The following is a 50756-nucleotide window of genomic DNA, read 5'->3' as shown; positions in this document are numbered from 1 at the left end:
GGCGCGCTCCAGGAAGTAGGGGATCCAGCCGGCCTCGCCCTCCGACAGGGCGATCTTGAGGTTGGGGTAGCGCTGGAACAGCCCGCTGAACAGGAACGACAGCATCGTCCCGGAGGTGCGGGTCGCGCCCCAGGTCAGGTTGGCCATGAACGGCGCGTCCTTGCAGATCTGCGGCAGCGTCGACGACGAGCCGACGTGCATCGACACGACCATCTCCAGGTCGTTGGCCGCCGCCATGACCGGCTCCCAGTAGCCGTCCTTGTCATGGATGGTCGGCAGGCCCAGCGGCTCGGGGTTCTCGGAGAAGGCGAAGGTGGTGGCGCCCTTGTTCGCGCAGCGCTCCATCTCCTTGACCGCCAGCCGCGGGTCCCACAGCGGGATCAGGATCAGCGGGATGTAGCGGCCCGGCGCCGCCCCGCACCACTCCTCGATCATCCAGTCGTTGTACGCCTTCAGGCACACCAGCCCGAAGTCGCGGTCGCTCGCCTCGTAGAACAGCTGCCCGCAGAACCGGGTCACCGACGGGAAGCACAGCGAGGCCAGGATGCCCGCGCGGTCCATGTCCTTCACGCGGGCCGCGGCGTCGTAGCAGCCGGGCGCCATCTCGCTGTAGGGCACCGGCTCGGGGCTGAACTCCTCCTTCGACTTGCCCACCACGGCGCTCAGCCCGGAGCTGGGCATCCGCTTGCCGTCGTAGACCCAGAAGTCCATGCCGTCGTCGTCGACCTCCAGGTGCGGGGCGCGGTCGCGGTCCTTGGCCGGGACGCGGTCGGTCCACACGTTCGGGGGCTCCAGGACGTGGTCGTCGACCGAGATGAGCCAGTCCAGGTTGAGATTGGTCGCCATCTTCCGTTCCTTCCTGCCGGGCGGGCTCAGCGGAGCTCGCCGACCACCATGTGCTTCACTTCCTGGAAAGCGCGGATGCCGTCGGTCCCGCGCTCGCGGCCGAGGCCGCTCTGCTTGTAGCCGCCGCTCGGGGCGTAGGCGCTGAACAGCGCCGTGTTGACGTTGACCGCGCCGGTGCGCAGCCGCCGGGCCACGGCCGTCGCCGCCGCCACGTCGGCGCCGTAGACCTGACCGGACAGGCCGTACTCGCTGTCGTTGGCGATCCGCACGGCGTCGTCGACATCGCGGTAGCCGATGATCCCGATGACCGGGCCGAAGATCTCCTCCTGCGCCGCCGGGTTGGAGTTGTCGGGCAGGTCCAGGACGGTCGGCTCGAAGAAGTAGCCGTGCTCCAGACCCTCCGGGCGGCCGCCCCCGAAGGCCACCCGGCCCCCCTTCTCCCGCGCCATCTCGACGTACCGCTCGCAGCGGTCCCGCTGCGCGGCGCTGATGACCGGGCCCATCAGGGCCTCGCGGTCGGAGGGGGGACCGACCTTGATGCCCGCGTAGACCCGCGACACCGCCTCGACCACCTCGTCCTTGCGGTCCTGCGGGACGAGCATGCGCGTCGCGGCCACGCACGCCTGACCGGCCGTGGCCGCCACGACGGCCATCGCCCCGCCCGCCGCCTTCTCGACGGCGTCGGGCAGGTAGATCTGCGCCGACTTGCCGCCCAGCTCCAGCGCCACCCGCTTGATCGTCGGCGCCGCCTGCGCCAGGATCGCCCGCCCGACCGTGGTGGATCCGGTGAACGACACCATGTCCACGGCCGGATGCGTGGTGAGCAGCTCCGCCCCCGCCGCGCCCGGCTCGACCACCACGCTCAGCACGCCCGGCGGGATGCCGGCGACCTCCGCCGCGGCACCGAACATCAGCGAGGAGACCGGCGTCAGCGGGCTCGGCCGCAGCACCACCGAGTTGCCCGCCATCAGCGCCGGGACGATCTTCTGGAAGCCCATCATGAGCGCCGCGTTGTACGGCGTGATCGCCGCCACCACGCCGACCGGCTCGTGCCGCCGCAGGCTCAGCGCCAACCGGCCGCGCACCAGCTCGTCCACCGGGACGGGGTTGGACTCCTCGTGCGCCATCGACAGGTACAGGTCGATCGTGTCGCGCGCCGCGGCCAGCCCGGTGCGCAGCTGCGTGCCCTCGGCGAAGAACACCGGCTGGCCCGCCTCGGCCACGATCGTGTCGACCAGCGCCTCCCCGGTCGCCTCGATGTGGTCGAGGAACGCGTGCAGGGTCTCGGCGCGCTCCGCGGCCGGCAGGTCCGCCCACACCCCGGCGTCGAAGCTGCGCCGCGCCTCGACGACCGCCCGTTCGATCTCGTCCACGGGCGCGGCGGAGACGTCGGCCGCCGGCGTCTCGTCCGCCGGATTCTCCACGGTGAACCTGTCGTCCCCGTCCACCCACTTGCCGGCCACATACGAGCACCAATGAGGAATGAGTCCCACCGATTGCTCCCTTCTCTCACGCTGACGGGTCAGAACGATTCGGCGGCGTAGACGACGGCGCCGCCGTAGTGCGGCGAGGACTGGCAGGCGACCCCCACGGTCGCCTTCGGACGCTGGCGCTCGCCGGCCCGGCCGGCGAGCTGGAGATAGCACTCGAGCATCTGGGGGATGCCGTGCATCCGGCCGTTCCCCAGGGCCCCGCCGCCCGACAGCACGGGCAGCGCGCCGGGACGGTCGCTGTCGATCCGCCCGTCCTGGACGAACCGGTGCGCCTCCCCCACCGGGCAGAAGCCGAGCGCCTCCAGCCAGAACCAGACGAACGGCGAGAAGCCGTCGTACATCTGCGGCAGGTCCACCTCGTCCGGCCCGATCCCGGCGCTCTCCCACAGCCGGCGGGCGGTCTCCGCGCCGCCGGACATGATGTCGTCGAGCGTCCAGTGCAGCGGCAGCCGCGCCGCGGGAGGCGGGCTGGAGGCGTAGCCGGCGACGTAGACCGGCTTGTGCGGAAGGTCGCGGGCACGTTCGGCCGAGGTGACCACGAACGCCGCCACCCCGTCGACCGGGATGTCGCAGTCGTAGCGGCAGATCGGGTCGGCGAGTGTCGGCGCCGCCAGGTACTCCTTCTCGGTGAGCGGCTTGCCGTGCCAGTACGACCAGGGGATCCGGGCGCCGTTCTTGCGCGCCTCCACCAGCACGGCCGCCATCGCCTCCCGCGTGGCCCCGTAGCGCCGGAGGTACTCGTTGTAGGGCAGCGCGATCATCGCCAGCGGCCCGAAGTAGCCGGCCGGCGCGGTCCACTGCTGCGGGCCGGCGACCTCCCGCATCGGGTTGCCGTGGTAGCTCCCCCGCGGATTGTGCAGCGCCCGGTAGAACAGCACGTGGTCGGCGGCGCCGCTCGCCACGGCGTTGACCGCCAGCGTCAGGGCGCCGGAGACCTGGCCGATGCCCTGGAAACCCGCGACGTAGCGCGGCGCCGTGCCCAGGTGCTGCGCCATCCAGCCGGCCGTCACCGTGCTGATCCCGTCCTCCACGGCGTGGGCGCCGGCGGAGGGGAACAGCGACGCGGCGACCACGCCGTCCACGTCGCGCGGTTCCAGCCCGGCGTCGGCGATCGCCCGGCGGGCGGTGTCGACGGCGAGCGCGCCCAGCGGCCGCGCGGCGTGCCGTTCCACCTGGCTGTGGGCGTAGCCGGCGATGGCCACCTTGGTGCTCGCCGCGAACCTGCCGCTCACGCGCCCTCCTCCCCTCTGCCCTTGCCGCCGAGCACGAAGGCGGGGACGGCGACGCCCGGCGCGACGTCCTCGAACGCCGCCTCCACCGAGGCGCCGACGCGGACGGGCGCACCGGGACCGTCGAGGAGCCGGCCGATCACCCGCAGCCCTTCCTGCTCCGCGAGTTCGACATCGACCAGCACGAACGGCAGGTCGTCCGCGAAGCCGGGCAGGAACGACTGGCGCATCACCGTCCACGAGCGGACCGTGCCGCGGCCGCTGACCGGCTCGAACGCGAACTCCGGGTCGGTGCTGTGGCAGTGCGGACAGGTCTGGTCCGGCGGAAGCGTGAACGCGGCGCACCGGGAGCAGCGGGCGACGGTGAGCACGTGCCGGGCCGCCGCCTCCCAGAACGGGGCGGACAGCTCGTCCGGCGCCGGCACGGGGCGCTGGGCCTCGGTCACGGGATCGCCCCGGCGTCCTTGAGCGCCGCGATGTCCTCCCAGGTGCGTCCCAACTCCAGGAGCACCGCCTCGGTGTGCTCGCCGTGCTCGGGCGCCCGCCGCAGGTCCGGCGGCCGCTCGTCGAACTGCACCGGCACCGTCGGCAGGGAGTACGTCACGTCGTCCTCGACCACCTGGCCGATGTAGTCGTTGGCCAGGACCTGGGGGTCCTGCAGCAGCTCCTCCACCGCCTGCACGGGCGCCCACGGGGCGTCGATCCGCGCGAGCAGGTCCTTCCACTCCTCGAACGTCCGCCTGGCGAACTCCGCCTTCAGCTCGGCGATGCAGGCGTCCCGGTTCTCGCGCCGCGCCGCCAGGTCCACGAAACGCGGATCGTCCACCAGTTCCTCGCGCCCGACCAGCTTGCAGAAGTCCGCCCAGTACCGGTCCCCCTGGAGGAACACGAGCTGGATGTGGCGCCCGTCCTTCGTCGCGTAGACGCCGACCAGGGGGTTGGGCGACGCCTCGTTCCCGGAGGCCGCCCTCGGCCGATGCCCCTGCAGCGCGGACAGGACGTCGGACGACAGCGTCCACATCGCCGTGGCCAGCAGCGACACGTCCACCACCGACCCCTTGCCGCCGCGCTCGCGGCGCAGCAGCGCCGTGGCGATCCCGAACGCCAGCGCCATGGCGCCGTTGCGGTCGCCCATCGCACCGCGCTGGCCGATCGGACCGTCGCGGTCGGGCGGTGTCAGGACGTGCGCCATGCCGCCCCGCGCCCAGAACGCCGACGAGTCGTAGCCGGGCAGGTCGGCGTCGGGCCCCCGCGGCCCGTAGCCGTTCCCCCGCGCGTACACGAGCTTGGGGAAGCGCTCGGTGAGCGTCTCCGCGTCCAGCCCCAGGCGGCGCAGCGCCCCCGGCCGGAAGTTGGTGAGGAACACGTCGGCCGTCTTCAGCAGCTCGTCGAGGACGGCCCGCCCCTCCTCCTGGCGCAGGTCGAGCGCGACCGACCGCTTGCCGCGGTTGGCCAGCGCCATCGACAGGTTGACCCCGCCGGCGTCGGTCCCGATGCCCTGCGTGGCCAGGCCCCGGTACGGGTCGCCCTCCAGGCGCTCGATCCGGACGACGTCCGCGCCCCAGTCGGCCAGCAGCGCGCCGGCGACCGGGACGAACACCCACTGCGCCAGCTCGACGACGCGCAGGCCGCTGAACGCACCTTCGTCCACCAAGAACCTCCCTGTCTCTGCGGCGGTCACAACCAGCGCCTCCTGAAGGTGTGCGGTGTTCGCGGGGCGGCGCGACATCCCGGCGGCGGGGACCCGCGCGAACGCGCGGGTGATGCGGGCGGTTCGGGCGTCGCGGCGATGGCCGCGAAGGTCGATCGGAGGATGCGCGGGCGTTCGTCCGGGCCGGCCGCAAGCGGATCCGGTCGGCGCCGCCGGGGAGGGCCCTGGCGGCGCAACCCGCGAACAGGTTGCTGGGGGTGGGTAGTTGCTATCATTTAAGCAGCGCTGCACTAAATGGTAGCAACGACGTCTGCGGAAGACCAGACCTCCGGCTCCTGTTTCGAGAGCTCCGGCGGACGTTCGGCCGATTCCGAGCAAGAGAAAAGGCGCTCGCGTGCGTCGAACGCACGCGAGCGCCGGGGGCGAGAACTCAGGCGGGGAAGGTCCTGGCGACGGCGATGCCCGTCAGGCGGTCGTCCCTGCCGGCGTCGCGCAGCTCCACCTGGCCGAGGCCGTCGCGCAACCCGGCGGTGGCGACGACGGGACCCACCCGCGCGGGCTGGAGGTAGCGCAGCTCGAGCGAGGACAGGGTGCCGCCGGGCGCCAGCGACAGCACCGCCTCCTCCGCGACCAGGGCGATCAGCCCGCCGTTGATGGTGCGGGAGGCGTTCAGGCCGTCCTCCGAACGGGGCAGGACGGCCAGCCCCGGCCCGCGCCGCTCGCACCCCGCACGCTCGGCGAACGGCTTGACCAGCCGTTCCTTCTGCAGCGGGAGTTCGACGCTGAGGGTGGCCGGCAGCGACACGCCGGGGTCCGGCGCCAGCATGAACGAGCCGTGCGCGATCGCCCACGGCTCGCCGCCGCCGGTGGTGAACTCGACCCGCCCGGTGAAGACCGAGCGGCCGGCCTTGACCGTCCGGGCGATCCCCAGCAGCGTCCCGGCCGCGGGAGCGGGGCGGTACAGGTGGACGTCGAGTCCCAGCGTCACCGGCACGCGCGGGTGCGTGACCTTGGACGCCAGCAGGCCGATCAGCGTGTCGGCCCAGGTGGCCAGGATGGACGTCCGCAGGCGCGCGGTGCCCGGCACGTGCATCTCCGGGGTGATCGAGGCCGTGCCGTGCAGGTCCTCGCCGACGCTGGTGGTGGCGAAGCCGAGCTCGCCGAGCATGTGACTCGATGCCTCGGGGCCGGTCTCGGGGCCGGTCTCAGGGCCAGTACTGACGCTCACAGCGGTCTCTCCTTGCGCGGGTCGGCCGGCGGTGCGCACCGTCACCGCACCCTCGCTCCCCCGTCGTGATCCATGTAATGTCAACTTCGACATCGAAGTTTGGATAAGTCTGCGAAGGCTTGTCAAGAACCGCGGAGGTCACCATGACCGAGTCGACGCTGGAGGGCATGCTCGCCATCTTCGACGTGGCGCCGGACGGGGCCGACCCGCGGCGTTTCCTGGGCCACAGCGACCCCGGGAGCCGCCAGGTCGTCGAGGCCAGCCAGATGCTGTCACAGGCGATCGTGGCGGCGGGCAAGGCCCTGCCCGAACGCACCGTGCGGTCCGCGCACGGCCTGTTCGTCTCCGCGGGCGATCCCGCGCTGCCGCTGGAGTTCACCGTCACACCGGTCCAGGTCGGCCGCTCCTTCGCCAGCGCCACCATCGCCGTCACGCAGGGCGACCGGACCCGCTCGACCATCTCCGTGCTGCTGGACCGGCCCCAGCCGGACCTCATCCGGCACGACCGGTGGACCGGCCCGGAGGTCGGCGGCCCCGACGCGGCGAACGAGATCGACATGCCGCTGCCGGGCAGGCGGCTGCGCATCGAGGGGGTCCGCGACATCAACGATCCCGACGAGGTCGGGCCGCCCGTCGTGGACGCCTGGCTGCACTACGACCAGGTCCCCGGACGCGACGACCTGCGCCGCGCGCTCCTCACGCACTTCACCGGCCACCTCTCCATCTCCACCGCGATGCGGCCGCACGCCGGGCTCGGGACGTCCCAGGCGCACTACACCGTCTCGACCGCGCCCATGGGCATCTCGGTGGTCTTCCACGACCCGGTGGAGTGGAACGGCTGGATCCGCTACCACCACGAGAGCACCTACGCGGGTGCCGGCATGAGCCACATCCGCGGCCAGGTGGTCACCGAGGACGGGCGCCTGATCGCCTCGTTCACGCAGGACGCCATGATCCGCGCCCTCTCGCCGAGCGGATCGGCGGCGTCCATGCCCGTCGCATCCCGGCTCTGACAGAGCGCGCAGGGCCGCCGCCGGGACGGGCGGCGGCCCTGGCGACGCGGCGGCCCCCGGCCGGATCAGACGGGGATGAGGCGGGACAGGTTGCCACCCATGATCTTGGCCTTGGCCTCCTCGGTGAAGGAGGCCAGATCGTCGACGAAGGTGATCGGGTCGGCCTTGCCCTCGGGGTGGGGGTAGTCCGAGCCGAACAGCACCCGGTCGATCCCGAGCAGGTCGGCCAGCGCCGCCATGTCGTCCTCGTTGACCTCCTCCCCCTCGTAAACGAGGGGGATTCCAACCCGTGCCCTCAGGAGAGGAACCTCAGGTTGAGGTTCGCGGTTCATCCGCCCCGGCAACCCGGAGCGTCCCCGCGCAGCAACGGCCGGCCCGGCCGCCGTGCACACGAGCCCGGCTCGCGTGCGATAGTGCGCGCCGCGTTCACATCGGCGGTGTTGCCGACGTAGCTGCAGGACCAGCACCGTAAAACACGCTTGGCTCTCGCGCGCCTCCCGGTCCCTGGTCCCACACGCCGGACAACGCTGCGAGGTGGACGCGGGATCGATCTGTACACGCGGCCGGGCGCCTGTACTCGAGCCGCTCGACCAGCATGGCCCGACCAGCTTGGTCTCCAGCGGCCAGGCATCACAGACGGTAACACCAAGCTCGCAGACCGCGCTCGGAGTTTCGGAAATCCGCCGTGGCGGCGGATTTCCGATCCTTGTCCTGCCCCGCAGAGGTCCGATCCCTCCCCCGCCGAAGGCGGGGGAGGAATCGGATTTCCCGATACCCCGGGTGGAGAAGATGCCGTCCCGATGGTCGAACGACCAGACCTCGTCCATCCGCTGCTTCAGCCGTGGATCACCACGCGTGAGCTCCGGGTCGTCCCACACCCGTTCTTCCAGCAGGCTCGCCAGGGCGGGGAACATCAGCGTCCGCTGGATGCCCTGCTCGTCCATCAACTCCAGCCGGGACCTGGGGGGGGTCGTGGAACGACTTGCCCTCCGGGTTCCCGTGCTTGAAGTAGTCCTCCTGGGCGCCCGGACGGGCCACCACCTCGAAGGTCGGGTTCGGGATGTACTCGCTGATCTGCCCCCGGACCGCGATCTTCGTCCGGCCGCGGACCTGCACGTACTGGATGGCGCCCCGGTGGTCCTCCGGCAGGTGCCGGGTGAACGCCTCCTCGGTCTCGTACATGTGGTTGTCCGCGTCGAACAGCGGGAACGGCAGCTCACGTGACGGCATGTCGGGCTTCCTTTCGCGACGAGATGGTCGCCTCCCGCCCGGCGGGTCCCCTGTGCGGTCGCACGGGCCCGAGCGAGCGGGCATGACCTGGTCGACCTCCCCGGCAGCGTAGCTCAATGTCAATATCGACATCAATACTGACTTCGGGCTATCGTGCAGACGGCGGGGCCCGAGGACGGCCGCGGGCACGCCTACCCCCCAGGAGGCATCGACACCATGGGACAGCTGGACGGCAAGGTCGCCTTCATCACCGGAGCGGGCCGCGGCCAGGGACGGTCGCACGCGGCGCTGCTCGCCGAGCACGGCGCCGACGTGATCGCCGTGGACGTCTGCGCCGACATCCCGACCGTCCCCTACCCGATGGCCACGGCCGACGACCTCGCCGAGACCGCCCGCGTGGTCGAGGCGGCCGGGCGGCGGTGCGTGACCGCGGTCGCCGACGTCCGCGACATCGCGGCGCTGGACAAGGCCCTGCAGCACGGCATCGCCGAACTCGGCGGCGTGGACATCGTCCTGGCCAACGCGGGCGTGCTGCACAGCGATCCGGGGGCCGAGACGACGCTCGAACGGTCGGCGGCCAACTGGGCCGACGCGATCGGCGTGATGCTCACCGGCGTCTTCAACACGCTGAAGGTGACCGAGCGCCCGCTCATCGACCAGGGCCGCGGCGGCTCGATCGTCGTCACCGGCTCCACGGCCGGGCTCAAGGGGATGACCGACGGCTCCGGCGGCCTCTCCGGGTACAACGCGGCCAAGCACGGCCTGGTCGGCCTCGCCAAGGGGTGGGCCAGGCTGCTCGGCCCGCACAGCGTCCGGGTCAACGTCGTGCACCCGACCGCGGTCGACACCTTCATGATCAATAACCCGCACTCGCCGATGACCGACGGGAGCCGCCTCCAGCAGGTCACGCGGGTGCTGCCGGTGGACCGGCTGCAGCCGGTGGACGTCAGCCGGGCGATCCTGTGGCTGGTGTCCGACGAGGCGTACGCCGTGACCGGCATCTCGCTGCCGGTCGAGGCCGGCATGACCCTGTGATGATGGACGCCGACGCCGTCGCCCTGCTGCTGGTGCGCGTGGTCGTGGGCCTCACAATGATCGCCCACGGGCTCAACCACTGGCGGGGCGGTGGCCGCATCGAGGGCACCGGCCGCTGGTTCGGCGGGCTCGGCCTGCGGCACGGGGTGCTGCAGGCGTGGATGAGCGTGGTCACCGAGATCGGCGCGGGGATACTGCTGGTGGCCGGCCTGCTCACGCCGCTGGCGTGCGCGGCGGTCATCTCCGTGATGCTGGTCGCGGGCCTGCTCGCGCACCGTCCGAACGGCTTCTTCGTCTTCAAGGACGGCTACGAGTACGTCCTCGTGCTCGCGGTCGTGACGCTGGCACTGGCCGTCCTGGGCCCCGGGCGGCTGTCGCTCGACGCCGCCGCCGGCACAGAGGTGGACGGCTGGGTCGGTGGCGGCATCGCGCTCGGCGTGGCCGTGGTCGCGACCGCGGGCCTGCTGGCGACGTTCTGGCGGCCGGAGCGCGGGAAGTCCGATGCCGCCGCGTGACGGACAACCTCTCAAGAGCCGGTGAGAGGGGGCAGGAGGCCCGCCGCGGCCCAGTCCGCGACGAACGCGGCCATCGCCGGAACGGTGTCGCGGTGGAGGGCGGCGGCATCGGACCGGACGCGCAGGTCCACGTGCACGCCGGACCGGGCGGCGCGCGCGGCGAACGCCAGCGAGTCGTCCAGCAGGGGATCGTTGCCCGCCGCCAGGAGCTGGATCGGGGGCAGGCCGTGCAGGTTGCCGAAGAGCGGGCTCACCAGCGGATCGTCCTTGGCGGCGCCGCCGGCGTAGGCGGCGACGCGGGCGCGGACCGCGCCGAGGTCGAACGCCGGATCGCCGGCGGCGTTGAAGAGCAGGCTGGACGCGCCCAAGGTGAGGTCCAGCAGCCCGGAGACCAGCGTCCCGCAGCCGGGCAGGGCGGCCCCCCGGTCGCGCAACCGGAGCAGCAGGGCGGTGACCAGCCCGGCTCCCAGCCGCTCGCCCGCCACCGCGACCGGTCCGAGGCTCCGGCCGAGGTCGTAGGCGGCCTCGACGTCGTCGAGTGCGGCGGGGAAGACCTGCCGGTAGCGGGCGCAGACCACCGTGGCCCCGGTCTGGAGGGCGAGCCGGCGGGCCGTGTCGGGCACCGGCTCCGGGTCGGCCGCGAGGTAACGGTCCCCCGGCGCGTAGAGGACGACCGTCCCGGCCGGGTCTGGGGGACGCACGATCAGGCCCGCGGCCGTCGCCTCGGTGCGCACGCCGGTCATGGCGTCTCCGCCGCGGCGCGATCCAGGCCGAGCAGCGTCCGGAACGCGGGTGGATTGCGCCGCAGGCACTCCTCCCCCACCGAGCCGAAGCCGTCCGCGGGGCCGGTGGAGGGGTGGGCGTAGACGGCGGTGATCGTGATCGGGACGTCCTGTGCCTCGGGCGGTCGCGTGGACCGGTCGTCGCGGAGCACGACGGAACCCTTCGGCAACGAGAGGCCGCGGTCGTCGAGGACCCACGAGGCCACCACCACGAGCGCGTCCGGCACCTGGGACGGCGCGTCCGAAGCGGACAGGCCCCGCAGGATCATGTCCGGCCCGAGAAGGCCGTGCGCGGCCGTGCGCGCGAGCGGGTGCAGCGCGATCTCCTCGAAGAGCCGGTGGCGGGCGAGCAGCCCACCGGCGTCCGGGGCGCGCGACTCGGACTGGACGCGTTCGCGCAGCTCGTCGGCGAACGCCTCGGAGATGGCGCGTTCGATGACGGTGTGCCCGCGTTCCTTGAACTCGGCCACGTGGCGCGCGAGCCCGAGCCTGGCCGCCCGGTGGCCGAGGTGGGGGTTCTCGATCGTGCGGGCGGCCATGTGGTCGTGCAGCCCGGCGAGCACGGGGTGCATGGCGGCGGGAGCGCTCCCCTCCATCCGCATCACGCCGGGACCGTGCCGGTGCACCATCTCGCGGCGGGCGCGGTCCATGGCGTCGCGCCCGGCGGCGTACACCGTCTGGACCATCGCCAGCATGCCCTGGTAGTCGCCGGAGACGCGCAGGTCGGCGTCCTGGATCTCGCCCGGCCCGGCCTCGACGGCGCCGCCGCCGACGCGGACGTGCCAGGCGCCGCCGATCCCCGGCGGCGGATCCGTGAACGTCTCGCAGAGGGTGAAGCGCACGTCCGGCGCGGCGTTGCGGACGAAGCGCGCCGCCTCCTCGATCCACGCGCCGGAGAGGAACTCGAACCGCCCGTCCGCGGGCGCACGGGTCATCGAGGCGACCTCCCGTTGACCATGCCGAAGCCGTAGGTCTTGTATCCGAGCAGGACGAGCAGTTCCTCGGAGGCGAACTGCACCACGGCCGGGTCGAGCGACAGGAACCAGTTCTCCTGGGGGCGGTACATCGTGCGGGTGTACCAGCCGAAGACCGCGGCGCGCCGCCGGTCGGCGGTGCGGTTGAAGCCGGTCTGGTGCCAGAGCCGGCTGTCGAAGACGACCAGCGAGCCGGCCGGGGCCTCCATCGGCACCGACGAGGTGTCGTCCTCGGGCCGCGGCGAGCGGTTGAGGAGATGGCTGCCCGGGACGAAGCGGGTGGCGCCGTTGTCGACGGTGAAGTCGTCGACGCACCATGCCGCGTTGGCGCCCTGCGGCTCGGCCGGCCAGGGCTCCTGCAGGAAACGCTGGTCGGCGTGGACCATCATCTCCCCGCCGCCGGGGCCGGTGATGTTCGCCGACAGGTTGCCGAGCAGCATCGGCCAGCCGAGCCGGGAGCGGACCAGGCGCAGCGCGGTCGGATGGGCGGCGAGGTTCTCGAAGACCGGTCCCCTGCTGAGGACGTTCCACACCCGCTGGTTCGTCTCGTCGTGCGCGTAGTCGGCGGCGAAACGCTCCTCGCGACCCCACGTGCGGTCCGCGGCGGCTGCCGCGTAGAGACCGTCCTTGACTGCGCGCAGGGTCTCGCCCTCCAGCACGTCCGTCACCGCGCAGATGCCGTGCTCTTCCAGGTCGTGCTCCGCGCGCTCCAGGTCGTTCGTCGGGGCCGGGAGCGTGGCTCGGGTGGTCATCTGACGCTCAGCCGCCCGCGCCCGCCTGCGCCGCGACCCACTGGGGATGGTTGGCGCGCATGGCCTCGACGATGGGCTTCCACCGCTCGACGGTCTGGTCGTACACCTTCATGTCGAAGCTCGTGGACGTCCGGAACTCCAGGACCTCCACGCCCTCCGGCCCCGCCGTGTACGCGTAGGGGGCCTCGGCCTGCACGAAGAACCCCTCGCCCGCCTTCATCGTGCGGGTGCCCATCGTGAGCTCGCCGGAGATGACGTAGTAGAGGCAGTCGGCGGAGTGGCTGTGGCGGGGCAGCCGGAAGCCGGCGCCGAACCAGGCGTGGACGAGGCTGAAACCGTCCGGGCCGTGGCCCTTGAAGAGGACGGTGACGCGCTGCCCGTCGCGCAGCGGGCTGGTGTCGTACTCGGCGTGGACGGCCTTGTCGATCCGCGGTGCCGACATCATGCCGTCGTCGTCGATCGAGGGCGCGTCCTCCGAACGGAAGAACCTGATCTTGTTGACCCGCTCACTCGCGGCCATGACCCCACCTCATCTCGGCGATACGGAATTCCGGAGTCTTGTCAACTTCGACATCGACTTTGACAATGCCATGGGCCCCGCCGGGCGTCAAGGCCGCTCGGCGCCGATCGCGTCCCCGGGATCGGCGGCCGGATCGGCGCCCGCCACGTACTGGACGGCCGGGACGGACAGCGCGACGAAGGCGATGGCGCACACCCCGAAGATCCAGATCACCGGTCCGAGCGAGGAGCCGGTGACGGTGAACAGCAGGCCGGCCGCGAACGGGGCCAGCCCGCTCGCCAGCACGGTGCCGATGTTCTGGCCGAAGTTCGCGCCGGTGTAGCGCACCGGCCCGGGGAACAACTCGGCGATGAGGGTGAAGGCCGGCGCCTGGACCATCGCCACCAGCAGCGAGTACACGCCCAGCGCCACGATCAGCCCGGCGAAGCCGGTCGCCTTCCCCAGCATGTACATCACCGGGAACGCCGCGACCAGGTACCCGACCAGCACCGCCGCGAACGTCCGGCGCTGGCCGTACCGGTCGGCCAGCCGGCCCGCGACCGGGGCGAGGAACGCGCTCAGGATCGAGCTCACCGCGGAGGCCGCGAAGACCTCGCCGCCGGGCAGGTCGCGGTTGCCGACCAGATAGGTGTGGAACCAGGCGGCCAGCCCCGCCGCGCCGTTGGCGCTGATCGCTATACCGCCCGCGATGAGCACGTTGCGGCGGTGCACCGTCAGCACCTCGCGCAGCGGGGAGCGCGTGACCTCCCGGCGCTCGATCATCCGGGTGAACTCCGGTGAGTCCTCCAGCTTCGTCCTGATCCACAGCGCGATCGCGGTGAGCGGGGCGGCGATCAGGAAGGCGATCCGCCAGCCGTAGTCCTCCATGCCGTCCCGGCCCAGCACGCCCGTGAGGACGGCGGCGGTGACGGTGCTGGTGGCGCCGCCGAGCACGGCCCCCATCGACGTCAGCGACGCCATGAACACGCGGCGCCGCCGCGGCACCGACTCCAGCACGTAGGTGATCGAGCCGAGCATCTCGGACCCGGCCGAGATGCCCTGCCCGAGCCGCAGCAGCACCAGCAGGAGCGGGGCCAGGGCGCCGAGGGTGGCGTAGGTCGGGAGGATCCCGACCAGGGTGCTGCACACACCCATCAGGAGCACGCTGAGGACCAGGGCGTTCCGCCTGCCGCGCCGGTCACCGTACCGCCCGAACAGGATCCCGCCGATCGGCCTGGCGACGAACCCGGCGCCGAACACCGCGAGCCCGGCCAGGAACGAGGTCGAGGCGTTGTCGGACGGGAAGAACTGCGGTGCCAGGAAGACCGTCAGCACTCCGTAGAGCGCGAAGTCGTAGTACTCGATGAAGGTGCCGACGAAACCCGCGAGCGCGGCCCGGCGGGCCATGCGCGGTGAGGGCCCCGGGGCTCCGGCGGTGGACGAGGGGGGTTGCATCATGGACTCCCGGTCAGGAGGTGGCCCGATGGGGTGGGGAATCTCGGCGCAGGCCCGTACACGGGCCCGCCGCGGATGCGGAGGCGGGCCCGGACGCGGGCGGGGGCGGGGGCGTGCCGGCTCAGCCGTCGAGCTCGGCCCTCCCCCTGCGGACGGTGACGGGTTCGGCGAGCCGCTGCTCGTCGCAGATGCGCTGGACCTTCTCGATCGTCTCGTCGAGGCCGGCGCCCAGGCGCGGGCCGGGAGTGAAGGCCGCCGGCAGGTGCTTCATGCCGTTGATGACCCCGATGGTGTCGTAGTGCACGGCGCCGCCCTCGGCGCAGGCGAAGTCGGGCATCCGGTCCAGGACCGCGGTGAGCATGGTCTTGAACGTCACGCGCGCCACGTTCGAGCCGATGCACCGGTGGATGCCCAGCCCGAAGCTGTTGTGGCGGTTGCCGCTGCGGTCGAGGCGGATCCGGTGCGGGTCCTCGAACACGGTCTCGTCCCGGTTGGCCATCGCCCATGACAGCCAGAGGCGGTCGCCCTCCTTGAACCGGGTGCCGTTGATCTCGCAGTCCCGGGAGACCGTGCGGCCGTCGCCCTGGGCCGGGGTGAAGAAGCGCAGGAACTCCTCGGTCGCGCTGTCCAGCAGCGTCTCCCGCTCCCGGCTCAGCCGCTCCCGCTCCCCGGGATGCCGCGACAGCCACTCCAGGGAGTGCGCGGTCAGCGCCGTGGTGGTGTCGAAGCCGCCGCCGATCAGCAGCATGACGACGCCCAGCAGCTCCATGTCGTCGGGCCGGCGGCCGTCCAGCTCGAGGTGCACCAGCTCGTTGATCAGCCCGGGACGCGGCTCGGCCCGGACCGCTTGGATGGTCTCCAGCATGTGCATGCCCATGCGGATCTGGAGTTCCTGCACCCGGGGATAGTCCGGCGAGTCCATCGGGGTGTAGACGGCGGCGTGGACGGGTTCGCAGTAGACGTCCCAGTCCTTCAGCGGCATGCCGAGCATCGCCAGGGTGAAGACCGCGGGCACGATGTTGGCGAGATGGTCGACGAAGTCGATCCGGCCGGTCTCGATCACCTCGTCCAGGCACGCCCGGGTCAGCTCCTCGACCACGGGCCTCCACCGCGCGACCGCGGCCGGCGACAGGTAGGGGTTCAGCGCCTGCCGGTAGTACCGCTGGTCCGGCGGGTCCATCTCCAGGAAGCCGCCCCGGTTCCGCTGTCCGGGCGGGGGCGGGATGGTGATCCCCACGTAGCCGGTCCCGGTCCCGGTCACGTCGTTGTCGTTGGACAGGACGTCGGCGCGCCGGGCGAGGTCGAACAGCTCCTTGTTGCCGCTGGCGAACCAGTAGCCCCCGTGCGTGTCGTTCCAGGCCACCGGGCACCTGCCGTGGAACTCGTCGGTGAGCTGCTCGAACTCCACCCGGTACCGCGTGGAGTGGCGGTCCAGGCTGATGGCGGGCCGCTTGCGCCCGGTGTCGGTGGTCTGCGTTTCGTCATCGCTCATGGCGGTGCTCCAGCCCGAGTCGGAAGGGGGGTGGGGAACGTCAGGCGTGGAAGTCGTGGAACTTGAGGTACGACCCGGCGTCCACGCGCAGCTGCAGGCCCGTGACGTACCGCGACTCGTCCGAGGCGAGATAGACCACCGCGTGGCTGACGTCGACCGGTTCGATGTAGGGGATGGGCATGGCCTGCTGCGCCGGGAACGCCGGCAGCGCGTCCTCGCGGGTGGGGTTCTCCAGGTCCGGGCGGAACGCCTTGTACATCGGGTCGCTGTTGAGCATGCCGGTGTTGCAGTTGGTGGGGTGGACGACGTTGGCCCGGATCTGCCGCGGCGCCAGGTTGCGCGCCAGTTCGTGGACGAAGTGCGACAGCGCCACCTTGGCGTACTGGTAGCCCGCGCCGCCCGGGTCCCTTCCGGGCTCGGCGATCTGCATGCCGACCATGAACGCCGCCGCCGACCCGGTCGCGATGATCGAGCCGCCCTCGGTCAGATGCGGCAGCGAGACGTGGACGGCGTTGATGACGCCGACCAGGTCGGTGTCCACCGCGTCGGCCCACGCCTGCATCGGCGGCCGGCCGCCCATCGGTGAGATCCCGGCGTTGGCGACCACCACGTCGAGCCCGCCCAGCTCGGCGATGCCCTGCTCCAGCGCGGCCGCCAGCCGCGCCCGCTCGCGCACGTCGGCCTGCACCGCCACGATCCGCCGGCCCTGCTCCTCGACCAGCCGCACCGTCTCCCGCAGATCCTCCGGGGTGCCCAGCGGGTACAGGTTCGTCGCCAGGTCGCCGCAGAGGTCGACGGCGATGATGTCGGCGCCCTCCTCGGCCAGCCGGACCGCGTGGCTGCGGCCCTGCCCGCGCGCGGCCCCGGTGATGAAGGCGACCTTGCCCTCGACTCGACCCATGATGAGACCTCTCTCTCAGGTGGTCGGCGGCCGCTCCGGCCGTCGACGGAGGGGAATGCGATGGTCTTGACCTCGGGGAGACCCGTCGGGACACTGCGGGGACGCCGCGGTCGCCGCGGTGCCGTCCCGGCCTCCATGCGCGCCTCCTCCGCCCGCGGGACCGCTCGGCCCGGTCCCTTGCGGAGAGCATCCACTGTCTATAACTTCGACGTCAATATCGGAAGCAGAGCCGGAAGCGGGGGCCGTGACAGCACGACGAAGGGCACTGGTGACCGGGGCCGCCCGGGGGCAGGGGCTGGCGATCGTCCGGCGGCTGGTCGACGAGGGCTACGCCGTGGTCGCCTGCGACGTGCTGGAGGACGAGCTCGCCACCGCCGCCGCGGCGCTGCCCGCGGACGCGGTGCACGCGCGGCGGCTCGACGTCTCCTCCGCGGAGGAATGGCAGGCCGCCGCCCAGAGCGCGCGGGACCGCTTCGGCGGCCTCGACGCGCTCGTCAACAACGCCGGCGTGCTGCACCGCGCGCACATCGCCGACGAGGACCCCGCCGACTTCGAGCGCGCCTGGCGGGTGAACTGCCTCGGGCCCTTCCTCGGCATCCAGGCCTGCCTGCCCCTGCTCCGGGAGGGCGCCGATCCCGCCATCGTGAACACGGTGAGCAGCGCGGGCATGCGGCCTTTCCCGCGCCACGTCGGGTACTCGACCTCCAAGTGGGGGGCGCGGGGCCTGTCGCTCAGCGCCGCCGCCGAGCTCGGCGCGGAGGGCATCCGGGTGAACTCGGTGCTGCCGGGGCCGATCGCCACCCCGATGCACGAAGCGGAGACCATCCGGCGCCTCAGCTCCTCCGCGCTGCTCGGCCGGGCGGGCGAGGCCCACGAGGTGGCGGAGACGGTGGCCTTCCTCCTGTCGCCGGGGGCCTCCTTCATCACCGGGTCCGAGGTGCTGGTCGACGGCGGCCAGCTGCTCCGGATGCACACCTGACGCGACCGGCCGTCCGCCCGGCTCACGCCACGGTGGGCAGCACCTCTTCGGAGGTCCGCAGGACCTTCGCCAGCGCGGGGTCGCGATCGCCGCTCCGCCAGAGGAGATGGGCGTAGATCGGCGGGATCTCCTCGGCGAGCGGGAGGATCCGCACGCCGTCCAGGGTCATCTGCGCGACCGCCGAGTCGGTGGAGAAGTGCAGCCCGACACCGGCCGCGACCAGCGCGAAGCACGTCCACGAGTCGGGGGCGGTCTGCACGACGTCCGGGACGAAGCCCGCCGCGTGGCAGCCGTTGACGAACATCGCGCGGACCGCCGAGCCGTACTCCTCCGGCATCGCGATGAACGGTTCGCCGCGCAGGTCGGCGAAGGAGACCGACGCCGCCGCCGCGACCGGATGCGCGGAGGGGACGGCGACGATGCCGCTCTCCCTGGCCACCACGCGGCTCTCGACCCCGGCCGGCGGGTGCTCGAAGCGCGCGATGGCCAGGTCCGTCGTGTGCTCCAGCAGCTCGCGCACCACGGCCGGGCCGTAGCGGCCCGGCCGGAAGGCGAGGTCGATGCGCCGGTGCCGCTCGCGCACCGTCCGCGCGAGCCGTCCCACCATGGCCTGGGACGCCGGGCCGGCGAAGCTGAACCGCACCCGCCCGCTGTCGCCGTGGTGCGCCGCCTCGACCTCGGCGCGGGCCTGCTCGCCCATCCGCAGGATCGCCGCCGCCGGTTCCAGCAGGGCCCGCCCCGCGGGCGTGAGCTCGACGCGCCGGGTGGTGCGGTCGAACAGCGGGGCGCCCAGGTCGGCCTCGAGCGCCCGCATCGTCCGGCTGATGTAGGGCTGGGCGAGGTGCAGGCGCTTGGCCGCACGGCCGAAGTGCAGTTCCTCGGCGACCGCGCGGAACACCTTGAGCTGGATGAAGTCCACGGCGAGATTATATCCGCGGGTGAAATAGTCACCGAGCTATTGGTATTTGACTTGCATCAGAAGGGATCGGAGAATCGAGGCCCATGAGCGACAGAGTCGGCGACGAGGACTTCTCGGACATCCTTCACCAGGTGCGGCGTTTCGTCCGGGACGACGTCGTGCCGCGGGAGAACGAGATCATGGCGGCCGACCGGGTCCCCGACGATCTGCGCGCCGCCGCGGCGGAGATGGGGCTGTTCGGCTACGCGATCCCCGCGGAGTGGGGCGGGCTCGGGCTCGACCTGCGCCAGGACGTCGAGCTGGCGATGGAGTTCGGCTACACCACCCTCGCCCTGCGGTCGCTGTTCGGCACCAACAACGGCATCGCGGGCCAGGTGCTGGTCAACTTCGGCACCGAGGTGCAGAAGAAGCAGTGGCTCCAGCGCATCGCCTCCGGCGAGGTCGTCGCCTCGTTCGCGCTCACCGAGCCGGGCGCCGGGTCCAATCCCGCCGGGCTGCGCACCCGCGCCCGCCGCGACGGCGACGACTGGATCCTCGACGGCCAGAAGCGCTTCATCACCAACGCACCCCTCGCGAACCTGTTCGTGGTCTTCGCGCGCACCCGCGAACCCGGCCCGGACGGCCCCGGCATCGCGGTGTTCCTGGTGCCCGCCGACGCCCCCGGGGTCAGCGTCGGCCCCAAGGACGCGAAGATGGGCCAGGAGGGCGCCTGGACCTCCGACGTCGTCTTCGACTCGGTGCGCGTGCCCGAGTCGGCGCTGGTCGGCGGCGCCGAGGAGGTCGGCTACCGCGCGGCCATGATCTCGCTGGCCCGCGGGCGCGTCCACATCGCGGCCCTCGCGGTGGGCTGCGCGCAGCGCGCCCTCGACGAGTCGGTCGCCTACGCCGCGGCCAACACCCAGGGCGGTGTCCCCATCGGGGAGCACCAGCTCGTCCAGGCGATGCTCGCCGACCAGTACACCGGCGTCGCCGCGGGGCGCGCCATGGTCCGGGACGCGGCGGCCGCCTACGACAGCGGCGCCGACCGGCGGGTCATGCCGTCCGCGGTCAAGCTGTTCTGCACCGAGATGGCCGGCCAGGTGGCCGACCTGGCGGTGCAGGTGCACGGCGGCACCGGGTACATGCGCGAGGTCCCGGTGGAGCGGATCTACCGCGACGTCCGCCTGCTGCGCCTCTACGAGGGGACGAGCGAGATCCAGCGCCTGATCGTCGGCGGCTCCCTGGTGCGCGGCGCGCGCGGCCGCACGTCCTGACCCGGCGATGACGAGGAGAGTCACGATGGGCCTTCTGGACGGCCGGACCGCGGTCATCACCGGCGGCGCGCAGGGCATCGGGTACGCGATCGCCGAGTGCCTCATCGCCCAGGGCACCCGGGTCGTCCTCGGCGACCTGGACCTCGCCGCGACCGAGGACGCGGCGAAGCGGCTCGGCGGCGCGGGCACGGCGTCGGCGGCGCGGTGCGACGTGACCGCCGCGGCCGACGTGGACGCGCTCCTCGCGCACGCGGTCGAGGTCTTCGGCTCCCTGGACGTGATGGTCAACAACGCCGGCATCACCCGCGACGCCACCCTGCGCACGATGACCGAGGACCAGTTCGACCAGGTGATCGACGTCCATCTCAAGGGCACCTGGAACGGCACCCGCAAGGCCGCCGCGATCATGCGGGAGCAGAAGTCGGGCGCCATCGTCAACATCTCGTCCCTGTCGGGCAAGGTCGGCATGGTGGGCCAGACGAACTACTCGGCCGCCAAGGCGGGGATCGTCGGGCTGACCAAGGCGGCGGCCAAGGAGATGGCCCACCACGGGGTCCGCGTCAACGCCGTGCAGCCCGGCCTCATCCGTTCGGCGATGACCGAGGCCATGCCCGCCAAGGCGTGGGAGCAGAAGATGAGCGAGATACCCATGGGCCGGCCCGGCGAGGTGGCGGAGGTCGCGAGCGTCGTCCTCTTCCTGGCCAGCGACCTGTCCTCGTACATGACCGGCACGGTGCTCGAGGTCACCGGCGGGCGGTTCATGTGAGCGCGAGCCTCGGAAAGGGGCCCCATCATGCGTGAGATCGTGATCTGCGAACCGGTCCGCACCCCGATCGGCCGGTTCGGCGGCGCCCTGAAAGGGCTCGGCGCCGCGGAGCTCGGCGAGATCGCCCTGCGCGGCCTCCTGGAGCGGACCGGGCTCGACCCCGCGGCGATCGACGACGTCGTGGTCGGGAACTGCTACCCCAGCAGCGAGGCGCCGGCGATCGGCCGCGTCGTCGCGCTCAACGCGGGCCTGCCGGTGACGGTGCCCGGCATGCAGGTCGACCGGCGCTGCGGCTCCGGGCTGCAGTCGGTGCTCCAGGCCGGGATGCAGGTGGGCGGCGGCGTGCACGAGCTGGTGATAGCGGGCGGCACCGAGAGCATGAGCAACGTCCCGTTCTATTCGGGCGAGATGCGCTGGGGCAGCAAGGGCCCGGGGGTGACCCTGCACGACGGGCTCGCCCGCGGGCGCGTCACCGCGGGCGGGCGCGACCACCCGGTCCCGGGCGGCATGCTGGAGACGGCCGAGAACCTGCGGGGAGAGTACGGCATCTCCCGTGAGGAGCAGGACCGGCTCGCCCTCGCCTCGCATCGGCGGGCGGTCGCCGCGCAGCGGTCCGGGGTGTTCGCCGAGGAGATCGTCCCGGTCACGGTGCGGACCCGCAAGGGCGAGCAGGTCGTCGACACCGACGAGCACCCGCGCGCCGACACCTCCCTGGAGGCGCTGTCCGGCCTGCGGCCGACGCTGGGCCGGCAGGATCCCGGCGCCACCGTCACCGCCGGCAACTCCAGCGGGCAGAACGACGCGGCGGCGATGTGCGTCGTCACCCACCGCGAGCGGGCCGAGGCGCTGGGGCTGCGGCCGCTCGTCCGCCTCGTGTCGTGGGCGGTCTCCGGCGTCCCGCCCGCGACCATGGGCATCGGGCCCGTCCCCGCGTCGGAGGCGGCGCTGGAGCGCGCCGGGCTGAAGATGTCCGACGTCGACCTGGTCGAGGTCAACGAGGCGTTCGCCGCGCAGGTGCTCGCGTGCACCCGGGAATGGGGGTTCGGCGCGGCCGACTTCGAGCGCCTCAACGTCCACGGGTCGGGGATCTCCCTCGGGCATCCCGTCGGCGCCACGGGCACCCGCATCCTGGCCACGCTCGCGCGCGAGATGTGCCGCCGCGAGGCCCGGTACGGGCTGGAGACCATGTGCATCGGCGGCGGCCAGGGCCTCGCCGCCGTCTTCGAGCGCGTCGCCGCATGACCGCGGCGTTCACCTGACGCGCCCTTCCGCACACCCCGGATGTGCTAGCATTTGAGCATAGGTATGCTAGCATTGCAGCAATACTGCATGATATGCAAGCATCCGGGGGACGCACCATGCCCATCAACCCGTCACCGGCCGTGCTCCGCGCCAACCAGCTCCTGTGGCACCTGGCCCGGCGGCCGTCCGAGTCGTACTCGGTCTCCGAGCTCGCCAGGATCGCCGACATTCCCCGGGCGACGTGCGATTCCATCCTGCAGGCCCTCGCCGAGTCGGGCCTGGTCGTCCGCCGGGAGCCGGAACTGCGGTACGCGCTGGGCAGCTTCTGCATCGCGCTCGGCGACGCCGCCCGCCACGCCAATCCGATCCTCAACGCCGCGAGCCGGGAGGCGGAGGACGTGGCGCGCAGGCTGAACGCGTGCGTGGCGGTGTCGGCGCCGGTGGCCAACGAGACCCGCGTGATGGCGGTGTCGGACTGGGGCCCGCCGCTGGGGCTCCGCCCGCGTCCCGGGCAGTCCATGCCGCTCGTCCCGCCGTTCGGCGCCGTGTTCGTCGCGTGGGACGACGCCGACGCCGCCGCCTGGCTGGCCCAGGCCGGCGAGGACCGGCCCGACGAGCGCCCGGACCGGTGGCGGAAGGCACTGGAGGCCATCCGGCGCCGGGGCTACAGCATCTCGGTGGCCCGTGCCGCCACGGACCCCGGCCCCCACGAGTTCGACTCCCTGCTCACCCTGCCCGACGCCGAGGACGCCCGGCGCCGGCGGGACGAGCTGGTCGGCCTGATGCAGCACACCGAGTACCTCGCCGAAGAGATCGCCGACACCGCGACCGTCCGCCTGACGCAGATCTCGGCGCCGGTCTTCGACGCCACCGGGCGCGCCGCGGCGTCGCTCATGCTGATGGGGCCCCAGCACGATCTCACCGGCAAGGAGCTCGCCGCCCTCGCCCAGCAGGTCGCCGAGGCAGCCCGCCGCGCCGGCAAGGCCGCCGGTGGCGGCAACGGCGTCTGAGCCGCCGCTCCGCTCCGGGTGCCGGCGCATATAACACTCTGAGGGGGCGACCCCTCAGACTCCCCGGCAAGAGCAGGACTGACCGTCACCCTCCACTCCGCCGGCGCTCCGCTCCGGGTGCCGGTCAGTCGGCGTCGGCGAACGCGCCGATCACTTCGGAGAAGCGGTGCAGCGTCTCGGCCGGGGCGAAGTCGGTGAACCAGGCGTAGAACCGGTCGACGCCCTCGGCGTGGCGGCGGGCGAAGTGGTCGGCCAGCTCGGGAGCGGTGCCCACCACCAGGCTCTCGCCCATCTTGGTGCGGCCGAACCGCCGGTGGGCCAGGGCGGTCACTTCCTCGCGGCGGTCTTCGTCGGGCACGAGCGCCACCATCACCTGCATCGACACCCGTGCCGTCCCCGCCTGCTCCCTGAGGGCGCCGAGCCGGTCGAGGGCCTGGACGGGGAGGTTCCACCAGTCGGCGTGCTCCCTGACGAGGGCGAGGGTGCGCTTCCCGACACCGCCGATCGTGATCGGGATCGGCCTGGTCGGCACGGGCCGCTGGCGGGCCCCCTTCAGCGTGAAGTGCTCGCCGTGGTGGTCGATCTCCTCGCCGGTCCAGAGAGCGCGCATGATCTCGATCGACTCCGCGAGCCGTCCGACGCGCTCGGGCGGCTCGGCGTCCGGCAGCCCGAAGATCGCCATCTCGGCGGGGACGGAGCCCCACCCGATGCCGAGCTCGAACCGGCCGCCCGAGGCGTGGTCGAGCGAGGCCACCTGGCGGGCGAGCACCGCGGGGTGGCGGAAGGCGTCGCAGAGCACCAGGTGCCCGACGGTGAGCGTGCCGGTGCGGGCGAGCACCCACCCGGCCAGCGCCATCGCCTCCCACATGTCGTGCTCGAAGGCGAGGGGCGGGGCGAGGTGGTCCATGAACGCCATGCCCTCGAACCCGGCGTCCTCGGCCGCCCGCGCGCGCTCCACGATCGCCTCGTGCGACATGCGCATCTGGGGCAGGTACAGATGAAAGGACGGGTTCACCAGGTACCCCCACAGCGCTCCGGGATGTCCATGACCAGGGCGCAATAGTAACATCGAGCTCGAAATCAATCTCTCCGCCCTGGGAGCGGCCGGACGAGCAGACGATCGGGGAGCGTGATGGCCACGGGTGAGCCGGCGGCGTCCTGGGCCGAAGCGGCGCTCGGACGCCTGCGCCGCGGGATGGACGGGCTCGACGCGCTGCTCGGGAGCGGGGCCGATCTCGAGGCGGTGGTCCGCCGGGCCGCCGGGTCGTTCGGGTTCGCGATGGGCGTGCGGACCGCCGACGGCACGGTCGTGAGCGGCGGCCGCGACGGGTCGCTCTCGGCCGGCCCTCCCCCGCCCGGCGCACGCTGCCGCAGGCTCCCGGGCGGCTCGCATGTCTGGCTCCACTCCGGGGACGGAACGGCCCCCGAGAACGGTGAGGCGCCGGCATCCGCCGGGGGCTCCCCCGCCGACCTGGAGGAGCTCGTGCTCCGGTGCTTCGGCGACGCGGTCGAGAGGACGATCGCCCGATCCGGTGAGCGCCAGACCGCGGCCGACATCCACACGGCGGTCGACGGCCTGGCCTCGGCGGAGGACCGGCGGCACGCGCTGCGCCGGCTGGGGCTGCGCGACCGCGCGCCGGTGATGCTGCTCGCGCTGGCCGGGCCGGCCGCGGGCGTCGAGCGCGTCCTCGGGCAGATCCGGACGCTCGCCCCGGTCGTCCACCACGTCCGCGACGACAGGGTCCACCTCGTGCTCGCCGACGGGCTGGGCGGCGTGCGAGAACTGCACATGCCGCTGGGGGTCCGCGGCGCGTTCACGCCCCCGGGCCCCGCCTCCAGGGCGCCCGAAGCGTGGCGCCACGCCCGCAACGCGCTCCGGTTCGCGCTGCCGAGCACCCGCGAGACCGGCCCGTACCGGAAGTCGGAGGCCGTCCTGGTCGACTCTTCGGCGCTCGGCTCCTACGCCATCCTGGCGGAGCAGCTGGGCGCCGAGGGATTGGCGCAGGTGCCCGACGTGCAGCGCCTCGCGCAGTTGCTCCGGGACAGCGGTCCCGAGATGGAGCGGACCCTCCTGGCGGTCGCGGCCACCGACTCCCTCCGCCAGGCGGCGCGGACGGTCCACCTGCACCACAACTCGGTCGCCCACCGGGTGCAGCGGGCCGAGAAGGTGCTCGGTTTCTCCTGCACGGTGCCGTACGGGCGCGCACGGCTGCTGCTCACGCTCACGCTGCACCGCCTCCTGGAATCCCACAAGCTCTTCTGAGCCGGAGTGAGCCGGAGCCGCCGCGATGGTCGCCAAGTGGCGCCCGGTTCGAGCCAGATGACCGGTGACCCAGGTCATGCCGCCCTGCGAGGGTGATCGCGCAGGCCGCGACGTGAGGAGGGCACATGGCACGGCACACCGACTACGACGCCATCGTCATCGGCGCGGGCTTCGGCGGGATGTACGCGCTCCACCGGCTCCGCGACGACCTCGGCATGCGGGTGCGGGTGTACGAACGCGGAACGGACGTGGGCGGCACCTGGTACTGGAACCGCTACCCGGGCGCCCGCTGCGACGTCGAGTCGATGTTCTACTCCTACTCCTTCTCCGAGGAGCTGGAGCAGGAGTGGGAATGGACGGAGCGCTTCCCCGCGCAGCCGGAGATCCTCGCCTACGCGAACCACGTCGCCGACCGCTTCGACCTGCGCCGCGACATCGCGTTCGGGATCTCGGTCGCGGCGGCCTCGTTCGACGCGTCCGGGAACCGCTGGCTGGTCGAGACCGGCGGCGGCGAGCGGGCGAGCGCGCCGTTCCTGATCACGGCGGTGGGGTGCCTGTCCGCCTCCCGGGTCCCCGCCATCCCGGGGCTGGACGATTTCGCGGGCGAGACCTGCCACACCGGCCGCTGGCCGGAGCGGGGCGTGGACCTGGCGGGCAAGCGCGTGGCCGTCATCGGGACGGGGTCGTCGGGCGTCCAGGCCATTCCGGTGATCGCGCGGGAGGCCGGGCACCTGACCGTCTTCCAGCGGACCCCGCACTTCACGATCCCCGCGGGCAACCGCCCGCTGCGGCCGGACGAGGTGGCCGGGATCAAGGCCGAGTACCGCCGCCTCCGGGCCGAGAGCAGGGTGTCCCCCTCGGGCGTGCCGCTCAAGGAGCCGCCGATCGGCAGCGCGCTCGAGGTCCCCCGTGAGGAGGGGATCGCCGAGCTCGACCGCCGGTGGAAGAACGGCGGCACGGCGCTGATGACGACGTTCAGCGACACCTCTCGCGACATCGACGCCAACGGCGTCCTGGCCGGCTACGTGCGGGAGCGGATCCGGGAGGCGGTGGCGGACCCGGCGACGGCCGACCTGCTCACGCCGGCGGACTACCCGATCGGCGCCAAGCGGATCTGCCTGGACACCGGCTACTACGCGGCCTACAACCGCGACGACGTCACCCTCGTCAGCGTCCGCGACACCCCGATCGAGCGCATCACCCCCCGCGGCGTGCTGGTCGGCGGCGTCGAGCACGAGGTGGACGTCATCGTCTTCGCGACCGGGTACGACGCCATGACCGGGCCGCTCAACGCGATCGACATCCGGGGCGCCTGCGGGCGGTCGCTGCGGGACGCCTGGGCGGCCGGCCCCCGCACGTACCTCGGGATCGCCGCCGCCGGCTTCCCGAACCTCTTCATGGTGACCGCGCCGGGCAGCCCCTCGGTCCTCGTGAACATGATCGTGTCGATCGAGCAGCACGTCGACTGGGTCCGCGACCTGCTCGCCCACTGCCGCGAGCACGGCATCGTCCGCGTCGAGGCGCGGGCCGACGCGCAGGACCGCTGGGTCGAGCACGTCAACGAGCTGGCGTCCCGCACGCTGTACCCGAGGGCGGACTCCTGGTACGTCGGCGCCAACGTGCCGGGCAAGCCCCGGGTGTTCATGCCCTACGCCGGGGGCATGGGGCCGTACCGCGAGGCGTGCGACGACGTCGCCGCGGACTCCTACCGGGGCTTCACGCTCACCGGGCCCGGCACCTCCGTCCCCTCGTCGAAAGCAGGCCGTCCATGACCGACCGCGCCGTGAGCACCCGCCACCTCGTCGACCCGGCCGTCGCCCCGGCGCTCGACGTCTTCCCTGCCTTCGCCTTCAGCGCCGAGACGCTCCCCGCGATGCGCGCGAGGATGGGCCGGACCGTCGAGGGGGCTCCCGATCCGGCCGAGCTGTACCCCGACGTGGATCGGAGCGAGCACCGCGTTCCCGGCGCGGCCGGAGACCCCGATGTCCGGGTGCTCCACTACGAGCCCCGGGGCAGGGCGGCGGCGAGCCCGGCGCTGGTCTGGATGCACGGCGGCGGATTCGTCATCGGGAGCGCCGATGACGACGACCTCACCTGCCGGCGCCTCGCGTCCGAGACCGGCGCCGTCGTCACCTCGGTCGACTACCGGCTCGCCCCGGAGACCCCCGCGCCGGGCCCGGTCGACGACTGCTACGCCGCGCTCGCCTGGGTGCACGGGAACGCCGGCGAGCTGGGCGTGGACGGGTCGCGCATCGCCGTGGGCGGCGCGAGCGCCGGCGGCGGCCTCGCGGCCTGCCTCGCGATCCTGGCCCGTGACCGCGGCGAGATACCCGTCGGGTTCCAGGCCCTGGTCTACCCGATGCTCGACGACCGCACGGCGACCACCGAGCCGGCCTCCCCCTACGCCGGGGAGTTCGTCTGGACGCCGGCCGACAACCGGTTCGGCTGGTCGGCCTACCTCGGCGGGGAGCCGGGCCGGGCGGGCGTCTCGCCGTACGCGGCCGCGGCGCGCGTCGAGAGCGCCGCGGGCCTTCCGGCGGCGTTCATCTGCGTGGGGTCGCTCGACCTCTTCGCGGAGGAGGACGCCGAGTACGCCGTCAAGCTCATGCGCGGCGGCGTGCCGACCGAGCTGCACGTGTACCCGGGCGGCTACCACGGCTACACCATGGTGCCGGACGCGTGGATGGCCAAGGCCCACCACCGCGACCTCCTCGGAGCGCTCGGCCGGTACTTCGGCCGCGGCGCCGGCTGAGCGGCCGCTGATGACTTATATCGACATCAATATTAATATTCCCGCACAGGGATCCACCCGACGGACGGGGGCACCATGATCGCCGCTTTCACCACCTCCGGCGGCGTGGGCGTGGGCGAGGTCCCCGAGCCGGTCCCGGGGGAAGGCCAGGTGCTGGTCGCCCCGCTGGCCGCCGGGATCTGCGGCTCGGACCTGCACCTGGTCGACGCGATCACGGCCCGGGGGGAGGCGGCGCCGCGGATCGTCCTGGGGCACGAGTTCTGCGCCGAGATCCTGGAGCCGGGACCGGGCACTTCCGGCCGGTTCGAGCCCGGGACGCGCGTGGTGTCGGTGCCGCACGTCTTCGGGCCGTCCGGTCCGGTGGACCTCGGCTTCTCACCCGTCCTGCCGGGCGGGTTCGCCCCCCGCGCGGTGATGCAGGAATCGCTCCTGCTGCGGGTTCCCGACGGCCTGGAGGACGAGCGGGCCGCGCTGACCGAGCCGCTGGCCGTCGCCGTGCACGCGGTGCGCGCGGCCCGTCCCGCCCACGGCGACGTGGCGCTCGTCATCGGCTGCGGGCCGATCGGCCTGGCCGTCATCGCGGTGCTGAAGGCCGAAGGGCACGGGCCGGTGGTCGCCACCGACTTCTCCCCCGCGCGCCGCGCCGTGGCCGAGCGGCTGGGCGCGGACGTCGTGCTGAACCCGGCCGACTCCTCCCCCTACGAGGCGTGGGACGAGCTGGGCGTCACCGAGCGGCCCCCCTCGCCGCTCCTGGACGGGGAGCTCCCCGCGGGAAACGTCATGGCCTTCGAGTGCGTCGGCGGGCACGGGCTGCTCCAGCAGCTCATCGACGGCCTCCCCCGGCACAGCCGGATCGTCGTCGTCGGCTCCGGCGTCACCCCGGAGACGATCACTCCGGTGGCGGGGATCCTCAAGGAGGTCTCGCTCACCTTCGTCTTCGCCTACCGGCAGGCCGAGTTCGCCCACGCCCTCGGGCTCCTGGCCGGCGGACGGGTCGACGCCGGGGCCTTCGTCACGGGGGTCGTGGGGCTCGACGGCGTCCCGGGCGCCTTCGACGACCTGCGCGCCGCCGACGAGCACGTGAAGATCATCGTGCGTCCCCGATGACGGCGGTGACGGCGGCCCGGCGGGCCTCAGCCGCCCGGAACCCCGAGCACCGCGGCGTTGCCCTCGCGCCAGATCGCCCTGAAGGCGCGGTGGAGGATGACCCAGCCGCCGGCGGAGCGGCGCAGCTCGTCGTCGTAGAAGCCCACGACACGGAACGTCGGGCCCTCGGGGTGGCCGGCGCGCACCAGGAGGGCGTCCAGGTAGCTGCGGGCGGTGGCGCCGTCCGCCGTCTCGGCGATGTCGACGTTCGTGACGCGGTGGGCCGAGGCGTCCAGCGGAGCGTGCAGGTCGCGCATGTGGCGGGTCAGCGCCGGCGCGCCGCTGATCGTCCCGGCGGCCGTCGTCATGGTGCAGTCCGGGTCGAAGAGGGCGCCGAAGAGCTCCCAGTCCTTGGTGTCGATCGCGGTGGCGTAGTCGAGGAGCACCCGCTCGACGCCGGTCATCGCGGTCATCGCGTTCCCCGCCCCGCTCCCGCTCCGGGCCCCGGCCGGGACGGCTCAGCGTCTCCGTGCGCCGCCCGCAGGAGCGCCGGCAGGTGGCCCATGAGCGTCTCCCAGAAGGCCGTGTCGTCGCTTCCGGGCGCGAAGTTGCTGTCGAGGACGAGCTCGTCGCAGCCCGCGGCGCGGGCACCGTCGATGCGCTCGCACAGCGCGTCCACGTCGCCCACCCACCGGCCCGTCGACTGCCCCATCGGGCCGGGCTCGGCGGGACGCCCGTCGCCGGGCGCGACCGAGGAGGCCAGCACGCGGAGCGAGAGTTCGAGCGGGCCGCGGCCGAACTCCGACCGGGCGAGCTCGTTGAGGGCGCCCAACCGCTCGACGGCGGTGCCTGGCTCCAGGCCGAAGGGCTGCCACACATCGCACCAGCGGGCGGTGCGCCGCCATCCCGCGCGGGCCACGAAGCCCCCGTACGTGCGGACCCGGACGCCGTCGTGGGGCGAGGGCGAGGTCTGGCACAGGGGGATGTCCACATGACGCCCCTTGTACTCGACGGTGCCGCCGCGCCAGCACAGGTGCAGCGTCTCCAGCACCTCGTCGGCGAGCCGGCCGCGCTCCTGGAACGGCGCACCCATGAGGCGGTACTCGTCCTCGCACCACCCGACGCCCAGGCCCAGGGCCAGGCGCCCGCCGGACAGCAGGTCGAGGGTCGCGGTCTCCTTGGCCAGCACCAGGGGGTGGTGGTAGCCGACGACGAGGATGGAGGTGCCGAGCGTGCAGCGCCGCGTCCGCCCGGCGACGTAGGCCAGGACCTCCAGGGGCGCCAGCGCGTGGGCGTGCTTGTCGGGCCACGGCTTTCCCGGCACGCCGCCGTAACCCGAGATCGGAGCGAGGGGCCTGAACAGGTGCTCCTCGACCCACACCGAGTCGATGCCGACGCGGTCGGCCTCTACGGCGAAGTCCGCGACGAGGGGCATCCGGGCGGCGGGGCCGAGCTGGGGCAGGCAGACGCCGAGGCGCACGGTGCGGTCCTCCTCCCCTGATCAACTCAACATCGACATCATATTTGATTACGCTGGGCGGCGTCCAGACCGGAACCGGCCCGGCATGGACACGCAGCCCTCGGACCTGCGGGAATCGCCGCGACGGCCGGGTGCCCCACCCTGCCCCCCAGCGGTGGACGGGCCGGACAGACACCGAGAACAACTCCCCGTCCGGTCTTGACGCAGGACAGCCTCCAAAAGCAATATCGATTTCGACATCGAGGTTCGGGTCGGCGAAGGGAGGCGAGCGGATGACGAGATCCACCCCCGACCCCTGAGGTCCCGCCACATCCTGATCTCGCTCGCGACAGGTGCTCACGGTCCGCGCCGCGCCCATCATCGTCGCCTCACCGAGTCCGGCCCCATCTCGCCGACGCCCCCATCGACCACATGAGGGCGCCGCCGGACTCCGCCGCCGCTGGTGCACCGACCCAGCGCCCGGACATCCTCCGCGCCGACCGCCGCCCTCGGACCGGCCCACCCGCCGGCCCGGTCCGCCACCACAGGCCAAGCGCTCTTCACCGCTGCCCTCGCACGCCCGGACGAGTCCGGCCGTGCCCGACACCACCCCACCCCACCTCCGGAGGACCGGATGACCGTCTCACCCGTCCCACCCAGTCAACGTGCGCACACACGCGTGCTGCTCACGCTGATCGCGGTCGAAGTCTTCGCCGTCACCGAGACCGCGATGGCGATCGCGGCCATCCCGACCTTCATGCGGGTCTTCGAGGCCGACGCCGCGGCCGTCGGCTGGACCACCACGGCCTACCTGCTGGTGGGCGCCGGCTTCGCGGCCACCAGCGGCCGGCTGGGCGACATCTTCGGCCGCCGGAACGTCCTGGTCTTCCTGCTCGGCGCGGCGGCCTGCGGCTCGCTGATCAGCGTGCTGGCCACCGACCTGTGGATGGTGGTGCTCGGCCGCGGCATCCAGGGCCTGGCCGCCGGCGCCCTCCCGATCTCCTTCGCGCTGGTCCGCGAACTCCTGCCGGAACGGCGGGTCCCGCTCGCGATCGCGCTGCTCGGCGGCATCGTGCCGATCTGCGCCGGCGCCGGCGGGCTGCTCGCCGGGGTGCTGCTCGACAACGGCGGCTGGCGCCTGCTGTTCTCGGTGGCGACCGTGCTGGGCATCGCCGCGGCGCTGACCGGACTGGCCGGGCTGCCGCGCACGCCCGGGCTCAGGCCGCGGCCCCCGGTCGACATGGTCGGTGCGGCGCTCCTGCTCCCGGCCAGCGGCGGCGTGCTGTTCGGCGTCACCCAGGCCGGGGAGTGGGGCTGGACCGACATGTGGGTGCTCGCCTCGATCGCGGCCGGGATCGTGGCACTGGCCGCCTGGTTCGGGTGGGAGCGGCGCGTCCGCGAGCCGATCGTCGACGTCCGGCAGTTCAGAAACCGGAAGGTGCTGCTGACCACGCTGGGCACGCTCGCGGTGGGCATGGGCGGGCAGGGGGCGGCGACCATCATGGCGCCGATCGTCCTGCAGCTGCCCGACAGCGCACCGGTCGGCATGGGCCTGTCCCCCACCGCCGCCGGCGCGGTGATGCTGTGCATCGCGGTGATCAGCTACGGCGGGGCGGCGCTCAGCGGCCGGATCGCCCAGGTGGCCGGCGCCCGCTGGTCCCTGATGATCGCGTGCGCCCTGTACATCGTCGGGCCCGTCATCTGGATCCTCCAGGCGCAGAGCCTGGTCGGCACCCTCATCGGCCTGGGCCTCACCAACATCGGCTCCGCGTTCGCCTTCACCGCCCTGCCCAACCTGATCGTCGAGGTGGTGCCGCCCGAGCAGACCGGTGCGGCGACCGGCATGAACCGGGTGACGCTCAACGTCTCGATCGCCACCGGCCTGGCGATCGCCTCGGTGATCCTGGCGTCCTCCACCGCGCCCGGCACGCCCTTCCCGACCGAGGCGGCGCTGACGGGCGGGTGCCTGTTCATCATCGGCTCCGCCGTGGTGACCCTGATCCTCACCGCCTTCATCGGCGGCGCCCGCCAGGCGGACGCGCGCCAGGCGCCGACGCCCGACCTCGGCTCCAAGCAGGCCATGGCCTGAATGGACCGCTCCGCTTCACCGGGCGGCCGTCCTTGCCGGGACGGCCGCCCGGCCCATGACCGGGACTACCTGATCGCTGACCGGCGGGCCGGGGACGGGAGCACGGCGAGTTCGGAGAGCTTGCCGGGACCGGTGGCGACGACCGCGACGTAGCGCGCCTCCACCGGCCGGTCGCGGCGCAGGGGCGCGTAGGCCTTCCCGTCGCGGGACACCTCGACGCGCGGTGCGCGGCCCGGTGCCCAGATGGGCAGGACGGAGCCGATCCGCCGGACCGCGCCGAGATCGACGACCATGCGGCCGCCGGCGGGCCCCGGCGACCAGGCGGTCCGGCGGGCGCCGTCCACGGCTCGCGCCGGATCGGTCATCCCCGGCGGCCGCGGCGAGGTCGGGTAGGTGATGCGCCCCCGGGCGAGATCGGTCGTCGGCAGGCGCGGCCCGCGGGTGAACGCGGCGCGCTTCGTCGTGCCCCGCGCGACGCGGACGTTCACGGTCTCGCCGGTGGTCAGGGACCGCAGCCGCACCCGGGCCGGTTTCGCGCCCGGCGCGTTGGCCACCTCGACCGCGCGGGAATCGATCACCTTCAGGGTCAGTCCGGCGGGCGGCGCACCGCCGCCGGGCCCGTAGGCGGCGAACCGGGCGGGCGCGATCCTCGCGTCGGCGGCGCGGAGCGCGAGGTCGTACCGCGTGGACCGGCCGGGACCGGTGCGCTGGACGCCCTGGTAGAGGATCGCCTCCCGGGCGCCCTGCGGCAGGACGGCCGTCGCGCCGGTCACCGCCGCCGCGCCCAGGTTGAACAGGCTCAGCTGGCCGCCGGCGAGGCTCGCGACCAGGCCCGCGCAGTCGGTACGGGGCGCGGGCGACGCGCTGCGGGACGCCGTCCGCCGCGGCGCCTCGGCGGGATGCGCCTCGACGGTCAGCGGGGTCGCGGGCCCGTCGGAGAGCGTCACGCCGGTCGGCGAGACGCTGATCGGGTTGCGCCCGGTCCGGACGACGAGGCCCGCCCGGCCGTCCACGTTCAGCCAGCCGCCCGGGACGCGCCGGGTGACAGGCGTCCGCGCCGCCCGCCGCCAGGTCCGCCCATCCGGCGAGGTCTCGACCGTGTAGCGGGCGGGGCGGGCATGGCCCCAGTGCAGCCGGACCCGGTCGACGGGAAGCCGGTCGCCGAGGTCGACCGTGATCGACCGCGGCCGGGTGCGCGGCGGCGGAGGGACGCCCGAGTCCGGCACCGGTGCCGGACGCGGCGCCGTGTCGCCGTCCGTCACCCGGTGCGCGGGCGCCCGCGGATCCGGGGCGGACACGGTGACGGGCCTGCCGCGCGCCCGGTTCGCGCCGGTGCCCGCGTAGATCTCGAACTCGTCCAGCGCGCAGCAGCCCTGGCTGCCCGGGGCGGCGGCCCTCACCCGCACGTAGCGTGCCGCGGCGGTGCGCAGGCGCAGCTCGTCGGCGCCCGTGCCGCCGTCCGGCGCCGGGAGCGTCACCGAGCCGCCCGCCCAGGTGAAGGTGCGGTCGCCGTCGAGGCCCGGCACCCCGGGCATCGTCATGTTGTACAGGCGGAGCACCCCCTCACCGGCGGCGACCCCGGAACTGGCGTAGACCGCCGATCCGTCCGGGAGGGTGGTGAACCCGACCACGCCGCCGGGGACGGTGAGGGCCGAGGCCGCCCCGGTGAACCCGTCCCGCGGCCGGGTGTACGCCCGCGCCCGCCGCGCCGTCACCGGCACGGCCGTGCTCGGCAGGAACGACGGGCTGGTGCCCGCCGAGTCGAACAGCCAGTCGTCGTGCTGCGGGTGGTAGGCGAACTTGACGTAGCCGGGCTTGGTCACGGCGGCGGCCAGGGCGTTCGCCGACTGGTGGGCGAGCAGTCCCACCCCGGGACCGTGGTCCACGGCGGTGGTGTACCGCTCGAAGTACCGGCGCGGGGAGACGGGGCGCACCGCGCCGCCCGCGAGCCGGTGGAGCAGGTAGGCCATGCCCACCTCGGCGCGCGCCTCCGGCTCGTACTTGCCCTCCCCGCTGAACTTGGTCAGCCGTCCCCCGGGCGGGTAGCGCACGTAGGGGATCAGCCGGTCGGCGAGCATCGTCTCCGCCGCCGCGGCGTACCGGTCCCGGTCGAGGACGGCGCGGGCGGTGACCGGGAGCAGCTGGCGGCCGTAGAGATGGTGGCGGTCGGCGACCATGAAGTCCTGCGGAACGCCCGAGTCCATGCCGGTCTGCGCCATCGTCGCCCACAGCGGATCGTCGTTCGGCGGCGTCACCAGCTCCTCGGGGACGCTCCGGTCCGCCAGCAGGAACTGGGCCGCGTTCCGGCCCGGGTAGGCGCCCATCGACTGCTGGTAGATGGGGTTGTACGAGCCGTGGTTCTCGACGATGAAGGTGCCCCAGACGTTGTGCGCCCGGTTCCAGGCCGACACCGGGCGGCCGTTCAGCGGGGCGGGGTTGGCGCGGTCGGCCGGGGGCAGCCCGCCCATGTTGGCGGTCCAGCGGGTGAGCCACTCGCGCCAGGACGCGGCGTTCGGGTCGTCCGGCAGCCAGGCGAGCGCGGTCGCGAGCGGCATCGTCCGGGCGCCCATCTCCTCCATCTTGGTGTCGCCGCGGTAGCCGCCGCGCAACCCGTTGGTGTGCGGGTCGGTGTCGCCCGCCGCCACGATGGCGTCCGCGGCGGACCGGATGATCCGGTCGATCCGGGACCTGGTGGCGCTCGTGAGGCCGGACCACAGCATCTTCGCCGCGGCGACGAAGTAGGTCTCCATGGTGGAGTCCCAGTAGACGGTCCGCCCCCAGGTCCCGGCCGGGTCGATCCAGCGGTTGCGGGCGGCGGCGTACTCGATCGTCCGGAGGGTGTGGTCGCGCAGGGTCGCGGCGGTGACCCCCGCGATCGCGGGGTCGTACACGCCGTACTCGAGGAGGACGGCGTTGCCGAAGACGGCCACGTGCCGGAAGTCGTCCAGCCGGTACGAGCCGATGCGCCCGTCCCAGGCGCTGTCCGCGACCGGGGTGTTCAGCAGCAGCGCGCGGTTGTAGACGGCGGCGAGCCGGCCCCCCGGCCCCCGGCCGGGCCGCGCGGTCGCGGGAGCGGCGGCGCCGAGGTTGACGAGGACGGCCGCGGCGCACGCGAAGGCGAGCGTGCCGAGTCCACGCCTCATGAGGGCGGGGTGCCGCGCACCAACCTGATCATGAACACGGAGCGTAGCGACAGCGCGCGCGTGCGCACGCTCGAACACGCCGTTGACCTGCGAAGTTGATCAGTGAACAAGTTACGCGCACCGGGCATCCTAAGAAAAGGATGCGCGCGTTGGTGCCGACACACCGCGGAGATGCCGTGATGCTCAGAGCGCTTCAGGGAAATGATCCGACCCGGATCGATGTCTACGACGTTCTCGCGCTACTCGGCGAAGGCGGCATGGGCAGGGTCTACCTCGGCCGGGACGAGTCCGGCCGGCTGGTCGCGATCAAGAAGATGAACGAGCTGGCCAGGGCCGGGGGCGCGCACTTCTTCGACCGGCTCCGCAAGGAGTTGAAGGCCGTCGAGCGGATCGGGGCCGACTTCACCCCGCCGGTCCGCAAGTCGTGCCTCGATCCGCACGACCCGTGGATGGCCGTCGACTACATCAAGGCGCCGACGCTGCGCCAGCTGGTCCAGCAGTTGCCCAGGCCGCTCCCGGTCGAGGCCGTGGTGTGGCTGGCCGGGTCCCTGCTCCGCGTTCTGCGCGAGCTGGCGGCGAAGGGCATCGTCCACCGCGACCTGCATCCGGCCAACATCCTGGTGCGCGCCGAAGGGTCCCTGGTCATCGACTTCGGGCTGGCCCGCGACCTGGCCCGGGCCGTGACGCAGCCGTACTACGCGTTCGGCGCGCGCGGCTACATGGCGCCCGAGCAGCGGGACGGGACCCACCCCCAGACGCCCGCCCTGGACGTGTACTCCCTCGGCGCCGTGCTGGCGTTCGCCGCGACGGGCGAGGACCCCGGCACTTCCGAGGACTGGCTGATCGAGCGGGACGCAGCGGGCAGGCCCAGCCTTCCCGGCCTGCCTCAAGAACTGCACGACGTCGTCCACGCCTGCATGCGGCACCGGTGGTGGGAGCGGCCGAGCCTGGAGAAGCTCGAAGCCCTCGTCCGCGCGCTGCCGCGCGGCGGGGAACCGGACGGCGTCGCGCTCCTGCCGACGGACGCGCTGGGAGTGCTGCGCGACTACGCCGAGATGCCGGTGGACGACAGGCCCGAAATCCGGCAGGTCCCCCGCGTCTCCGAACCGGCCAGGGCGCCGCTCGGCTCGGGTGAGCGCTTCCCGGTCGGATCCAGCGACCAGTACGTGAGGCCGGTCGTCGAGGGCGATGTCCTGGTCGTCGCGGGGCTGGCCGGTGTCGTCCAGGGCTTCGGGCGGCACAGCGGGGACCGGCTGTGGGAGACGCCCCTCGGCGGCCGCGTCGAGAGCAGGCCCGCGGCCCGGCACGGGACCGTGGTGGTGTGCGGCAGCGACCACCGGGTGTACGCCCTCGACGCCGAGACCGGGAAGGTCCAGTGGGTCCACGGGCTGGAGAGCACCATCGGCTCGGCGCCCGAGGTCACCGATGACGCCGTGGTGTTCGGTGACCGGGCCGGACGGCTGCACGCCCTCGACCTCGCCGGCGGGCGGCGGAGATGGAGCTTCGCGGCCGCCCACTCGTTCCACGCGCGGCCGGTCATCGCGGGGGGCGTGGTCTACGCCGGATCGTGGGACCGCTCGATGTACGCGGTCGGGCTGGAGTCGGGGAAGGAGGAGTGGCGCCGTCCGGTGCGCGGCGAGATCCACCAGACCGCGGCCGTCGCCGGCGGACGGGTGTTCTTCGGCAGCGGCGACCATAGGCTGCACGCGCTCGACGCTGGCACGGGCGCGCCGCTGTGGACGTTCCCGACCGGCGGTCCGGTGCACTGCGAGCCCGTGGTCGACCGGGGCGTGGTGTACTTCGCGGGCTCCGACGGCTGCCTGTACGCGGTCCGGGCGGACACCGGGGAGCAGAAGTGGCGCGCGCTGGCCGGCTCCTTCACCTCCTCACCGGTGCTGGCCTGCGGCAGGCTCTGGGCCGGAAGCTTCGGGACGGTCTGCTCCGTCGACGCCGCGGACGGCGGCGACCTGAGGGAGCTCCGCGTGGGTGACGCGGCCGTCCTGGAGGTGGCGCTCGCCCCGGACGGCGAGCGCGGCCGGTTCTACCTGGGCACCGCCGACGGCCAGGTCGTGATCGCCTCGGCCCGGACGTCCGGCGGGCCGCGGAGATGAGCGGCTGGTGGCCGCGCATGGTCTGGCGGACGACCTCGACGGCCCGCCTGAAACGGTCCCGGCCGCCGTGCACGATCGAGGAGGAGCTCTCCCCCGTGCCCTGGGCCACGCGGTACTCGGCGCGGTCCGACGACGACGGGCGGTCGCTCGTGATCGCCTGCCTCGACGGCGCGTGGAAGAAGTCCGCGCAGCCGGAGGAGTACGCGACGGCGGTCGCCCGGATGACAGAGCTCGGCGAGGCCGGATCGCTGGCCCGTACGGTCCAGGGCGGGGTCATGCCGGAAGGGCCCTGGTGGCTGCTGACCGAGGGCCCCGCAGTGACGTCGCTGCGGGATGTGGTCGCGGCCGGCGGGCCGTTGCCCCAGGAGGATCTGTACCGGGTCGCCGAAGCCGTGGCGCACGCGCTGACCCTCTTGGACGAAGCGGGTCTCGTCCACGGGATGCTGACCCCCGACTGCGTCCGGGTGGACCTGGACGCCGACCTGGTCAAGGTCGAGTGGTACGGCTTGCTTCCCGTGCTGGGCCGGGTCGAGTTCCCGGCCGGAGCCCCTTACCTGGCGCCGAGGAACGGCCGGTTCCAGCGCGGGATCGGAATCAAGGACGACGTGTACTCGTTCGGCCGCCTGCTGCTGTTCATGCTCATCGGCGACGACCCGCCGGGCCTCCGCCGCCGCGCGCTCAGGCGCCGGCTGCGCCAGGACCCGGACGTGGACGACGACCTGGTCCGGCTGATCTCCGGTTGCCTGCGCCGCTGGGCGTGGACGCGTCCACGCGCGGAGAAGGTGCTGACCCGGCTCGGGCGGCTGCGGGGGCTCTCGCAGCGAAGCCGCTCGTACATGGAAAGCCTCACTCCGCCCGACGAGCCTCCGGGATCTGAGACGGTCCCCGCGACGTCGCGCGAGGACGAGACCCCGCTCCCCGACGAGGGGCGGCATGCCGAGGAAGACGAACACGTGGCACGAGCAGGCACCCGCCCCCATCCCGATGTCGTCGACGCCCACCGCATCCTCAAGGAGGAGATGTCCGGACCGGGCGCGGCCGACGACGACTGGCAGCCGCACCACAAGCCGGTCAAACCAACTGAACCGGCCAAGGCGACCGAGGCGGCGGAACCGGCCGGGCCGTGGGTCTTCCCGACCAACGGGATGGTGGACGCCCCTGTGACGGTGGCCGGTGGAGTCGTCTACGCGGCCTCGACGGACGGCCGCCTGTACGCCCTGGACCTGTCCTCGGGAAAGCACCGCTGGACCTACGCGACGGACGACGCGGTGCTGTCCGCTCCGGTCGTCGCGAACGGCCACGTGCACGTGGCGTCCACCGACGGCAGGGTGCACTCCGTCAGCGCCGAAACGGGGCGGCCGGTATGGCAGCTGGACGCCGGGCCGATCGGGATCTCCGACCCGGTGCTCGTCGCCGGCGGTCTGCACTTCGTGACGGCCGAGGGCGACATCGTCTCGCTCTGGCTCCGCTCCAGGACCACGGAGATCACCTTCGTGGGCGACGCGGTGGGCTCCTCGCTCACGGCCGCGGGCACGGACCTCTACGTGGGGGCGCTGTCCGGCCTGCACGCCATGACGGTCGCCGATGAACGGCTCGTGCCCCGCTGGCACTACGCGCACGCCGATTTCAGCGGATGCACCCCGGCCGTGTCCGAGCACGCCGTCTTCGTCGGCGGGACGGGCAGGGACGGCGGGGACGCCCTCTACGCCGTCGGCAGAGCCGGCGGCGAGGAGATCTGGACGCGGCCGACGAGGGGACTCGTCTGCGGCCGCCCCGCCCTCGGGGCGGGGGCCCGATGGCTGTTCGCCGCCGACGACGCCGGCGGGCTGAGCGCCCGCGACGCCGCGTCCGGTGCCGAGCTGTGGGCCGTCCAGCACCAGGGCGGCTTCGTCAGCGGCCCGGTGGTCGACGGCGGCACCCTCTACGCGGGCGGCCGCGACCGCCACCTGCGCGCGTACGACACCGGCGACGGCAGGCCGCTGTGGAAGGCGGCGACCGGTGGATGGATCAACCGCGGCGGCCCCGTCGCCGCCGGCGGGCTGGTCATCGTCGGCTCGGCGGACGGCCATGTGCACGCCGTCACCGCCGGCGGCGACCGGATCGCGGTCCCGCCCGAGCAGATCGACATCCGCTTGACACTGTGACCACGGAGGTGGCCCATGCCCTACCAGGCCGAGATCAGCCGAGCCCGGCCGGCTTTCTTCGTCTTTCTCGTCGACCAGTCCGGCTCGATGGACGGCTTCACCCGGGACGGCAAGATCAAGAAGGACGTGGTGGCGGAGTCCCTCAACCGGCTCCTCCACCAGCTCATCAACCGCTGCGTGGTGGAGAAGGGGATCCGCAACTACTTCAAGATCGCGGTCATCGGGTACGGGGCCGGGGACCGTCCCGGCTCGGTGCTGCAGGGCGGCCTCGCCGGGTTCGACTTCGTGACCACCAGCGAGCTCGACGAGAACAAGCTGGGCATGGACGTCATCGAGGAGCAGTACCCGGACGGGAACGGCGGCTACGTCCAGCGGCGCCGCAAGGTGCCGATGTGGGTGCGGCCGGTCGCCGAGGGGCGGACCCCGATGTGCGCCGCGTTCACCAAGGCGTACGGCCTGCTCGACAGGTGGGTCAGCGAGAACTACGACCACTTTCCGCCGGTCGTGCTGAACCTCTCCGACGGCTGGGCCACCGACGGCGACCCCACCGGGATCGGCAAGAAGATCGCGTCCCTGGGCACCAACGACGGCCAGGTCCTGCTGTTCAACCTCCACCTGTCCTCGGAGGAGTCGGCGTTCGGGAACGCCGGGCGGCCCATCGTCTTTCCCGAGTCCCCCGCCGGCCTGGACGCCAAGGCCGCCACCATGTTCGAGATCTCGAGCCCGCTCCCGGACCGGATGCTCGGGTACGCGGCCGAGCACAACATCAGCGCCCGTGCCGGGGCGCGCGGTTTCATCCACAACGCGGGCGCCGATCTGGTGATCAAGTTCCTGCAGATCGGGACCCGGAACGTGCCCGGCGGGAAAGGCCCCTGATGAAGGCGTCCATCCGCGTCTTCACCCAGGCCAAGCGGGGCGAGCTGGAGGCGGACAACATGGACGCCTGCTGGCCCGGGGGCGACGGCGAGGCCGACCGCCCGGTGGTCCGGCTGGCGATGGCCGACGGCGCCACCGAGCACCTCCTGTCGGGCCGGTGGGCGGCGCAGGTGGTCCGCAGGCTGAGCCGCTCGCCGGTCCGCGACGTCGCCTCGCCGGAACGGTTCGCGCGCAACATCGGCGTGCCCGGCGCCGGCTGGGTGCGGTCGCTGGCGGCGTACCAGCAGATGCGCGAGGAGCAGGGCGAGCCGCTGCACTGGTACGAGTTCTCCAAGCTGCTGGAGGGATCGGCGGTGACCGTTCTCGCCCTCTTCCTCCAGGACGGTGAGGGCACCGCCACCCGCGGGACCTGGCACGCAGCGGCGATCGGGGACACCAATCTCTTCCACTCCCACGTCCACGGCGACCAGCGCACGACCGCCGCGTTCCCGCTGCGGCACCAGGCGGATTTCACGGACACGCCGCCGCTGCTGCTGAGCGAGGTCTTCGCCGAGGAGGAGATCCGGCCCCGGGTCCGCTGCATGTCGGGAGAATGGGCCTCGGGGGACGTCTTCCTGCTGGCCACCGACGCCCTGGCGGCGTGGATCTGCGGGGCCTTCGAGGCCGGGGGCGACCCGTGGACGGAACTGGACGGCGCGACGGCCGGCCCGGAGGCGTTCGCCTCCTGGCTCGCCGGCAAGCGCAACGAACGCGAGATGCGCAACGACGACGTGACCCTGTTGCGCTTGGCCATCCACTGACCGGTGTTCCAGGAGGGAGGGCGGTGGTGACGAACTTTCCGCCGGTCGACGACTACATCAACTGGCTGGACGACACCCGGGACTGCTTCGCCCCCGGTGCGCGCTTCCACGCCGCCGAGGTGGAGCCGCACACCGACGGCCTCCCCCGCGGGCGGACCGGCCGGTTCGGCGTCGTCTTCAAGATGACCGCGGCGAACCAGTTCTACGCGCTCAAGTGCTTCACCGAACCGGACCCCGACCGCGCCGGCCGCTACCGGCTGCTCACCGAGCGGCTCGCCGGCGCGTCCATGAACTGGGTCGTCCCCGTCGAGTTCGACGAGCGCGGCATCAAGGGCTGGGACGGGCGCTGGTGGCCGACCGTGACGATGCCCTGGGTGGGCGGCAGCCCGCTGGTCGACTGGCTGGACGACCACAGGGGCGACCGGGCGGCGGTCGAGCGCTGCCGGATGGACTTCGCCAGGACCATGGCGTCCCTGGAGGACAGCGGGCTGGCGCACGGCGACCTGCAGCCCGACAACGTGCTGGTCGAGGCGGGCGACCGGATCCGCCTGATCGACTACGACGGCATGTTCGTGCCGGGGCTGCACAACCTGGAGCTGAGGCAGTCGGGCATCAGCAGCTTCCAGCACCCGGCGTGGCCCGAACACGGCCGCCTGGGCCCGACGATGGACCGCTTCCCCGCGCGCCTGATCCATCTCAGCCTGCTGGCCCTCACCTACGACCCCGGCCTGTGGACCGAGCTGCACACCGACGGGTCGCACGCCCTGTTCTTCGAGGCCGACGACCTCTCCGACCCCGGGCGCTCGGAGCGGATCGCGAGGCTGTGGGGGATTCCGGACGCGACGATCCACCGGGAACTGGTGCAGCTCACCAAGGATCTGCGGCACCGCACCGGGGTGATGTCCATCCCGCCCCTCGACCCCGTCTACCGGCGGCTGGACCCGCTGGGGTTCGTCGCCTCCCCCCGCCCGCGCGCCACCGGTCTTCCAGGAGCCGGTGCCCGACCCGGGCCACGCACCACCGGCGCACAGCACCGCCGCCCGCCAGGCGGCACGGTTCCGGCGCCCTGGTCGCCCCCGGCCCACCCGACCGTGCCCGGACCGTCCACACCCCCGCGCCAACGACGCAAGCCCCACTACGCCTTCGCCGGAGTCTTCCTCGCCCTCCTCGTCCTGGTGGTGCTGACCCTCATCCTGTGATCCGGATGATCGTGGAGGGGGCTCCCTGGCTGGTCAGCTTCGAGTAGGGGCAGAGGGCGGTCGCTTCCGCGAGCAGGCGGGCGGCGGTCTCGCGTTCCACTCCGGGCCAGCTCACCACGAGGTCGGGCCGCAGCTGGTAGCCGCCGTCGCCGGGGTCGCGGCCGAACGCCACGGAGGCCTCGATCGTGATCGGGGCGGGGTCGAGCGCGTGCCGGCGGGCCACCAGGCTGAGCGCGCCGTGGAGGCAGGCGGCGAAGGCCGCGGCGAACAGCTGTTCGGGGTTGGGCCCGGTGGTGTCGCCGCCCAGTTCGCGGGGCACGCGCAGGCCCAGGTCGAGGGCGCCGTCGGAGGAGCGGGCCCTGCCGGTCGCGCGGCCGTGGCTGGAACCGCCGCCGCTCACGGTGACGTGCGCGGTGTAGAGCGGCTTGAACGCGTGGCCGTCGTCCGCGGGCGGGGCAACCGGGTCGTGCATCAGTTCCGCCTCTCCTGCCAGCGCCGCAGCTTGTCGGGGTTCAGCACGATCCATACGGCGGTGACCTCGGCCCCGGCGACGCTCACGCTGACCACCGCGACCGCCCGGCCCGCCCGGCGCAGCACCAGACCCGTGCGGCCGTTGACGGACTCGACGGTCGCGACGGTGCGGGGCCGGCCGGTCAGCAGCGCCGTGACGAAGCGGGCTACCGCGTCCGCGCCGCGGGTCGGGTGGATCGCGGCGCGCACCTGGCCGCCGCCGTCGCTGACCACCATCGCGTCGGCGGCCAGGACCGCTTCCAGCGCCGCGGTGTCCCCCGTGCCGCAGGCCGCCGCGAACCGGCGCACGACGTGATCGTGCCTCCCGAGCAGGGCCGGGTCGGAGACGTCCTGCCGGGGGTGCCGCCGCGCCCAGGCGGTGACCGGGTCGGGGGCGGGGCGGAGGGCCGGGCCGGCGGGCAACGGGGACGCGGACACCAGCAGTTGCAGGCAGATGCCTCCCGCGACACGTGTGAGCCAGGCCCGGGGCACCGCGATGCCCTCGCGTTCGCCGTCGTCGAGGGCGTACCAGCGGCGGTAGGTCTCGTGGACGATCCGCTCCGCGGCCCCCGCGCCGAACATCCACACGGCGATCTCCAGCAGGTGCCGCCGTTCGTCGAGCATCTCCGCCAGCGAGGAGGCGGCGCCCGAGCCGGTCATGGCCGCCCGTCCTCGTGGTCCCGCGTCCGCGCGGCGGTGATCTTGGAGGGGTTCATCATCCACAGGACCTGGTCGATGCGGTCGTCGGAGCCGTTGACGGTGAGGACCGTGAACATCTCGCCGTCGCGGAAGAGCAGGGCGGCCGCCTGACCGTTCACGCTGGCCCAGCGCACGCCGACCCCGCTCCAGAACCGGTCCGAGAACGCCCTGACGTACCTGGCCACGCGGAACGCGCCCACCACGGGGAAGCGCGACGCCCGGACGGCGCCGCCGCCGTCGGAGTAGCTGACCGCGTCCGCGGCGAGGAGCTCCTCCAGGGCGGCGAGGTCCCCGGCGCGGGCGGCGGCGACGAAGGCGGTCAGCAGCCTGCGCTGCTCGGCCCCCGTCACCGGCGCCCGGCGCCCGGACCGCAGGTGCTTGCGGGCCCTGCTGACGAGCTGCCGCGCCGCCACCTCGCTGACCTGGATGATCTCGGCGATCTGCGGATAGGGGTAGTCGAACGCCTCGCGCAGGACGTAGGCGGCGCGTTCGGTGGGCGAGAGCTTCTCCAGCAGGAACAGCACGGCCAGGCCGAGGGCCTCGCCGCGTTCGGCGCCGAGGTGCGGATCCGCGCTGGTGTCGACGGGTTCGGGCAGCCAGGGGCCGACGTAGGTCTCGCGGCGGACCCGCGCGGACTGCAGGACGTTGATCGCGAGCCGGGTGGTCGTCGTCGCCAGGAAGGCGGCGGGATCGGCCACGGTGCCGCGGTCGTAGGTCTGCCAGCGCAGCCAGACGTCCTGCACGAGGTCTTCGGCCTCGGTCGAGCTGCCCAGCATCCGGTACGCGATGCCGAACAGGCGCGGCCGCACGCCGCCGAAGACCTCCGCGGCCCGGTCGAGATCCTCCGGCCCGGTGTCGCCCACGCTGATCGCCCCCGTTCCCCTGGTCATCATGCCTCCCCTACCCGATCGACCGCCTTCGGACAGCTTTGACAGGACAGACCGCCGGTTTGTGACACCGCGCGCCGTCACATCCGGGGGTGAGACCGTTCGGCGGTGGTCGCGCCCGTCCCCTCCTCGCGGAAGTCGATCTTCCGGTGGGTTCCGTCGCACAGCGGCTTGCCGGAGGAATGGCCGCAGCGGCACAGGGTGATCCTGTTCCGGGTCTCCAGCGGCCGGCCGTCCGCGCGCAGCACCGGCACGCCGCCGGTGACCCACAGCGCGCCGGCCAGGCCGCCCTCCTCCTCCAGGACGGAGATCGCCCGCGGGAGGTCCGGCTCGACCGTCTCGCCGCCGCGTTCCAGAGCGTAGCTGTACGACCCGGACGGGCAGTGGTCGATCCGGCCCATGACGGTGGAGCGCACGTCGCTGTCGCCGGTGTCGGCGAGCATCTCGGCGATCGGCCTGGTGCGCCCGAGGCAGAAGGCGGCGTGGACGCACAGCTCCCCGACCCGCTGGGCCGAGATGCCCGTCCCGTCGTGCACGTGCTGAAGTTCCGCGTACGGCCGGACGTCGGCGGACTCGGTGCCGTCGAATCCGATCACGGCGTGCGTCCCGTCGCAGAACGGCTTGGCGCCCGACCGGCCGCAGCGGCACAGCGCGTAGGTGTCCTCGGTCGGCAGGGCGTCGCCGGTCCGCCAGGTCAGCGCGTCGCCCTCGGCGGAGACGATCTTGCGTTTGCGCCTGAGCGGGAGCCCGCCGTACACGAGGTAGGGTCCGCCGGCGAGCACGACGATCCGCTGCCGGTCGCCGGTGCTCCACCGGCGCAGCTCGGGTGCGACGTACTCGAAGGTGGGGCCGGCCGTGGTGCCGTCCTCGTCGGGCATCCGCATGAGTGCCTGGACCTGGGCCCGGAGCCCGTACATGGTGCCGGTGGCGACCGCGAGCAGCCTCGGGCTGCCGTTGAACGCCTGCTCGAGCAGATGCAGGACGGCGCAGTAGGTGTGGTCGAACTCCTCCTGGGCCGTGCGGATGGGGCTGCCCGGGGCGTGATCGGCGCGCCTGGGATCGCGCCTCATCGGCAGGACGCCGTCGAGGTCCACGCTGATGGCCTCGCCGGTGGGGCCGGACCGCGGGGTGTCGCCGCGCCGGTAGCGCCGGCCCGCCCTGAGCTCCTGGAAGCGGTAGTAGTGCGCGACCTCGTCCCGTTCGGGGTGGTGGACGTCGCGGTCGCCGTCCCAGACCTCGCCGCCCGCCAAGCCCTCGCCCTGCTCGACGATCTCCTCCAGCGCGGCCAGCGCCGAGGCCAGGTCGCCGACCGCGACCAGCCGGCCGGCGGTGTTCCGGAAGTGCCCGCCGTGCACCTGGCGGGCCGGATCGCCGCTGAAGACCTCCCGCTCGCCGAGCCGGTCGCACAGGTGGCGCAGGCCGTCCCCGATCGCGGCGTAGAACTGCCCGATCGTCTCATAGCCGTCGTCCTCGGGCGGGGCATCGGGCGGTGCGGGCCGTTCGAGGCGGAGGAACATGTCGAGCGCCTCCGCGCCGAACGGCAGCAGCGACAGCTGGAGGGAGCGGTCGCCGTGCGGCAGCCGCCGGGGGTACGGCTGCAGCATCCGCGGCGTGTCCAGCCGCGGGCTGCCGCCGACGGCGTTGAGCAGGTTCGCGGCCAGCGCCAGATGGAGCATCTCTTCGGCGAAGACGCCGGCCACCACCTGGACGGCCTCGGGATTGCGTTCCGGGTCGAGCGAGTAGAGCGCGCACAGGTACGGCGGCAGGGTCGCGTGCTCCAGCTCGATCGCCCACTGCAGGTGCTCGCGGAGATCGTCGAGCGTCGCGATCCGCGCCGGCGGGACGGGCGCGACGGCGTCCCGCCGCTGGACTGGGTGATTCACAGATGTCTCGTTTCGCCTGTCGAAAAGGGGGAGGGCCAGGGCGCCGTACACGCCCGCCGCCGGCGGGCTCAGGCGCCTTCGGCGGCGCCGCCCTGGTCGGGCCGGGAGCCGCCGTACAGTTCCTCGACCGCGTCGAGAAGGTTGCGCAGCTCGATCTCCTGGCGCTGGACGTCGGCCGGATCGAACAGCCACTCCGAGACCGGCGGGCCGGTGGCCTCCTCCGGGCGGCTGGACTCGGCCAGGGTCAGTTCCGCCTCGACGTCGACCTCGAGTTCGATCTCGAGGTCCTCGTCTCCGGTCGGCGTGCTCATCGTTCCTCCACGTGCGGCTTGGACGGATGTCCGGCCGGCCGGGTAGCGCGGAGGTGCTCGCGCCGGGCGAGTTCCGCCTCGTCCACCAGGGTCAGCATGGGCTGGCCCGGTTCGCAGAGCATCGTGACGGTGAAGCGCAGCGGCACGTCGTCGCGGTTGTTGCCGTCCTGGTAGTGGATGACGTCGCCGCCGGGCTCCCAGAACGCCTCCCCGGCGCGGACGGCCCGCTCCGGCCGCCCCTCGACCTCCAGCAGCATCTCGCCCTCCAGCACGTAGCCGAAGGCCGGGCCCGAGTGCCGGTGCGGCGGCGCGCCGGGGTCGCCCGGCGGGTACTCGATGACCACGGTCATCACGTGCGCCCCCGCCGGGATGAAGGGCGGCTCGGCCTCCTGCAGCGTGGTGAACGCGGTCTGCCACGCGGTCGACCTGGCCTTCGGCTCGGTGCCGGACATGGGATCTCCTCCTTGACTCTTCGATCGAGGGCGCGTCGCTACTCGGCGGCCGCGCTCCCCAGCCAGTCGGCGTACTTGATCTCGCCGAGGGTCGCGCCGTCGACCGGCACGAGGTCCGGCTCGCCCAGCTCGGCCCCGAAGTAGTGCGCGTGCGGGTCGGTGACCACCTCGCGCTTGTCGCCCCAGGCCGTCAGGGCGTCCCGGAAGAACTCGTCCATCCGGAACCGCTCGGGACCGGCGATCTCGATCCGCCCGTTCAGCGGCGTGCCCACCGCGGCCCTGCCGACCGCCCGCGCGACCTCGTCGCCCGCGATGGGCTGGAACGCCACCGGCGGCATCCGGACCGTGTCGCCGTCGGTGGCGCCGTCGGCGATCCTCCGGGCGAACTCGAAGAACTGCGTCGCGTGCACGAGCGAGAACGGGATCGCCGAGTCCTCGATCAGCTTCTCCTGGGCGATCTTCGCCCGGAAGTAGCCGATGTCGGGCCGCCGCTCGGTGCCCACCACCGACAGCGCGACGTGGTGGCCGACCCCGGCCTCCTTCTCCGCGGCCAGCAGGTTGCGGGTGGAGGTCTCGAAGAACTCCAGCACCGCGGCGTCCTCGAAGGACGGGGAGTTGGACACGTCGATCACCACGGACGCGCCGGCCAGGGCCTCGGCCAGCCCCTCGCCGGTGAGCGTGTTGACGCCGGTGTTCGGCGCGGCCGCCACCGCCTCGTGGCCGTGCTCGCCGAGCCCGGCCACGACCTTCGACCCGATCAGGCCGGTGCCGCCGATAACCACGATCTTCATGTCAGGCCCTCCTGTTCGCCGGGCCGCGGTCGCCGCCCGGTCGCCAGCTAAGACAGGGCACCCCGCCGGCCTGTGACAGCTCCGGCGAATTTCGGCGAATCGGACGCCGGCTGTCACAGGCGCGGGCGCTGCCCTGTCTTGTCGGCAGGACGACCATGAGCGACGGGAGCGAGACCGTGCCGCCAGCAGGTGACAGGTACCGGATCCGGGTGCGGATGACCGCGCGCGCGATCGACGAGCCGCACCGCACCTCCAGCCCGCTCGAACTGCTGTTCGATCTCACCTTCGTGGTGGCGGTCGCGGCCGTCACCGCCCAGTTCGCGCACGCCGTCGCCGGCGGGCACGCCCTGGACGGGCTCGTCCCGTTCCTGCAGGTGTTCTTCGCGGTGTGGTGGGCCTGGATGAACTTCACCTGGTTCGCGTCGTCGTACGACACCGACGACATCGCCTACCGGCTGCTGACCATGCTGCAGATGGCCGGCGCCCTGGTCCTGGCGGCGGGCGTGCCGGCCGCGGCCGACCACTCCGACTACCGCGCCGTCACGATCGGCTACTTCATCATGCGGATCGCCCTCGTCGCCCAGTGGCTGCGGGCCGGTGCCGAGGACCCGGCGGGCCGCCCCACCGCCCTGCGGTACGCCGCCGGGATCACCGCGCTGCAGGCGGGCTGGATCCTCCGGCTCGTCCTGGCGGAGACGGGCGCCCTGCCGTCATGGGCGCGGCTGCCGACCTTCGCCGGCCTGGCCGCCCTGGAGATCGCGGTGCCCTGGTGGGCGGAACGCACCAGGAGCACCACCTGGCACCCGCACCACATCGCCGAACGCTACGGCCTGTTCACGATCATCCTGTTCGGCGAGAGCGTCCTCGCCGCGTCCAACGGCGTTCAGGGGGCGCTCGAAGCGGCCGAGGTCAGCGTCTCCCTGATCGTCATCGCCTCCGCCGGGCTCGTCCTGCTGTTCGCCCTCTGGTGGCTCTACTTCCTCGCCCCCGCCGGCGAGGGCCTCAGCGACCGCCGCAAGCGCTCCTACCTGTGGGGATACGGCCACTACGGCATCTTCGCGGCCCTCGCGGCCCTCGGCGCCGGCCTCGAGGTCGCGGTCGAGCAGACCGGGCACGATCTCAAGGCCACGCCCCTGGCGATCTGCTACGCCGTGGCGATCCCGGCCGCGCTGTTCATCGTGCTGCTCTGGCTGGTGCACCGGCCGCTCCTGGCGGAGTCCGTCGTCCATCCCGTCGCGCTGCCGGGCGGCGTCGTCGCCATCCTGCTGCTGCCGCTCGCGGCCTCGCCGGCGGGGGTGGTCGCCGTCGTCGCGGCGATCGCGGCCGTCTGCGTCCTGATGACCGCCGCCACCATCGTCCCGAAGGCCGGCCGGAAACCGTTCCTAAGCAGTGTCCAGGAGTGACATCTGGTGCCGGCTCCCGGGACTGCGCGCATCCCGAACGGTGTTGGATGGGCTGGTCTCCCGCGTTCGCTGAGTCCTCGTCCGGCGACGTGCATCGTGTGCAGGTTCCGTGACGGGTGGGCGGGTTCCCTCACGCCCCCGTGCGCCCGGTCGGGCCTGGGCGGTCCGATGCCCGCGGCGATCGCTCTGGTCGTCGCGGGGCGGTGCCGTCCGTCGCCGGATCGGGTGCCCGAGGGCGCGTCGCCCGATCGCGATACCGGCGGCATCGTGTCGGGACATCTTTCGTTTGCTGCTGGTGAGGGGCTTGCGCCAGTGTTCATCGCCCCAGATCGAGGTGTACGCCGGGTCCACCGCGACGATGGCGAGGTCCTGCTCGGCGGCCATCGAGACCAGTCGGGCTTTGAGCCTGCCGGTCGGGAGTGCGGAGATGAGCTGCCGGAATCGCTTCTTGCGGCCATGCTTCTCGCGGGCCTTCTCGGCGGTGAAGTCCAGGTTCTCGATACCGATCGCCGTGACACCGCACCGCTTGGCCCAGTGCAGCAACCGGCTGATGGCGTGCCGCACCTGGGCGTCGCGGTGGTCTGCGGTGCCGGACAGGTCGTAGCCGAAGCGTTTCGGGTCACCGACAGGGTTG

General features: G+C 73.1%; 47 protein-coding genes. 20 read left to right on the top strand and 27 right to left on the bottom strand.

The window, feature by feature from the left end:
• From ACFPZN_RS43100 to ACFPZN_RS43075, 6 genes are all read right to left on the bottom strand, one after another.
• Nucleotides 1-846: amidohydrolase family protein (locus ACFPZN_RS43100; RefSeq protein WP_378288422.1), on the bottom strand; the 846-nt coding region annotated here is incomplete at its 3' end.
• A 26-nt stretch (nt 847-872) separates the two neighbouring features.
• On the bottom strand, nt 873-2339 hold the full coding sequence (locus tag ACFPZN_RS43095) for an aldehyde dehydrogenase family protein (RefSeq protein WP_378288420.1): 1467 nt from the start codon (nt 2337-2339) through the stop codon (nt 873-875).
• 29 nt (nt 2340-2368) lie between these two features.
• Entirely contained in the window at nt 2369-3571 is a 1203-nt protein-coding gene (locus tag ACFPZN_RS43090; RefSeq protein WP_378288418.1) for a thiolase family protein, read from the bottom strand.
• Complete coding sequence (locus ACFPZN_RS43085; protein WP_378288416.1) at nt 3568-4014, bottom strand: Zn-ribbon domain-containing OB-fold protein; 447 nt, start codon at nt 4012-4014, stop codon at nt 3568-3570. Before ACFPZN_RS43085 ends, ACFPZN_RS43090 begins: the two co-directional genes overlap by 4 nt.
• Nucleotides 4011-5219: a CaiB/BaiF CoA transferase family protein gene (locus ACFPZN_RS43080; protein WP_378288414.1), complete on the bottom strand. Its 1209-nt coding sequence runs from the start codon at nt 5217-5219 to the stop codon at nt 4011-4013. The genes ACFPZN_RS43085 and ACFPZN_RS43080 overlap by 4 nt, the downstream gene beginning before the upstream one ends.
• Before the next feature lie 430 nt (nt 5220-5649).
• Entirely contained in the window at nt 5650-6447 is a 798-nt protein-coding gene (locus ACFPZN_RS43075) for a PaaI family thioesterase (RefSeq protein ID WP_378288412.1), read from the bottom strand.
• A gap of 143 nt (nt 6448-6590) precedes the next feature.
• On the opposite strand from ACFPZN_RS43075, the gene ACFPZN_RS43070 reads away from it, so the two are divergent.
• The gene (locus tag ACFPZN_RS43070) at nt 6591-7460 is read left to right on the top strand and encodes an acyl-CoA thioesterase (RefSeq protein ID WP_378288410.1); all 870 of its coding nucleotides are present in this window, start codon (nt 6591-6593) and stop codon (nt 7458-7460) included.
• A 65-nt stretch (nt 7461-7525) separates the two neighbouring features.
• On the opposite strand, the gene ACFPZN_RS43065 is transcribed toward ACFPZN_RS43070, so the two are convergent.
• Both ACFPZN_RS43065 and ACFPZN_RS43060 read right to left on the bottom strand, forming a co-directional pair.
• Complete coding sequence (locus ACFPZN_RS43065) at nt 7526-7699, bottom strand: amidohydrolase family protein (protein ID WP_378288408.1); 174 nt, start codon at nt 7697-7699, stop codon at nt 7526-7528.
• A 607-nt stretch (nt 7700-8306) separates the two neighbouring features.
• Complete coding sequence (locus ACFPZN_RS43060; protein WP_378288406.1) at nt 8307-8690, bottom strand: hypothetical protein; 384 nt, start codon at nt 8688-8690, stop codon at nt 8307-8309.
• Nucleotides 8691-8906: 216 nt separating this feature from the next.
• On the opposite strand from ACFPZN_RS43060, the gene ACFPZN_RS43055 reads away from it, so the two are divergent.
• Nucleotides 8907-9725 (top strand): mycofactocin-coupled SDR family oxidoreductase, encoded by an 819-nt coding sequence (locus ACFPZN_RS43055; protein WP_378288404.1) that lies wholly within the window; start codon nt 8907-8909, stop codon nt 9723-9725.
• Complete coding sequence (locus ACFPZN_RS43050; RefSeq protein WP_378288402.1) at nt 9725-10240, top strand: DoxX family protein; 516 nt, start codon at nt 9725-9727, stop codon at nt 10238-10240. The genes ACFPZN_RS43055 and ACFPZN_RS43050 overlap by 1 nt, the downstream gene beginning before the upstream one ends.
• An 11-nt stretch (nt 10241-10251) precedes the next feature.
• Here the strand turns inward: ACFPZN_RS43050 and ACFPZN_RS43045 are convergent, their stop codons facing one another.
• From ACFPZN_RS43045 to ACFPZN_RS43015, 7 genes are all read right to left on the bottom strand, one after another.
• The gene (locus ACFPZN_RS43045) at nt 10252-10983 is read right to left on the bottom strand and encodes an alpha/beta hydrolase fold domain-containing protein (RefSeq protein ID WP_378288400.1); all 732 of its coding nucleotides are present in this window, start codon (nt 10981-10983) and stop codon (nt 10252-10254) included.
• A complete protein-coding gene (locus ACFPZN_RS43040) occupies nt 10980-11957 on the bottom strand; it encodes a phytanoyl-CoA dioxygenase family protein (protein WP_378288398.1) in 978 nt (325 codons plus the stop codon). Before ACFPZN_RS43040 ends, ACFPZN_RS43045 begins: the two co-directional genes overlap by 4 nt.
• A complete protein-coding gene (locus ACFPZN_RS43035; RefSeq protein ID WP_378288396.1) occupies nt 11954-12748 on the bottom strand; it encodes a phytanoyl-CoA dioxygenase family protein in 795 nt (264 codons plus the stop codon). Before ACFPZN_RS43035 ends, ACFPZN_RS43040 begins: the two co-directional genes overlap by 4 nt.
• A gap of 7 nt (nt 12749-12755) precedes the next feature.
• Nucleotides 12756-13268: a cupin domain-containing protein gene (locus ACFPZN_RS43030; protein WP_378288394.1), complete on the bottom strand. Its 513-nt coding sequence runs from the start codon at nt 13266-13268 to the stop codon at nt 12756-12758.
• 87 nt (nt 13269-13355) lie between these two features.
• A complete protein-coding gene (locus tag ACFPZN_RS43025; protein ID WP_378288392.1) occupies nt 13356-14705 on the bottom strand; it encodes an MFS transporter in 1350 nt (449 codons plus the stop codon).
• A gap of 118 nt (nt 14706-14823) precedes the next feature.
• Complete coding sequence (locus tag ACFPZN_RS43020; protein WP_378288390.1) at nt 14824-16194, bottom strand: cytochrome P450; 1371 nt, start codon at nt 16192-16194, stop codon at nt 14824-14826.
• Nucleotides 16195-16234: 40 nt separating this feature from the next.
• The gene (locus ACFPZN_RS43015; protein WP_378288388.1) at nt 16235-17095 is read right to left on the bottom strand and encodes a mycofactocin-coupled SDR family oxidoreductase; all 861 of its coding nucleotides are present in this window, start codon (nt 17093-17095) and stop codon (nt 16235-16237) included.
• 268 nt (nt 17096-17363) lie between these two features.
• Here ACFPZN_RS43015 and ACFPZN_RS43010 point away from each other — a divergent pair, with 268 nt between their 5' ends.
• On the top strand, nt 17364-18074 hold the full coding sequence (locus tag ACFPZN_RS43010; protein ID WP_378288386.1) for an SDR family NAD(P)-dependent oxidoreductase: 711 nt from the start codon (nt 17364-17366) through the stop codon (nt 18072-18074).
• 22 nt (nt 18075-18096) lie between these two features.
• On the opposite strand, the gene ACFPZN_RS43005 is transcribed toward ACFPZN_RS43010, so the two are convergent.
• Complete coding sequence (locus tag ACFPZN_RS43005) at nt 18097-18993, bottom strand: LysR substrate-binding domain-containing protein (RefSeq protein ID WP_378288384.1); 897 nt, start codon at nt 18991-18993, stop codon at nt 18097-18099.
• A gap of 83 nt (nt 18994-19076) precedes the next feature.
• Between ACFPZN_RS43005 and ACFPZN_RS43000 the strand changes: the two genes are divergently transcribed.
• The 4 genes from ACFPZN_RS43000 (at nt 19077) to ACFPZN_RS42985 (ending at nt 23264) form a co-directional block, all read left to right on the top strand.
• On the top strand, nt 19077-20246 hold the full coding sequence (locus ACFPZN_RS43000) for an acyl-CoA dehydrogenase family protein (RefSeq protein ID WP_378288382.1): 1170 nt from the start codon (nt 19077-19079) through the stop codon (nt 20244-20246).
• A 25-nt stretch (nt 20247-20271) separates the two neighbouring features.
• The gene (gene fabG, locus ACFPZN_RS42995) at nt 20272-21012 is read left to right on the top strand and encodes a 3-oxoacyl-ACP reductase FabG (RefSeq protein ID WP_378288380.1); all 741 of its coding nucleotides are present in this window, start codon (nt 20272-20274) and stop codon (nt 21010-21012) included.
• A gap of 27 nt (nt 21013-21039) precedes the next feature.
• Nucleotides 21040-22254, top strand: a complete 1215-nt coding sequence (locus ACFPZN_RS42990; RefSeq protein WP_378288378.1) for an acetyl-CoA C-acetyltransferase — start codon at nt 21040-21042, stop codon at nt 22252-22254.
• A 116-nt stretch (nt 22255-22370) separates the two neighbouring features.
• Entirely contained in the window at nt 22371-23264 is an 894-nt protein-coding gene (locus tag ACFPZN_RS42985) for a helix-turn-helix domain-containing protein (RefSeq protein WP_378288377.1), read from the top strand.
• 124 nt (nt 23265-23388) lie between these two features.
• Here ACFPZN_RS42985 and ACFPZN_RS42980 read toward each other — a convergent pair whose 3' ends face one another.
• A complete protein-coding gene (locus tag ACFPZN_RS42980; protein WP_378288376.1) occupies nt 23389-24279 on the bottom strand; it encodes an LLM class flavin-dependent oxidoreductase in 891 nt (296 codons plus the stop codon).
• Nucleotides 24280-24396: 117 nt separating this feature from the next.
• Here ACFPZN_RS42980 and ACFPZN_RS42975 point away from each other — a divergent pair, with 117 nt between their 5' ends.
• The 4 genes from ACFPZN_RS42975 to ACFPZN_RS42960 all read left to right on the top strand — a co-directional run bounded on the left by ACFPZN_RS42975 (nt 24397) and on the right by ACFPZN_RS42960 (nt 29386).
• The gene (locus ACFPZN_RS42975; protein ID WP_378288375.1) at nt 24397-25527 is read left to right on the top strand and encodes a helix-turn-helix domain-containing protein; all 1131 of its coding nucleotides are present in this window, start codon (nt 24397-24399) and stop codon (nt 25525-25527) included.
• A gap of 125 nt (nt 25528-25652) precedes the next feature.
• Complete coding sequence (locus ACFPZN_RS42970; RefSeq protein ID WP_378288374.1) at nt 25653-27299, top strand: flavin-containing monooxygenase; 1647 nt, start codon at nt 25653-25655, stop codon at nt 27297-27299.
• Entirely contained in the window at nt 27296-28279 is a 984-nt protein-coding gene (locus tag ACFPZN_RS42965; protein ID WP_378288373.1) for an alpha/beta hydrolase, read from the top strand. Before ACFPZN_RS42970 ends, ACFPZN_RS42965 begins: the two co-directional genes overlap by 4 nt.
• A 75-nt stretch (nt 28280-28354) precedes the next feature.
• Nucleotides 28355-29386, top strand: coding sequence for a zinc-binding dehydrogenase (locus ACFPZN_RS42960; RefSeq protein WP_378288372.1), 1032 nt, complete (start codon nt 28355-28357; stop codon nt 29384-29386).
• Nucleotides 29387-29412: 26 nt separating this feature from the next.
• Here ACFPZN_RS42960 and ACFPZN_RS42955 read toward each other — a convergent pair whose 3' ends face one another.
• Both ACFPZN_RS42955 and ACFPZN_RS42950 read right to left on the bottom strand, forming a co-directional pair.
• A complete protein-coding gene (locus ACFPZN_RS42955; protein ID WP_378288371.1) occupies nt 29413-29838 on the bottom strand; it encodes a nuclear transport factor 2 family protein in 426 nt (141 codons plus the stop codon).
• A complete protein-coding gene (locus ACFPZN_RS42950) occupies nt 29835-30845 on the bottom strand; it encodes a TIGR03619 family F420-dependent LLM class oxidoreductase (RefSeq protein WP_378288370.1) in 1011 nt (336 codons plus the stop codon). Before ACFPZN_RS42950 ends, ACFPZN_RS42955 begins: the two co-directional genes overlap by 4 nt.
• Nucleotides 30846-31503: 658 nt before the next feature.
• On the opposite strand from ACFPZN_RS42950, the gene ACFPZN_RS42945 reads away from it, so the two are divergent.
• Nucleotides 31504-32913 (top strand): MFS transporter, encoded by a 1410-nt coding sequence (locus ACFPZN_RS42945; RefSeq protein WP_378288369.1) that lies wholly within the window; start codon nt 31504-31506, stop codon nt 32911-32913.
• A 65-nt stretch (nt 32914-32978) separates the two neighbouring features.
• On the opposite strand, the gene ACFPZN_RS42940 is transcribed toward ACFPZN_RS42945, so the two are convergent.
• On the bottom strand, nt 32979-36056 hold the full coding sequence (locus ACFPZN_RS42940) for a discoidin domain-containing protein (RefSeq protein ID WP_378288368.1): 3078 nt from the start codon (nt 36054-36056) through the stop codon (nt 32979-32981).
• A gap of 179 nt (nt 36057-36235) precedes the next feature.
• On the opposite strand from ACFPZN_RS42940, the gene ACFPZN_RS42935 reads away from it, so the two are divergent.
• The 5 genes from ACFPZN_RS42935 to ACFPZN_RS42915 are packed head-to-tail and all read left to right on the top strand — an operon-like array spanning nt 36236 to nt 43186.
• Nucleotides 36236-38167, top strand: coding sequence for an outer membrane protein assembly factor BamB family protein (locus tag ACFPZN_RS42935; RefSeq protein ID WP_378288367.1), 1932 nt, complete (start codon nt 36236-36238; stop codon nt 38165-38167).
• The gene (locus ACFPZN_RS42930) at nt 38164-40311 is read left to right on the top strand and encodes an outer membrane protein assembly factor BamB family protein (RefSeq protein WP_378288366.1); all 2148 of its coding nucleotides are present in this window, start codon (nt 38164-38166) and stop codon (nt 40309-40311) included. The genes ACFPZN_RS42935 and ACFPZN_RS42930 overlap by 4 nt, the downstream gene beginning before the upstream one ends.
• Before the next feature lie 15 nt (nt 40312-40326).
• On the top strand, nt 40327-41187 hold the full coding sequence (locus tag ACFPZN_RS42925) for a hypothetical protein (protein WP_378288365.1): 861 nt from the start codon (nt 40327-40329) through the stop codon (nt 41185-41187).
• Nucleotides 41187-41987 carry a hypothetical protein gene (locus tag ACFPZN_RS42920; RefSeq protein ID WP_378288364.1) on the top strand — a complete coding sequence of 267 codons (801 nt, stop codon included), beginning with the start codon at nt 41187-41189 and terminating at the stop codon, nt 41985-41987. Before ACFPZN_RS42925 ends, ACFPZN_RS42920 begins: the two co-directional genes overlap by 1 nt.
• Nucleotides 41988-42013: 26 nt before the next feature.
• Entirely contained in the window at nt 42014-43186 is a 1173-nt protein-coding gene (locus tag ACFPZN_RS42915; RefSeq protein ID WP_378288363.1) for a protein kinase family protein, read from the top strand.
• On the opposite strand, the gene ACFPZN_RS42910 is transcribed toward ACFPZN_RS42915, so the two are convergent.
• From ACFPZN_RS42910 to ACFPZN_RS42880, 7 genes are all read right to left on the bottom strand, one after another.
• Complete coding sequence (locus tag ACFPZN_RS42910; RefSeq protein ID WP_378288362.1) at nt 43176-43658, bottom strand: Ohr family peroxiredoxin; 483 nt, start codon at nt 43656-43658, stop codon at nt 43176-43178. The genes ACFPZN_RS42915 and ACFPZN_RS42910 overlap by 11 nt on opposite strands.
• Nucleotides 43658-44356 carry a nuclear transport factor 2 family protein gene (locus tag ACFPZN_RS42905; RefSeq protein ID WP_378288361.1) on the bottom strand — a complete coding sequence of 233 codons (699 nt, stop codon included), beginning with the start codon at nt 44354-44356 and terminating at the stop codon, nt 43658-43660. Before ACFPZN_RS42905 ends, ACFPZN_RS42910 begins: the two co-directional genes overlap by 1 nt.
• A complete protein-coding gene (locus ACFPZN_RS42900) occupies nt 44353-45285 on the bottom strand; it encodes an RNA polymerase sigma-70 factor (RefSeq protein WP_378288360.1) in 933 nt (310 codons plus the stop codon). The genes ACFPZN_RS42905 and ACFPZN_RS42900 overlap by 4 nt, the downstream gene beginning before the upstream one ends.
• 77 nt (nt 45286-45362) lie before the next feature.
• Nucleotides 45363-47165, bottom strand: coding sequence for a ferritin-like domain-containing protein (locus ACFPZN_RS42895; RefSeq protein WP_378288359.1), 1803 nt, complete (start codon nt 47163-47165; stop codon nt 45363-45365).
• A gap of 68 nt (nt 47166-47233) precedes the next feature.
• Nucleotides 47234-47476, bottom strand: coding sequence for a hypothetical protein (locus ACFPZN_RS42890; protein ID WP_378288358.1), 243 nt, complete (start codon nt 47474-47476; stop codon nt 47234-47236).
• Nucleotides 47473-47928 (bottom strand): cupin domain-containing protein, encoded by a 456-nt coding sequence (locus tag ACFPZN_RS42885; protein ID WP_378288357.1) that lies wholly within the window; start codon nt 47926-47928, stop codon nt 47473-47475. The genes ACFPZN_RS42890 and ACFPZN_RS42885 overlap by 4 nt, the downstream gene beginning before the upstream one ends.
• Nucleotides 47929-47966: 38 nt before the next feature.
• Nucleotides 47967-48719, bottom strand: a complete 753-nt coding sequence (locus ACFPZN_RS42880) for an SDR family oxidoreductase (protein ID WP_378288356.1) — start codon at nt 48717-48719, stop codon at nt 47967-47969.
• Between the two features lie 155 nt (nt 48720-48874).
• Between ACFPZN_RS42880 and ACFPZN_RS42875 the strand changes: the two genes are divergently transcribed.
• Nucleotides 48875-50122, top strand: coding sequence for a low temperature requirement protein A (locus ACFPZN_RS42875; protein WP_378288355.1), 1248 nt, complete (start codon nt 48875-48877; stop codon nt 50120-50122).
• 168 nt (nt 50123-50290) lie between these two features.
• Nucleotides 50291-50756 (top strand): hypothetical protein (locus tag ACFPZN_RS42870; protein WP_378288354.1); only part of this gene is annotated, 466 nt, incomplete at its 3' end.

The organism is Actinomadura rugatobispora (genome assembly GCF_042656285.1).
Lineage (GTDB): Bacteria > Actinomycetota > Actinomycetes > Streptosporangiales > Streptosporangiaceae > Spirillospora > Spirillospora rugatobispora.
Note: the sequence above shows the minus strand (reverse complement) of the source record. Positions and strands in the feature narration are given on the sequence as shown.

Excerpts from the sequence above, each read along its gene's own strand:
- ACFPZN_RS43070 (WP_378288410.1), top strand. The coding sequence starts at position 6,591 with ATGACCGAGTCGACGCTGGAGGGCATGCTCGCCATCTTCGACGTGGCG.
- ACFPZN_RS43065 (WP_378288408.1), bottom strand. The coding sequence starts at position 7,699 with ATGGCGGCGCTGGCCGACCTGCTCGGGATCGACCGGGTGCTGTTCGGC.
- ACFPZN_RS43060 (WP_378288406.1), bottom strand. The coding sequence starts at position 8,690 with ATGCCGTCACGTGAGCTGCCGTTCCCGCTGTTCGACGCGGACAACCAC.
- ACFPZN_RS43055 (WP_378288404.1), top strand. The coding sequence starts at position 8,907 with ATGGGACAGCTGGACGGCAAGGTCGCCTTCATCACCGGAGCGGGCCGC.
- ACFPZN_RS43050 (WP_378288402.1), top strand. The coding sequence starts at position 9,725 with ATGATGGACGCCGACGCCGTCGCCCTGCTGCTGGTGCGCGTGGTCGTG.
- ACFPZN_RS43045 (WP_378288400.1), bottom strand. The coding sequence starts at position 10,983 with ATGACCGGCGTGCGCACCGAGGCGACGGCCGCGGGCCTGATCGTGCGT.
- ACFPZN_RS43040 (WP_378288398.1), bottom strand. The coding sequence starts at position 11,957 with ATGACCCGTGCGCCCGCGGACGGGCGGTTCGAGTTCCTCTCCGGCGCG.
- ACFPZN_RS43035 (WP_378288396.1), bottom strand. The coding sequence starts at position 12,748 with ATGACCACCCGAGCCACGCTCCCGGCCCCGACGAACGACCTGGAGCGC.
- ACFPZN_RS43030 (WP_378288394.1), bottom strand. The coding sequence starts at position 13,268 with ATGGCCGCGAGTGAGCGGGTCAACAAGATCAGGTTCTTCCGTTCGGAG.
- ACFPZN_RS43025 (WP_378288392.1), bottom strand. The coding sequence starts at position 14,705 with ATGATGCAACCCCCCTCGTCCACCGCCGGAGCCCCGGGGCCCTCACCG.
- ACFPZN_RS43020 (WP_378288390.1), bottom strand. The coding sequence starts at position 16,194 with ATGAGCGATGACGAAACGCAGACCACCGACACCGGGCGCAAGCGGCCC.
- ACFPZN_RS43015 (WP_378288388.1), bottom strand. The coding sequence starts at position 17,095 with ATGGGTCGAGTCGAGGGCAAGGTCGCCTTCATCACCGGGGCCGCGCGC.
- ACFPZN_RS43000 (WP_378288382.1), top strand. The coding sequence starts at position 19,077 with ATGAGCGACAGAGTCGGCGACGAGGACTTCTCGGACATCCTTCACCAG.
- fabG (WP_378288380.1), top strand. The coding sequence starts at position 20,272 with ATGGGCCTTCTGGACGGCCGGACCGCGGTCATCACCGGCGGCGCGCAG.
- ACFPZN_RS42990 (WP_378288378.1), top strand. The coding sequence starts at position 21,040 with ATGCGTGAGATCGTGATCTGCGAACCGGTCCGCACCCCGATCGGCCGG.
- ACFPZN_RS42985 (WP_378288377.1), top strand. The coding sequence starts at position 22,371 with ATGCCCATCAACCCGTCACCGGCCGTGCTCCGCGCCAACCAGCTCCTG.
- ACFPZN_RS42975 (WP_378288375.1), top strand. The coding sequence starts at position 24,397 with ATGGCCACGGGTGAGCCGGCGGCGTCCTGGGCCGAAGCGGCGCTCGGA.
- ACFPZN_RS42970 (WP_378288374.1), top strand. The coding sequence starts at position 25,653 with ATGGCACGGCACACCGACTACGACGCCATCGTCATCGGCGCGGGCTTC.
- ACFPZN_RS42965 (WP_378288373.1), top strand. The coding sequence starts at position 27,296 with ATGACCGACCGCGCCGTGAGCACCCGCCACCTCGTCGACCCGGCCGTC.
- ACFPZN_RS42960 (WP_378288372.1), top strand. The coding sequence starts at position 28,355 with ATGATCGCCGCTTTCACCACCTCCGGCGGCGTGGGCGTGGGCGAGGTC.
- ACFPZN_RS42955 (WP_378288371.1), bottom strand. The coding sequence starts at position 29,838 with ATGACCGCGATGACCGGCGTCGAGCGGGTGCTCCTCGACTACGCCACC.
- ACFPZN_RS42940 (WP_378288368.1), bottom strand. The coding sequence starts at position 36,056 with ATGAGGCGTGGACTCGGCACGCTCGCCTTCGCGTGCGCCGCGGCCGTC.
- ACFPZN_RS42935 (WP_378288367.1), top strand. The coding sequence starts at position 36,236 with ATGCTCAGAGCGCTTCAGGGAAATGATCCGACCCGGATCGATGTCTAC.
- ACFPZN_RS42930 (WP_378288366.1), top strand. The coding sequence starts at position 38,164 with ATGAGCGGCTGGTGGCCGCGCATGGTCTGGCGGACGACCTCGACGGCC.
- ACFPZN_RS42925 (WP_378288365.1), top strand. The coding sequence starts at position 40,327 with ATGCCCTACCAGGCCGAGATCAGCCGAGCCCGGCCGGCTTTCTTCGTC.
- ACFPZN_RS42920 (WP_378288364.1), top strand. The coding sequence starts at position 41,187 with ATGAAGGCGTCCATCCGCGTCTTCACCCAGGCCAAGCGGGGCGAGCTG.
- ACFPZN_RS42910 (WP_378288362.1), bottom strand. The coding sequence starts at position 43,658 with ATGCACGACCCGGTTGCCCCGCCCGCGGACGACGGCCACGCGTTCAAG.
- ACFPZN_RS42905 (WP_378288361.1), bottom strand. The coding sequence starts at position 44,356 with ATGACCGGCTCGGGCGCCGCCTCCTCGCTGGCGGAGATGCTCGACGAA.
- ACFPZN_RS42900 (WP_378288360.1), bottom strand. The coding sequence starts at position 45,285 with ATGACCAGGGGAACGGGGGCGATCAGCGTGGGCGACACCGGGCCGGAG.
- ACFPZN_RS42890 (WP_378288358.1), bottom strand. The coding sequence starts at position 47,476 with ATGAGCACGCCGACCGGAGACGAGGACCTCGAGATCGAACTCGAGGTC.
- ACFPZN_RS42885 (WP_378288357.1), bottom strand. The coding sequence starts at position 47,928 with ATGTCCGGCACCGAGCCGAAGGCCAGGTCGACCGCGTGGCAGACCGCG.
- ACFPZN_RS42880 (WP_378288356.1), bottom strand. The coding sequence starts at position 48,719 with ATGAAGATCGTGGTTATCGGCGGCACCGGCCTGATCGGGTCGAAGGTC.
- ACFPZN_RS42875 (WP_378288355.1), top strand. The coding sequence starts at position 48,875 with ATGAGCGACGGGAGCGAGACCGTGCCGCCAGCAGGTGACAGGTACCGG.